At 63.8% G+C, this 57,671-nt stretch carries 36 protein-coding genes, 3 tRNA genes and 1 pseudogene (1 of these 40 running past the window's edge); 17 read left to right on the top strand and 23 right to left on the bottom strand.

All coding sequences use genetic code 11. The features are described from left to right. Both KIH81_RS09915 and KIH81_RS09910 read right to left on the bottom strand, forming a co-directional pair. Positions 1 to 648, bottom strand: partial view of a UvrD-helicase domain-containing protein gene (locus tag KIH81_RS09915; RefSeq protein WP_236029505.1) — the 5' portion only. The gene continues 3,648 nt to the left of window position 1, outside the view; only the first 648 of its 4,296 coding nucleotides appear in the window; it begins with the start codon at positions 646 to 648; its stop codon lies beyond the left edge, outside the window. Continuing rightward, positions 645 to 5,108, bottom strand: coding sequence for a PD-(D/E)XK nuclease family protein (locus KIH81_RS09910; RefSeq protein ID WP_214305165.1), 4,464 nt, complete (start codon positions 5,106 to 5,108; stop codon positions 645 to 647). The genes KIH81_RS09915 and KIH81_RS09910 overlap by 4 nt, the downstream gene beginning before the upstream one ends. Positions 5,109 to 5,238: 130 nt before the next feature. Between KIH81_RS09910 and KIH81_RS09905 the strand changes: the two genes are divergently transcribed. The 8 genes from KIH81_RS09905 to KIH81_RS09870 all read left to right on the top strand — a co-directional run bounded on the left by KIH81_RS09905 (position 5,239) and on the right by KIH81_RS09870 (position 20,833). Next, the gene (locus tag KIH81_RS09905) at positions 5,239 to 6,660 is read left to right on the top strand and encodes a serine/threonine-protein kinase (protein WP_214305164.1); all 1,422 of its coding nucleotides are present in this window, start codon (positions 5,239 to 5,241) and stop codon (positions 6,658 to 6,660) included. Positions 6,661 to 6,745: 85 nt separating this feature from the next. Further along, positions 6,746 to 12,724, top strand: coding sequence for an Ig-like domain-containing protein (locus KIH81_RS09900; protein WP_214305163.1), 5,979 nt, complete (start codon positions 6,746 to 6,748; stop codon positions 12,722 to 12,724). 167 nt (positions 12,725 to 12,891) lie between these two features. After that, the gene (locus KIH81_RS09895; protein WP_214305162.1) at positions 12,892 to 14,241 is read left to right on the top strand and encodes an AAA family ATPase; all 1,350 of its coding nucleotides are present in this window, start codon (positions 12,892 to 12,894) and stop codon (positions 14,239 to 14,241) included. Between the two features lie 44 nt (positions 14,242 to 14,285). Then, on the top strand, positions 14,286 to 15,512 hold the full coding sequence (locus KIH81_RS09890; protein ID WP_214305161.1) for a DUF58 domain-containing protein: 1,227 nt from the start codon (positions 14,286 to 14,288) through the stop codon (positions 15,510 to 15,512). Between the two features lie 338 nt (positions 15,513 to 15,850). After that, on the top strand, positions 15,851 to 18,211 hold the full coding sequence (locus tag KIH81_RS09885; RefSeq protein WP_214305175.1) for a transglutaminase TgpA family protein: 2,361 nt from the start codon (positions 15,851 to 15,853) through the stop codon (positions 18,209 to 18,211). Continuing rightward, on the top strand, positions 18,208 to 19,197 hold the full coding sequence (locus KIH81_RS09880) for a PP2C family protein-serine/threonine phosphatase (RefSeq protein WP_214305160.1): 990 nt from the start codon (positions 18,208 to 18,210) through the stop codon (positions 19,195 to 19,197). The genes KIH81_RS09885 and KIH81_RS09880 overlap by 4 nt, the downstream gene beginning before the upstream one ends. 26 nt (positions 19,198 to 19,223) lie before the next feature. Beyond that, positions 19,224 to 20,021, top strand: coding sequence for a variant leucine-rich repeat-containing protein (locus KIH81_RS09875; RefSeq protein ID WP_214305159.1), 798 nt, complete (start codon positions 19,224 to 19,226; stop codon positions 20,019 to 20,021). A 38-nt stretch (positions 20,022 to 20,059) separates the two neighbouring features. Beyond that, positions 20,060 to 20,833: an FHA domain-containing protein gene (locus tag KIH81_RS09870; RefSeq protein WP_214305158.1), complete on the top strand. Its 774-nt coding sequence runs from the start codon at positions 20,060 to 20,062 to the stop codon at positions 20,831 to 20,833. A 6-nt stretch (positions 20,834 to 20,839) separates the two neighbouring features. Here the strand turns inward: KIH81_RS09870 and KIH81_RS09865 are convergent, their stop codons facing one another. Continuing rightward, the gene (locus KIH81_RS09865; RefSeq protein WP_214305157.1) at positions 20,840 to 22,336 is read right to left on the bottom strand and encodes a DHA2 family efflux MFS transporter permease subunit; all 1,497 of its coding nucleotides are present in this window, start codon (positions 22,334 to 22,336) and stop codon (positions 20,840 to 20,842) included. A 298-nt stretch (positions 22,337 to 22,634) separates the two neighbouring features. Between KIH81_RS09865 and KIH81_RS09860 the strand changes: the two genes are divergently transcribed. Next, positions 22,635 to 23,621 carry a Gfo/Idh/MocA family protein gene (locus KIH81_RS09860; protein ID WP_214305156.1) on the top strand — a complete coding sequence of 329 codons (987 nt, stop codon included), beginning with the start codon at positions 22,635 to 22,637 and terminating at the stop codon, positions 23,619 to 23,621. Between the two features lie 93 nt (positions 23,622 to 23,714). Here KIH81_RS09860 and KIH81_RS09855 read toward each other — a convergent pair whose 3' ends face one another. Together KIH81_RS09855 and KIH81_RS09850 are read right to left on the bottom strand one after the other, a co-directional pair. Next, entirely contained in the window at positions 23,715 to 24,158 is a 444-nt protein-coding gene (locus tag KIH81_RS09855) for a hypothetical protein (RefSeq protein ID WP_214305155.1), read from the bottom strand. 124 nt (positions 24,159 to 24,282) lie between these two features. Continuing rightward, entirely contained in the window at positions 24,283 to 25,734 is a 1,452-nt protein-coding gene (locus KIH81_RS09850) for an MFS transporter (RefSeq protein ID WP_420829147.1), read from the bottom strand. A gap of 827 nt (positions 25,735 to 26,561) precedes the next feature. Here KIH81_RS09850 and KIH81_RS09845 point away from each other — a divergent pair. The 3 genes from KIH81_RS09845 (at position 26,562) to KIH81_RS09835 (ending at position 30,288) form a co-directional block, all read left to right on the top strand. Next, the gene (locus tag KIH81_RS09845; RefSeq protein WP_214305154.1) at positions 26,562 to 27,143 is read left to right on the top strand and encodes a hypothetical protein; all 582 of its coding nucleotides are present in this window, start codon (positions 26,562 to 26,564) and stop codon (positions 27,141 to 27,143) included. 283 nt (positions 27,144 to 27,426) lie between these two features. Then, entirely contained in the window at positions 27,427 to 29,106 is a 1,680-nt protein-coding gene (gene ettA / locus KIH81_RS09840) for an energy-dependent translational throttle protein EttA (protein ID WP_109057794.1), read from the top strand. Positions 29,107 to 29,382: 276 nt separating this feature from the next. Then, complete coding sequence (locus KIH81_RS09835) at positions 29,383 to 30,288, top strand: acyl-CoA thioesterase (protein ID WP_214305153.1); 906 nt, start codon at positions 29,383 to 29,385, stop codon at positions 30,286 to 30,288. A gap of 169 nt (positions 30,289 to 30,457) precedes the next feature. On the opposite strand, the gene KIH81_RS09830 is transcribed toward KIH81_RS09835, so the two are convergent. The 12 genes and pseudogenes from KIH81_RS09830 to KIH81_RS09775 all read right to left on the bottom strand — a co-directional run. Next, positions 30,458 to 30,985 carry a DUF3180 domain-containing protein gene (locus KIH81_RS09830; RefSeq protein WP_214305152.1) on the bottom strand — a complete coding sequence of 176 codons (528 nt, stop codon included), beginning with the start codon at positions 30,983 to 30,985 and terminating at the stop codon, positions 30,458 to 30,460. 42 nt (positions 30,986 to 31,027) lie between these two features. Beyond that, positions 31,028 to 32,677, bottom strand: a complete 1,650-nt coding sequence (gene folK, locus KIH81_RS09825) for a 2-amino-4-hydroxy-6-hydroxymethyldihydropteridine diphosphokinase (protein ID WP_214305151.1) — start codon at positions 32,675 to 32,677, stop codon at positions 31,028 to 31,030. A 53-nt stretch (positions 32,678 to 32,730) separates the two neighbouring features. Further along, on the bottom strand, positions 32,731 to 33,603 hold the full coding sequence (gene folP, locus KIH81_RS09820; RefSeq protein WP_214305150.1) for a dihydropteroate synthase: 873 nt from the start codon (positions 33,601 to 33,603) through the stop codon (positions 32,731 to 32,733). 163 nt (positions 33,604 to 33,766) lie between these two features. Further along, positions 33,767 to 34,363: a GTP cyclohydrolase I FolE gene (gene folE, locus KIH81_RS09815; RefSeq protein WP_214305149.1), complete on the bottom strand. Its 597-nt coding sequence runs from the start codon at positions 34,361 to 34,363 to the stop codon at positions 33,767 to 33,769. A 184-nt stretch (positions 34,364 to 34,547) separates the two neighbouring features. Next, positions 34,548 to 36,647 (bottom strand): ATP-dependent zinc metalloprotease FtsH, encoded by a 2,100-nt coding sequence (gene ftsH, locus KIH81_RS09810; protein ID WP_214305148.1) that lies wholly within the window; start codon positions 36,645 to 36,647, stop codon positions 34,548 to 34,550. A gap of 3 nt (positions 36,648 to 36,650) precedes the next feature. Further along, positions 36,651 to 37,208 carry a hypoxanthine phosphoribosyltransferase gene (gene hpt / locus KIH81_RS09805; RefSeq protein ID WP_214305147.1) on the bottom strand — a complete coding sequence of 186 codons (558 nt, stop codon included), beginning with the start codon at positions 37,206 to 37,208 and terminating at the stop codon, positions 36,651 to 36,653. Further along, complete coding sequence (gene tilS / locus KIH81_RS09800) at positions 37,195 to 38,283, bottom strand: tRNA lysidine(34) synthetase TilS (RefSeq protein WP_214305146.1); 1,089 nt, start codon at positions 38,281 to 38,283, stop codon at positions 37,195 to 37,197. The genes hpt and tilS overlap by 14 nt, the downstream gene beginning before the upstream one ends. A gap of 166 nt (positions 38,284 to 38,449) precedes the next feature. Continuing rightward, positions 38,450 to 39,952: a D-alanyl-D-alanine carboxypeptidase/D-alanyl-D-alanine endopeptidase gene (gene dacB, locus KIH81_RS09795; protein WP_214305145.1), complete on the bottom strand. Its 1,503-nt coding sequence runs from the start codon at positions 39,950 to 39,952 to the stop codon at positions 38,450 to 38,452. 62 nt (positions 39,953 to 40,014) lie between these two features. After that, entirely contained in the window at positions 40,015 to 41,679 is a 1,665-nt protein-coding gene (locus KIH81_RS09790; RefSeq protein WP_214305144.1) for an ABC transporter permease, read from the bottom strand. Then, on the bottom strand, positions 41,676 to 42,689 hold the full coding sequence (locus KIH81_RS09785) for an ABC transporter ATP-binding protein (protein ID WP_214305143.1): 1,014 nt from the start codon (positions 42,687 to 42,689) through the stop codon (positions 41,676 to 41,678). The genes KIH81_RS09790 and KIH81_RS09785 overlap by 4 nt, the downstream gene beginning before the upstream one ends. A 682-nt stretch (positions 42,690 to 43,371) precedes the next feature. Next, positions 43,372 to 44,595: a glycosyltransferase family 2 protein gene (locus KIH81_RS09780; RefSeq protein ID WP_214305142.1), complete on the bottom strand. Its 1,224-nt coding sequence runs from the start codon at positions 44,593 to 44,595 to the stop codon at positions 43,372 to 43,374. A gap of 379 nt (positions 44,596 to 44,974) precedes the next feature. Then, a pseudogene (locus KIH81_RS09775) lies at positions 44,975 to 46,547 on the bottom strand (AI-2E family transporter); the annotation flags it as partial. Positions 46,548 to 46,740: 193 nt separating this feature from the next. Between KIH81_RS09775 and KIH81_RS09770 the strand changes: the two are divergent. Beyond that, complete coding sequence (locus tag KIH81_RS09770; protein ID WP_214305172.1) at positions 46,741 to 47,667, top strand: glycosyltransferase family 2 protein; 927 nt, start codon at positions 46,741 to 46,743, stop codon at positions 47,665 to 47,667. 320 nt (positions 47,668 to 47,987) lie between these two features. Here the strand turns inward: KIH81_RS09770 and fucO are convergent, their stop codons facing one another. Next, entirely contained in the window at positions 47,988 to 49,139 is a 1,152-nt protein-coding gene (fucO, locus tag KIH81_RS09765; protein WP_214305141.1) for a lactaldehyde reductase, read from the bottom strand. Between the two features lie 453 nt (positions 49,140 to 49,592). Here fucO and KIH81_RS09760 point away from each other — a divergent pair, with 453 nt between their 5' ends. Continuing rightward, positions 49,593 to 50,897 carry a class I SAM-dependent methyltransferase gene (locus KIH81_RS09760; protein ID WP_214305140.1) on the top strand — a complete coding sequence of 435 codons (1,305 nt, stop codon included), beginning with the start codon at positions 49,593 to 49,595 and terminating at the stop codon, positions 50,895 to 50,897. A 95-nt stretch (positions 50,898 to 50,992) separates the two neighbouring features. Here KIH81_RS09760 and KIH81_RS09755 read toward each other — a convergent pair whose 3' ends face one another. After that, entirely contained in the window at positions 50,993 to 51,394 is a 402-nt protein-coding gene (locus KIH81_RS09755; RefSeq protein WP_214305139.1) for a VOC family protein, read from the bottom strand. Positions 51,395 to 51,688: 294 nt separating this feature from the next. On the opposite strand from KIH81_RS09755, the gene KIH81_RS09750 reads away from it, so the two are divergent. Beyond that, complete coding sequence (locus KIH81_RS09750) at positions 51,689 to 53,128, top strand: ATP-binding protein (RefSeq protein ID WP_214305138.1); 1,440 nt, start codon at positions 51,689 to 51,691, stop codon at positions 53,126 to 53,128. A 79-nt stretch (positions 53,129 to 53,207) separates the two neighbouring features. Here KIH81_RS09750 and KIH81_RS09745 read toward each other — a convergent pair whose 3' ends face one another. The 4 genes from KIH81_RS09745 to KIH81_RS09730 form a co-directional block, all read right to left on the bottom strand. Next, on the bottom strand, positions 53,208 to 54,428 hold the full coding sequence (locus tag KIH81_RS09745) for a hypothetical protein (protein ID WP_214305137.1): 1,221 nt from the start codon (positions 54,426 to 54,428) through the stop codon (positions 53,208 to 53,210). Continuing rightward, the gene (locus tag KIH81_RS09740; protein ID WP_214305136.1) at positions 54,425 to 55,279 is read right to left on the bottom strand and encodes a hypothetical protein; all 855 of its coding nucleotides are present in this window, start codon (positions 55,277 to 55,279) and stop codon (positions 54,425 to 54,427) included. Before KIH81_RS09740 ends, KIH81_RS09745 begins: the two co-directional genes overlap by 4 nt. Positions 55,280 to 55,500: 221 nt before the next feature. Further along, positions 55,501 to 55,576: transfer RNA gene (locus tag KIH81_RS09735), tRNA-Phe, on the bottom strand. A gap of 42 nt (positions 55,577 to 55,618) precedes the next feature. Next, positions 55,619 to 55,692, bottom strand: a tRNA-Asp gene (locus KIH81_RS09730). 481 nt (positions 55,693 to 56,173) lie between these two features. Here KIH81_RS09730 and trmB point away from each other — a divergent pair. Together trmB and KIH81_RS09720 are read left to right on the top strand one after the other, a co-directional pair. Further along, positions 56,174 to 57,112: a tRNA (guanosine(46)-N7)-methyltransferase TrmB gene (gene trmB, locus KIH81_RS09725; RefSeq protein WP_214305135.1), complete on the top strand. Its 939-nt coding sequence runs from the start codon at positions 56,174 to 56,176 to the stop codon at positions 57,110 to 57,112. 148 nt (positions 57,113 to 57,260) lie between these two features. Further along, positions 57,261 to 57,332: transfer RNA gene (locus tag KIH81_RS09720), tRNA-Glu, on the top strand. The last annotated feature ends 339 nt before the right edge of the window (positions 57,333 to 57,671 follow it).

Here is a 57,671-nt window from a genome sequence, read left to right as displayed (position 1 = left end):
GGTGACGATGCGCGGCTCGGCGTCAGGTATGGTCTCATCGCCGATGGCCTGTTCCAGCCGGTCGATGAAGGCGGTGTCCCATTGGCGTACCCGTTCGACGGCGTCCTCGAAGCTGGTGCAGCCGGAGCCGATCATGGCGCTGCCGATGGCACCGGACAGGGCCAGGACCTGGCCGGCGAGGGTGTTGAACGCACCGAAATCCTCGCCGAGGGCCAGATCCATGTGCTCATCGATCACTTCGGTGGCCAGCTGCAGGGCTCCTGCCTCGCTGAGGGGTTGGGTGTTCTGGTTGAAACCGACCAGCAGACCGTACTGGCGCACGATGGTCTGGAAGAAGGCGTCATAGGTGAAGACGGCGGGTTTGAGGAACGCGCGGTCGCCGGGCACGGCACTGGAGCCCGATTCTCCATCGTGCATCTCGCCGGCCACCGCCGCGGAGACACGTTCCAACAGTTCGCCCGCGGCCTTGCGGGTGAAGGTCAGGCCGAGGATACGTTCGGGGGCCACGCCGCGGTGGATGAGGGCGATGATGCGTTGGGTCATGGTGAAGGTCTTGCCGGAGCCGGCGCCGGCCACCACCAGCACGTCGGCATCCACCGGGGCGTCGATGATGGCGGCCTGTTCCTTGGTGGGGGTGAACGTACTCATGCTTGCCTCGTTTCGAATACGGTGTCGATCTGCCCCGCGCAGGCCGGGCAGATGTGCTTCATGCGGCAGAACGCCACATGCGTGGGCTGGGGATGGGCCGTGATCGCCTCGGACCGGCTGGCGGCGGCAGCGTAGAACACGCGGGCGATCATGGTCAGCGCCCACATCGCCTGCGTGCCGGCGAGGTTGGTGAACCGTTCCCAGTCTTCGCCGCTCACGCCTTCCGGCGGCGTGGAGGCATCGGGCCACGGCACGTCATAGAACGTGTCCGGGGATTTGTAGTGGAAGCGCGGCGTGAACGGCTCCTCGTTCAATGCGCCGTTTCGGAACAGCGGCGGTTGGAAGACGCCTTCCGGCGCGTAGCTTTGCGCCGGGGCGGTGTTCTGGGCGACGTGGAACAGTTCGCTTTGCGCGATGTACGGCATGGCGGCGAGCGCCTTGGCACCGCGCGCCCGTCCTTCGGGGAAGGTCAGTCCGAGCTGGTAGCACACCAACTGCAAATCGTTGAAGATCTGCTTGGTGGTGGGCACCTTGCCGGTTTTGTAGTCGATGAGGCGGATGCTCGTGCTGCCGTCCTCCTGTATACGGGTTTCCATGCGGTCGATGCGGCCGGACAGGCGCACGGTCAGGTCCTCGCTCATGCCTTGCGGCCAGCCTCCCACCAGCGCGCCCATGCATGCGAACAAGGTGGCTCGGTCGATGGGCCGAATGTCCTCCATGGCGTTGTATGCGGCGAGGATGTCGTTCAGGTCGAAGCGGGCGGCGAATTCCCGTTCGCAGTCGACGTGATCGAGTCGGCCGAGTCGTACGGCTTCGGCGTTCCTGCCCAAATAGGAGGAGGGGCTGCCGTTGCCGGCCACGAAATAGTCGGCGATGTTGGCCAGCATGTCCGCGGCGGAGTCGTCCTTGCGCATGGCGGCGTACCGATCGCGCGTATCGGCGATGGACTCGGGATCCGAGCGTTTCTCCTGATAGATGGCGTCCAGTCGTGCGGCGACCGCGGCGATGCGCTGACTTGGCGTGGATGAGCCGTCCAGCCCCAGGGTCTCCATGAATTCGGAATGCTCGTCCAGCCGGTCCAGCCCTTCCTCGCTACCTTGTTGGGCGACCGCGTGGATGAGCGTGCCGAAACCGGTGGCCACCGACCCCGGACGGGGGCCAGCGAAACGGTTTTCCAGCATCCAGCAGACCGGGCAGGCCCACAGGTTGTCCACGGCGGACGGGGACAGCGTGGCCATGGGGCAATGTCCGTCGCCATCATCCGCAACCGCATCGTCGGCCGTGACGCCATCGTTCTTGGCGACATCATTGGCCGTAGCAGCGGCATTATCCATGGAAACGCCGCCCACGCCGGTCTCGTTTCCCTCACCCCCAGGCGACGTCACGTCATCATGCGGCGGCATGAAGGCCCAGTCATCCGGGTCAGCGGAGGCGATGCCGTGTTCGGCGAGCAGGGCCAGCGTTTTCATGGCATCCCGAGCCTCCGGCGACTCCGGTTCGGCCGTGGTCAGCATCACGCGGGCGGCGGTCACCAGTCCACGCGCGTCCGCATCCAGTCCCGCGAACTCATGCCGGGTCTCGGAGGTCTCGCCGCCCACGGCCGTGAACCGTGCCTGCGCCCTGTTGCGCGGGTAATGCTCCGGCAGGTACCCGAAGAGGAAGTCCGAAGGGGTGGCGTCGTCATTCCATACCGCACTGACGGTGACGTTGCGCGAGGCGCGGGTCAGCGCCACGAGGAGACTTTTCTTCTCGCTGGAGAGGACGGCGGCCAGCCGCGGGTCATGCCCCGGTTCGGCAGGTTGGCGGGCGCCGTCATGCAGTACCAGGTCGGCGAGGTCCTCACCGCCGAACAGGGTGTTGCGTCCGGCGAGGTTGGGCCAGACGTCCTGTTGGATCACCGGCAGCCAGACATACCGCCAATGGCGGCCCGCAGCGCCCGCCGGAGTGGTGAGCGTCAGGGCGTCCTCCACCGGCCCGATGTGCGCCAGCGAATCGGCCTGCACCTCCATGCCGCGCACCTGCGCCATGAATCCGGCGATGTCCCTGTCGGCGGTGGAGTCCTCGGCGAACTGGAACAGGCGCATGGCCGCATCGAGCCGGTCATTGGCGGCGCGCCCGTCATCGGTGTTCTCCAATGCCGCGCGCTGCCATACCGGAGCGACCCCTGCGGCGTTCCATGCGAGGGACAGCACATAGGACGGACGGCGGCGCTGATCGGGCGGCAATCGCAGCAATCCGTGATTGACGACATCCACCAGCGTCCACAGGCGGTCGAACGCCCGGGCTTGGGGGTCCTTGCCCAGCACCTCGCCGACGGCCTCGATGACGGCATCCGACGGTGCCTGCGGCGCGTCAAATGCGAGCATCACGAACAGCGCATCGGCACCGAAGGCCAGATCACCGTCCGATGGGCCGTGGATGACGCTGTCATCCACCGTCACGCTGCCCGCCTGTGTTTCACGAGACGTTTCACGGCTTGCGCCACCATCACAATGCGTTTCACGGTATGTTTCACGCAGTGTCTGCCAGGCTGCCGCCAGCCCGGACAGCATGGTGTCCTCTCCGGCGAGCGCCGACAATGATTCCAATGCCTCCAGCGCCGATTCGATGGGTGCCAGACGGGCCGGGCCGCCGGTGCCGGGTTTGGCCCCGACGGTCAGCAGCGGACTGTTCACCACCGCCGTGACCCGCGCACGCACATATGAGGCGATCTCGCCAAGGCTCATCCGGCAATCGGCGATGCCCTCATGACGAAGCAGTGCCAGCTCGGTCAGAGCGAACAATCCCTGCACGAAGGATTCGTCCTTCAGCGGGCGGGTGACCGACGAGTACCGCACCGGCACGCCATCGCGGCGCAGCCGTTCCCCGTAGAGACGGACGGTGGCGTTGTCATGCGCGATGACCGCCATGTCGTTCCAGCGCACCTGACGGTCCAGATGCGCGCGTTTGATGCGCCAGACCACGTCGTCCAGCTCCTCGCGGGGTGAACGGTACAGTTCGGCGGACAGCGTGGAATCGGTCGGAACGGCATCGGCTCCGCCGCCGTCCGCAGCGCTTTTGGTATCACCAGAGGAATCGGCGAGGCCTGTCCGCAAAGCGCATGTCAGCTTCTCTGGCCTTTTGGCCAGTGGCAGCGGCTCCTCTTCCGGCGAGGGAATCGACAGCGAGACGCGGGATGCGGCCACGGCCGCCCTGGCACCGGAACGCCAGGCCTCGGGGATATCCGATGCGCCGGGATCGGCAGCTTCCCCACCGGATTCCGGAAGACCATCCTTCTCGGCGATGGCGGAGGTCCACTCCGATATGTCCCGGACGGACGGGAGAAGTCCTGTGCCCGAGGCACGGGTCAATGCCATCTCGACGGCATGCAATGGCCCGTTCACGATGCGCCGCATAAGGTATTCGGGGTATGAGCCGCGGAAGGTCTGCACGGCCTCATCCGGGTTTCCCACCAGCACCAGCTTCACACCGGCCCTGCCGAGCTCCTCGAGGAATCGGATTCCCGCCAACGTGGTGTCCTGGACGTCGTCGACCACCAGCAGTTCGGGAACGTCAAGCGACCGCAACCATGAATCGGCCTGCCCGCGAACCGCTGCGGAGGCACCGGATTCCGGCTCATCGCCGGATGGGGTCTTCCCCTCCCCGGCATGCGCGGCAACCATGTCATGCACCGCGCGGGCGCCGGCCACCAGAAGATAGGAGGCGTCCAAACGGTATTGGCCCGGATATGCCTCACCTTGCGCGGCGATATATTCACGCCGCAACGCGAATGCCAGACTCCATTGGACGCTCAGTCTCGCATCGGCCGCGGCGGCGCCCAGCAGGCGAGGTTCCTCCGCCGCCCCGATGCCGAGTTCGTCCAAACGGGCGAGCATGTCTCGCAACTGGCCGATGAAAGCATCCGAAATGCCTTGCGCGAAGGTGTTCGCGCTGGTGGAGCCCGCGCCCGAGTCCCCCGAACCGGCGGAACCCCCTTGCACGGACACCTCCGCCGCGGCTTCATGGACCAGCCCGGCCCAGTCGTTCTGGGCGAAGTACCCGCGCAGCAGCGCGCAGGTGGCGCAATCGTCTCCGGATACGGCATGCCCCACATGCACGGCCATGACCTGCCGCAACAAGGCATCCTGCTCGGCGCCGTTGAGCAGCCTCGGGGCCACGAGCCCCTCGCCCCTGCGCGCGGCCGATATGGCGCGGAAGGCCACCGCGCCCAATGTGGTGACCGGCCTGGCCTGCCCGGAAGCCCCCAAATCACGGACCACGCGGTTGCCCAAGGCGTCGGCGGCGACACGACCGGATACGGCCATCACCGCGCCGGCGGTGCCGTAACGGCGCAGGCCGTCCTCCAACACGGCGAGCGCGAACTCGGTCTTGCCCGAACAGGGCGCACCGATCACCAGCCTTGCCGCGCCGTCGCGGTCAAGGCCGTCCAGCAGGTCCGAAGCATGCAATCCGTCAGTCATGGCTCAAGCCTAACCCCGGTTTTTGGGGAGGGAAAAATTTTACCGCCCGCAATATTCGGCGGTATCGTCGGCTGTATGGTAAGTGAGCGGATGCCGTGGAGACGCATCCGCGCCCGAGAGAGGGAAGACTATGGCCAATGCACCGAGCCGGCCACCGAAGCTGCCCGGCTATGATTTCGTCCAGACACTGGGCAGTGGCGCCACGGCGACCGTATACCTGTATCACCAGCGCATGCCCGCCCGCCCGGTGGCGGTCAAGGTCAGCGCCAAGACCCTTGACCCGCAGGCGGCGGCCCTGTTCAACCGCGAGGCCAATTTCATGGCCAAGCTTTCATCGCATCCTTATATTCTGCCGGTGTATGACGCGGGCGTCACCTCGGACGGTCATGGGTTCATCGTGGTGGAATACGCTCCGGGCGGCACCTACAACAGCATGATGAAGGCCCAGTCGCTGACCTGCGAACAGGTGCTGGATCTCGGCATCAAGCTGGCGAGCGCGCTGTTCACCGCGCATCGCAGCAACATCATCCATCACGACATCAAGCCCAGCAACATCCTCATCACGTCGCAGGGGCTGCCGGTATTGGCCGATTTCGGCATTTCCACCGATGTCTACGACCGTACCGAGACGGGGTTCTCGCCGCCGTGGGCGCCGCCGGAGGTGCTGCAGCATCTGACCAACGGCTCGGAGGCGGCCGACATCTACTCGTTGGCGGCCACGTTGTACGCGCTGTTGGTGGGGTGCTCGCCATATCAGCATGAATATCGTCCGCGTTCGCAGTCGGAGCTCATCAGCCTGATCATCAACCAGCCACTGCCGCGCATCAACCGCGCGGACGTGCCGGCCGAGGTGGAGAACGTGCTGCGCCGCGGGTTGAACAAGGATCCCGATCAACGCTACTACTCGGCGCTGGAGTTCGCGCGGGCCATGCAGCGCGTGCAGTTCGCGTATTACGGTCATGCCACGCCGGTCACGGTGGAGGGCATGCCGCCGTATCCGAAGGATATCGAACGTCGCCGCAGGGTCACGGATCAGACCGGCCAGATGGCGGCCGCGCCACGTCATTGGGGCAAGCCCGTGGCCATCGCGGCTTCCATCGTGGCGGCGTTGACGGCCGTGGGGCTGGTGTTCGCGTTCGTGGTGTTGCCTCGCATGGACAGCGCCGCCGGTTCGGATGCCCGGCAGCTGGCGACGCCCGGCACGTCGGATAACGACGGCGATCGCAACGGACAGGACGACGACGTGATCACCGATACGGCGAACGCGCAAGTGCCCTCGCCGGAGAACGTCACCGGATCGTACGCGCAGGACGGTTCCTCCGTGACCTTCACCTGGACCAATCCCGACCCACAGGACGGCGATACCTATGCGTGGGCGATCATGCAGGGCAGTACGGCCGATCAGAGCGCCGCGACCACCACCACGAAGGACACCCAGGTGACCGTGGACGCGCAGGATGGTGCGCAGACCTGCATCCAGGTGTCGATCGTGCGCGAGAGCCGTCAGATGTCCGCGAATCCCGCAATCGCCTGCGCGGCCAAACCGCAGTAGTCCCGTCATCGATACGCATTGAAACCACACGCCGGCACCACTAGACTGGCACCACAGAGAGCAGGAAGGTCAGGGGGAAGACCAGATGGCCAGATCAGCCCGATCATATGATCGCAGGCGTCGCATCGGCGCCGCATTCCGTCGTCTGCTGCCGTCCGGCAGCCATACATGGACCATGCCCGTGCTCACGCTGCTGTTGCTCATCGGCCTGGTGGCGGGCGCGGTCATCGTCAGCACGGTGACCAGACGGCATATCCAGCTTGACGACGGCACCGTGTGGGTCACGTCCCTGAACAATCGGAAAGCCGCGCGTTTCAATGTGAAGAACCGTGAGGCGGATGCCGGCATCGCCTCCTCCGCACCCCGATTCGACGTGGCGCAGCATAACAGCGACACCATCCTGGCCGAGCCGAACAGGGCATCGTCCATCAAGGCCTCCACCGTCAGCACCGACGCGAAGACCGACACCCGCGCCAACACCACGACCATGATGGGCGGAGATACGGTGGCCTTCCTCAATGAGAAGACCGGCAATGTGTGGACCGGCCAGTCCTTGCATCTCGATACGGTCTCCCCCACGGCCTCGGATCCGCAGATGGAGCTCGGCTCGGGCGGGCGCATCGTCGTGACCCATACGGGCGAGGTCTACGGCTACCGTCCATCGGACGGCATGGTCCTGCGCATCAAGGATGCGGGCGGCAGCCCGCAGGAAATCGGATCCCTGACCGGCGGCCGGCAGCAAACGGCGGACAGTTTCACCGTCGTCGACGAGACGCCGGTGATCGCCTCCGGCACCGACATTCTGTTCAAGGGCGGCAAGGCCACCGTGGACACCACCGGCAAGCTCACGCTTCAGGCACCACCCACCGATGACCGCCAAACCGACTGGGTGGCGGCCTCCTCACCGCATGGTCTGGCTCTGGTCAGGTTGAAATCCGGCGCCAAACCCGTGTTCCTGGCCAACGGGGGCAAGGGCGAGGCCGCGCAGCCGGTCTCGTTGAACGGCTGCGTCATGGCCGCCTGGAGCCAGAAGGTCAGCAACTACGTGCGCGTCTGCTCCCCCACGGACACGGACGGCAAGTTGCAGACCCTCGACGCGGTGAACACCACCTCGCAGCTGGTGTTCCGCACCAATCATCGCCTTGCCGTGCTCAATGACGTCATCAACGGCAACGTGTGGAATCCCGAGGACTCCACCAAGGTCATCAAGATCCAGTGGAACCGCATCCAGACCGAACAGACCTCCAAGGAGGAGCAGAACACCGATTCGGCCAACAACCACCGCGATTTCTCGAAGACCTGCTCAGCCCAATCCGGTCAGATCAAGGCCGTGGACGACACCATCGGCGCCCGAGCCGGCTCCGAACAGATCCTCGACGTGCTCCGCAACGACGAACAGACCGACTGCTCCGTGCTGCGCATCACCAAGGTGGGCGCGCCCAGCGGCGAGAACATCACCGTCTCCCCCATCTACGACGGCCGGTTCCTGCAGCTGGACGCCTCCTCCGCGTCCTCCGGCACCGCGACCTTCTCCTACGACATCACCGACGGCCGCGGCCAGAGTTCCTCCGCCACCGTGACCGTGAACCTGACCGGTTCGGAGAACAGGGCGCCGCTCCAGTTCGATACCCCGCCGGAAATCGACGTGGAGCAGGGCGCCAGCTACACCGCCAACGCGCTGGGCAGCTTCACCGACCCGGACGGTGATCCGCTTACCCTGATCTCCGCGGTGCCGCAGAACACCGATCAGGTGCAGGTCTCCACCCGCGCGGACGGCCAGCTCACCTTCAACACCGGCGCCCTGGCCTCCGGCCGCGTGGGCGTGGAACTCACCGTTTCGGACGGACGGGCCAGCGGCACCGGCCTGGTGTACTTCTCCATCAAACCGGCGAACACGCTTTCGGCGGTCATCGACCCGATCGCCAAAACCACCACGCCCAATACGGACACCACCATCACGCTGGCCTCCTACGTGCACGGCACATCCAGCGAACCCGCGCAGCTGAGCCAGGTGGATACGCCGGACGGAGCCTCCACAGCCGCCAATACGGCGGATATGACCATCTCATTCAAAGCCGCCAAGCCAGGCACCTACTACGTGCCGTACACCATCACGCAGGGGTCGGTGCCCGCCACCGGTCTGGCACGGGTGGAGGTGCAGCCGGTCGAGGGCGAGGCCGCCAAGCCGGTGGCCGCCAACGACGTGGCACTGCTCGGCGCGGACAACACCGCGATCGTGGAGCCGCTCGCCAACGACGTGGATCCGATGGGCGGCGTGCTGTCGGTGGCCACGGTGAGCGCCCCCGCGGGCTCCGGCATCAAAGTGGGGCTCGTGAGCCACAAGCGCGTGTACATCACCGCACGTCAGGTGCCCACCAGTCCGGTGGCCATCAGCTATACGGTTGCCAACGCCTCGGGCACGGCCAAGGGCACCATCGTATTGCAGCCGCCGGCGTTGACCTCCTCGAATTCGGTGCCGAAAGCCGCCAACGTCAACGCGCAGGTACGTGCGGGAGGCATCGTCTCGGTGGATGCGCTTGACCATGTGACCTATCCGGACGGCACCACGGTCAAGCTCAAGAACAACCTGCAGTACGACAAGAACACGTTCAAGGGACTGGCCTTCGTGTCCGGGGACACGGTGCGCTATCAGGCATCCGAGGAAACGGGCACGTTCCCGATCACCTACACGGTGGAGGACAACCTCGGCAACGTGGCCTCCGCCACCATCACCATCTCCGTGCACGCACGCAACGCCGAAGGCAAGGCAGCCCCCACCCCGCATGACACGGAAGCCCAGGTGGCCGCAGGGCAGAAGGTGCGCATCCCCATCACGCTGACCGGCATCGACGTGGATGGGGACGACGACCAGCTCCTCGGCCTGGGCAACAAGGCCCCCAGCCTGGGCCGCATCTCCGAAGTCGGCTCGGATTACCTGATCTACGAGGCGTACCCCGATTCCTCCGGCACCGACACCTTCTCCTACGCCGTGGAGGATTGGACCGGCCAGCGCGCCCAGGCACAGATCCGCGTGGGCGTGTTCCAAAGCTCCTCCAGCTCCGGCGTGTACGCGCGCGACGACGAGATCACGCTGCGTCCGAACACGGCCGCCACCGTGCCCGTGGCCCAGAACGACATCTCCGGCGACAACACCGATCTGACCGTGGACAAGACCGTCAAGGCTCAAGGCATCAGCGGCGTGAACGTGCAGGACAACATGATCGCCTTCACCACACCGGCGAACGCCACCACCGCGTACATCGCCTACACGGTCAAGGACAAGGCCGGGCTTTCGGACACGGCCACGCTCACCGTGAACGTGGATCCGAACGCAGCCATCGAGCCGCCCACCGCCTACGACTACCGGGTGCCTTCCGCGGCGACGATCGACAAGAAGTCCGTGGACGTGGACATCTCCCAGTGGATCGCCAACCCCTCGGGCACCGTCGACGAGCTCGAGGTGGGCGTGCACCCCTCGGCGGCCGACCATGCGCGCGTCAAGGGCGGCAAGCGTTCGACCGTCATCACCGTGGACCTGACCTCGCAGGCCCGCGCGGTGCCGTACACGGTGACCAACACCACGCACCACATCACCTCCACCGCATTCATCCAGGTGCCCGCATACGGCGTGTTCCCGCCAACATTGCGCCCGAAGGCCCCTGAGCTGAAGGTCAACTCGCGCGAGACCATCACCATCAACATCAACGACTACGTGCGCGTGGGCGCCGGCAAGGAGCCGCATATCGAGTCGTTCGGCTCCGTGAGCGCCACCAAGGCGTCCAACTCGGATCTGTACGCGAACGACCACACGCTGAAGTTCACGGCCGTGGACAACTATTCCGGTCCGGCGTCCATCACCTTCACCGCCACGGACGGCAAGCCCGGCACGGACAAGAACCGCATCATCAATTCGGCGGTGATCACGCTGCAGATCACCATCGTGGGCAAGGACGTGCCGCCGCCCACGTTCACCTCCTCCACCATCGATGTGGAGGCCGGAGCCGATCCGAAGACCATCGACCTGAAGGCGCTCACCCATGCCCCGGCCGGATTCGAATCCGAAGCCGCACGGTACACGTACGCCGGCGGCACCTCCTCCTCGGACCAGATCACGGCGAAGCTGTCCGGCAACGGCAGCCTGCAGATCTCCGCCACCAAGGAGGCACAGCCGGGCACCACCGCAACCGTCCCCGTACAGATCAACTACGAGAAGGGCACGGTGAACGCCGGCGTGACCGTGCGCGTGGTGGCGTCCAGCCGTTCGCTGGCCCGCATCAGCGCCAAGACCCTGCAGCTCAAGGCCGGTTCCGGCGATTCCGTGGATGTGCTGGCGGACGCCTACAACCCGTTCCCGGATTCCCCGCTGACCGTGGTGGCCTGCAAGGCGGACGACTCCACCAAGCTCACCGTCGACGCATGCGACCCCTCGGGCCGCATCTCCATCACCGCCGCCTCGGACATCGGCGCCTCCACGAGCACCGTGCTGGTGACCGTCGAGGACGGCAGCAAGGTCAAGGAGCGGCAGGTGACAGGCACCATCACCGTCTCCGTGATCGACCGGCCCGAGCCGCCGCTCCTCTCCCCTGTGGGCGGCGAACCGCAGAACGGATCGGTGACCCTGACATGGACGCCGGGCGCGGCCAACGGCAGCCCCATCACCGAATACCGGGTCGATTGGACCGGAGGCGCGGAAGGCAGCAAATCCTGCGGTGCCGTCACCTCCTGCCAGATCACGGGACTGACCAACAACAAGCCCTATTCGTTCACCGTGAGCGCCCGGAACGAAGTGGGCTGGTCCAAGCCGTCCGCCTCGGTGGAGGCCACACCGGACCGCGTGCCCACCGCGCCGACCAATGTGACCGTCACCGGCGGCAACAAGACCGCGACCGTCAGCTGGGACACCCCCAAGGGTGATTTCGGCGCCGTGGACAACTATTCGGTGACCATCAGCGGCGCGGGCGCACCCCAGACCAAGGAAACCAACGGCACGGCCAACAAGATAACGTTCACGTTCCCCAACGGCGACATCAAGGACGGCACCACCGTGACCGCCACGGTCAAGGCGCACAACGCCATCAACTGGGGCGCCGAATCCGCGCCCTCCGAGGCGGCGGACGTCTGGGGCGACCCGGACGCGCCGACCATCGACCTGTCCAACAAGGACGAGGAGGTCACGGCCAGGATCACCCTCGGAGACAACCACAACGCCGGCTGCCAGGCCATCGTGTTCGGCGGCGACACGGAAGGCAGCCTGTCCTGCTCCGAGGATTCCACCACGTTCACCGTTCACGAGAGCGATCTGAACCAGTCCAAGATCACCGTGACCGCCACGGTCAAGCCCAAGCGCACGCCGTCCGATCCGGAGACCGGCAAGGCGTCCTTCACCCCCGTCTACGAGGTGCAGCAGCCCACGAACGTCCGCACCTCCGGTTCGGGCAGCACCTGCACCGTGCGCTGGAGCAAGCAGGGCCTCGTCCAGTCCTTCAACGTGACCGCGGACGGTCTGGGATCCACCACGGCCGGCAAGAACGAGACCTCCGCCACGTTCAGCATGGATCCGTGGGCCACCTGCGGCACGGCCTCGGTCGAGCAGGTGTTCAACGGCGAGACCAGCGATCCGGTCTCCGGAGGCCCGTCGGGCTCACCGTACGTCTATGAGGTCAAGGCGAAGATCACCGCCCCCAGCAGTCTCAAGTGGGGCGACAGCAAGGACGTGGTCGAGGTGTCCGGCGGTTCCGTGGACACCTACGGCAAGGACGCCCGCTACCAGATCGTCATCAACGGCCAGGCGTTCGACTGGACTCCGGGACGCCCGCTGGACGTGACCGACCTCGACATCGACGATGACGACGACTACCGGTGGAGCGTCAAGGTCACCAGCACCGAAGGCCTGAGCGGTCTCAACAACACCGTCTCCGGCGGCACGGTCCGGGGAACCCGCCCCGGCGTCGAGCCCGACACCGACGGCGAAGCCTCCACGTCCTCCTTCAAATCCCGTTCCAGCACCCATGCACTGATCAGATCGCCATGGATATTGGGACTGGCCAGAACACCGGGGCGGTGAGGACCTTACGACCCATACGTTCCGAATATTCCGCGAATCCCTCGCCAATCCAGCGCACGGACATCAATCCGATGGCAGACAGACATAACCGACACACCCAAAGCCGCCGAACGCAGCCGACGGCATAACCCGGCAGCATGACCAGCAACAGTAGGAGAACAATCCCCATGAGCGAACACATCGACGACGCAACGCAACTGTCCGACGCCACCAGGCTTTCGGACTCCACCGAATTCTCGGACTCCACCCGCCTGTCCGACGCCACGCGCCTCTCCACCACGCCGCATGGCCGGTCCGATCACGCCCGCGGCAAGCAGCCCTCCGGCGGCACGCAGGCCAAAGCCGCGTCGCCCGATACCAAGGCCAACGCCGCCGCATCTCCCGTGGTGCAGCCCAGCCTTCCTCAGCGTCCGGGCACCGGAAGCGCGTCCAAGCCGTCCGGCCCGCAGGCCGCGCCCATCACGCCGAAGCGGAAGGGCGACGAGGGTTTCCCGAAGAAGACCCGGCAGCGCGCGGCCTCCCAGGCCCCCGGCGCCATCGATTCCGGGCTGCTGCCGGAACCCACCGACGAGGTAAGGGAGTTCCAGGACTCCTTCCACGCGCTGGTGGAGAACATCTCGAAGGTGGTGGTCGGCAAGGTGCAGCCGATCCGCCAGTGCGTCACCGCACTGCTGGTGGGTGGCCATATCCTGCTCGAGGACAATCCGGGCACCGGCAAGACCCAGCTGGCCCGAGGTTTGGCCAATTCCATCTCCACCAGCTTCAAGCGCATCCAGTTCACCCCCGATCTGCTGCCCTCGGATGTGGTGGGCGTGACCTTCTACGATCAGAAGCACAGCGAGTTCGAGTTCCGTGAGGGCCCGATCTTCGCGTCCATCGTGCTTGCCGACGAGATCAACCGCGCCTCGCCGAAGACCCAGTCCGCTTTGCTGGAGGTCATGGAGGAGCAGAAGGTCACCGTGGACGGCGAAACCCATCCCGTGCCGCAGCCGTTCATCGTGATCGCCACGCAGAACCCCATCGAGCAGCTCGGCACCTACAAACTGCCCGAGGCGCAGATGGATCGTTTCCTCATCAAGACCTCCATCGGATATCCGGGCCATGACGTCTCGGTGGATATCCTCAAGCAGCTGGACGTGACCGACCGCGCCGGCGAGATCTCCCCCGTGCTCACCGGCGAGGATGTGCTGAGCCTGCGCAAGGTGGCCTCCGACATCTACGTGGACGATGCGATCCGAGAATACGTGGTGCGTCTGGTGGAGGCCACCCGTCACAACGAGAAGATCATGGTGGGCGCCTCCATGCGTGGCGCGCTGGCCCTGACCCGTTGCGCCCGCATCTGGGCCGCGGCGGACGGTCGCGCCTACGTGGTGCCGGACGATGTCAAGGACCTGGCTGTGCCGGTGCTCGCACACCGCATCACGCTCACCCCGGAGGCCACCTTCGACGGCGCCACCGCCGAAAGCCTGATCGCCCAGATCCTGGAGGACGTGCCCGCCCCCACCATCGGACGATAACGAAAACACTCCTGCAGAAGAAGGTTTTCTCGGAAGGGATTTTCATGGATACCGCATCCACAGCAATCGCACGGCGACGCCGGAGACGCGAGCGCTCATTCAGACGCGCCGTCAGGACGGTCCGGAGATTCTTCGCCTCATACGTCTCGCCCCTGGGCTGGGCGGTGCTGGCGGCGGGGCTGGCATGCCTGATCGCGTTCGCGTTGCTGGGCTGGTACGAGCTGCTGGTCTTCGCCATCGTGGCGGCGGTGATGCTGCTCTCCGCCGTGGTGCTGTCCCTGGGCAACACGCGCTTCAACGCCGCGATCTCCGTGTCCAACCGGCGGGTGACCGTGGGAGACATGGTGTCCGTGCTGGTGGATATCGATAACAAGGGCCGCACGCCTACCACCAACGCGCGTGGCGACCTACCGATCGGCGACGCCCACGAACGGTTCACCATCCCGATGCTCGCTCCGGGCCAGGCCAAACAGACGGATGTGGAGTTCCGCACGGTCTCCCGCGCCATCCTGCCCATCGGCCCTTTGCGCATCCGCAAAGGCGACCCGTTCGGACTCATCCGCCACGAAAAGGAGCTGGCGGAGCGGCTCACCGTGTTCATCCATCCGAAGACCGTGCGTCTGAACACGCTGAGCTCCGGCGTGCCGCGCGATCTCGAAGGGCAGCCCTCCGGCCAGATCGTGGACGACGACCTCGATTTCTACGGCCTTCGTGAATACGAGCCGGGCGACGACGTGCGCAACGTGCACTGGCTGAGCTCGGCGAAGACCGGCACCCTGATGATCCGCCAGTATGAGGCCACGCGCCGCACGGACACGTCGGTGACCATGAGCGTCAATCCCGACGATTACGCCACCAGCCAGGAATTCGAGATGGCCGTGTCCATCCACGCCTCCATCGGCGTGCAATGCCTGCTCCAGGACCGCCCACTCTTCTGCCATGCCGGCGAGTTGCATGCCCAGCCGCGCAACGCCATGGAGTTCCTGGACGCCTCCAGCGCCATCGAACCGGACCGCGAGGACAATCCGAATCTGGCCGAAGGCACGCTGCGGCACAGCCCGGACGCCTCGTTCTACTTCTTCACCGTCGGTTCGCTCAAAAGCGTGGATCAGATCAAACGCATGACCATGGCGTTGCCCCGCTCCGCCAGTTGCGTGGTGCTGCAGGCCGATTCCGGTGCGAACCGTGGTATCAGGCGATTCGCCAACTTCACGCTGGCCACCGTGGGCGAGCTTGACGACCTGCCGCTCATCATGGGGGTGCTCGCATGACCGTCAACCGTCGCAAAGCTCCCATTAACACCAGCCAAGCCGCGTCTCGGGCCACCGGGGCGGCCGGATCCGTCACGCCGGCCCGATCAGGGCAGCCGAGCCAATCGGCACAATCGATTCGGCCAACCCAATCGACTCAGCCGACTCAGCCGAATCAGCCGGCTCAGCCGACCCGCACCTCGGCCGGGTTCTTCACCGCGCCACGCACCGCACCCGGCCGGACACCGGGAGGACTGCCCTCCGGAACCGCCCCTGTCTCCGGCGCCACGTTCGGCGGCACCCTTGGCACAAACACCACCACCGGGTCATGGGCGGATTCCACCCACTCGGTCATCTGGATGACCCATGGGGACCTGGCCCATGGCATCGGCCGCTCCGGCCAGCCCTGGGGACGTCATCTCATCAGTCTGACGGCCGTGGTCGCGATGATGCTGCTGGCGTTGTCCAATCTCATCGACGTCTACGGCGAACCCGTCGCATGGGCCGCGGCGGCGGTGCCGGCCACGCTGATCGGCGCCCTGATAGCCCTCGCCGGCACACGCCCCATCCTGCGGCTGTGGTGGCAGCTGGTGTTCCTGGCGTTCGCGCAGTTCATCGTAGGACCGGTGATCGCGTTCAACGGCACCACCGCAGCCCACATCGTGCCCGGTCTCGAGACCCTGAGCCGCGGCTGGGAGGCGACGTTCGGCTCGTTCAAATACCTGATTTCCATCACGCCGCCCATCGGCACCGCGGACGGCTCGCTGATGGCCGTATGGACCATGGGCCTGTGGCTCACGTTCCTGGCCGGCATCTTCGCCATCCACGGCAACGCCTGGCTGTCCCTGGTCAGCGTGCCACCGCTGGCGTGCGCCGTGGCCGTCTGCGCGTTGCTGGGCACCGGGACCGGCTGGCAGAGGCCGATCTGCGGCACCGCCTTCGCCATCGTGCTCATCGTGTGGCTGTCCTGGAGGCTCGACCTGTTCGAATGGGGCCGCTGGATCTCCAGTCTGATCATCGTGGTGCTCGCCGCGGGTCTGGCGTTCGGCGGCACGTTGCTGGTACCGCAGGACCGCATGGTGCTGCGCGACCGCTACAACCCGCCGCTGAATCCGTACGACTACACCAGCCCCCTGAGCGGCATGCGCTCCTATATCAAGGATCACAAGAAGGACGTGCTCCTGACCGTCACCGATCTGCCGGCGGGAACTCCGGTACGTCTGGCGGTGATGGACCGTTTCGACGGCTCGGTATGGAACCTCTCCGATTCCAGCGAGGCTTCGGACTCCTCGAACTACGAGCGCGTGGGCACGTCCATCGCCACCAGCGAGAAGGGCTACCCGTTCACTGCCACCTTCACCGTGAACAAGGGGCTTGCGGATACCTGGCTGCCATTGGCCGGCGCGGCCAGGAGCGTGGATTTCAAGTCGAACAACGACACGTTCTATTACAATGCGGACACCGATTCGGCGATTATCCCCTCCGGCACGCACGAGGGACTGACCTATACCGAGACCGGCATCGTCCCGACCAAGCCCAGCGACAAACAGGTCAGCCAGGCCAAAGCTTCCCGTATCAGTCAGCCGCAGGCGCAGGAAGTGCCCGATTCGGTGAGCAAACTGGCCACGTCGATCGCCGGCGGTCAGGCTTCGGGAGGCGCGGCCGCCACTGCGTTGGCCGATACCCTCAAGGAATCGGGCTGGTTCTCCCATGGCCTGCAGGGCGACTACCCGTCCGAGGCCGGCCACGGCAACTACCGCGTGAACAAGCTGCTCGCGGGCACGGCCATGGTGGGCGATTCCGAACAGTACGCCTCGGCCATGGCGCTCATGGCCCGCGAGCTCGGGTTGCCTTCGCGCGTGGTGATGGGCTTCCTGCCCAAGGATGAGGACGGCAGCATCTCGGACAAGCGCACCAAGAAGGAGACCGGCAACCACACCGTCACCGAATTCACCGGCAACGACGTGACCGCCTGGGTGGAGATCAAGCTCCAGAACCTCGGCTGGGTGGCCTTCTATCCCACGCCCAAGGAAACCAAGGTGCCGGACGAGAACCAGAACCTGACCCCGCCGAACCCGCAGACGCTGGTCCGTCAGCCTCCGGTGCCGCTGACCGACCCCCTGCGCGACAAGACCCAGGCCAAGGGCCAGAGTTCCCTGGCCGGAGCGGACGCGGACGCCGATTCCACCAATCTGTTCTGGCCAAAGTTCTGGCGTGTGACCCGTCTGGTGGCACTCTACGGTAGCCCGGTTTGGCTGCTGCTCATCGTCTGCGGCCTGATTCTGACGGTGAAGGCGCTGGCACTGGCCCGAGCGAGAAGGCACGGCAGCCCGCAGACTCGCGTGGCCGCCGGATGGGACGCCATCCACGCGCTGGCCGAGCAAAGCGGCATCACCGCCACCGGCACCAGACGCGATCAGGCCCAGTCCATCGCCCGTCAGCTCAACACCGACCCGCAGTCCTTCGCCCAACTGGGTCGCGAGGCCGACTACGCCACGTTCTCCGGCAAGGCCGTGCTCTCCAATCAGGCCTCCGCCTATTGGAGGAGCGTGGACAAGGTACGCAAATCGATGCTCGCGGCGCTACCCCGATTCAGGCGGATTCGCACCCGGCTTTCCCTCAAGAGCGTGGTTATACTGTCAGGTAGACGCGCCACAGTCAGGAAGCCAAAGGGGTCTCGCACCGTCCGGCGCACGTCGAAGAAGGGAACGACGTCATGAGTTCAGGTTCCATCCGCACCGCCATCGCGAGTGACGTGGGCCTGAAACGCCGGAACAATCAGGACAGCGGCCTCGCCTCGCACGGCGTATACGTGGTCTGCGACGGCATGGGCGGCGGCATGGGCGGCGAGCAGGCCAGCGGTCTGGCCATCCAACGGTTCGCCCAACTCGCAGGACGTCCCGAACGCAACCGCGCCGACATCGACGACGCCCTGGCGCTCGCGCAGCACGACATCCTCCAACTGGGCCGCAAGCTCGGCGGCGTGGCCGGCACCACCATTTCCGGTCTGATTCTGCCGGTCACGCCCGACTCGCCGGATTCCCCGAGGCCGATGGATTCGTCGGCTTTACCAACCTCGCCGGACCCGTCGAACCTGCCGGACGCTTCCAATCACACGCCAGCCGCTAGTTCCGGCCGGGCTCCCCGCGAGTTCATCGACCAGACCTATGTGGTGAATGTGGGCGATTCGCGCACCTACCACATGAATCCCGTGCCCGGCACCGGCTCATCCGAAGCGCCCGTCTGGGATGTCTCCTCGTTCACCCGCATCACCAGGGACCATTCCAAGCGTCAGGAGGCCATCGACTCCGGCCAGATGCTGCCGGACGTGGCCGAAGCCACCATCCCGCGCAACATCATCACCCAATGCCTTGGCGATCCGAACGGCATCGAGCCGGACGTCTACGTGGCGGATATGACCGGACGGTTCATCATCTGCTCGGACGGTCTGCACGGCGAAGTGCCGGATGAACGGATCGCCGCCATCGCCGCCGCCCACTCCTCCCCGCAGGAGGCCGTGGACGCGCTGCTGGCCGCCGCGCTCAACGCGGGCGGCACGGACAACATCACTGTGATTGTGGTCGATATGCCGCCGACCTCGCCCAAACACCATGCGTTCAGCGCCTGCAAGCTGGACGCGGGTGAGGAAATCGGCGTCATCGAGGACGCAACACTGCAAACACTCAGGACGTTGCGTTCGGCATAGCCGAGCGGAGTTAAGGAGGAAAACCCATGGTTGATTACGATGCCGCGGTCGCTGCCGTACAGGATCCGAATGCGGATCCCATCCTGCTGGCGAAGGTCGCCTATGAGAATCCGGAGTTCGGCGCCAATGTAGCCGTGAACCCCCGCTGCTACCCCGGTCTGAAGCGCTGGCTGGCCGAGTTCGGCGACGAACGCGCCCGTCAGACCCTGGAGCAGATGGGCTTCACCGCCGACGCGATCGGCGGCCCGGTGGTGGATCAGCAGGCACCCGAAGCCGAGGCACCGGCCGAATCCGACGCAGTTTATGGTCAGGAGTCCGCCGCTCCGACCGCCGTCGAAACGTTTGAAACCGCTCAGCAGACCGACGCCCAGCCCGCCGCCGACGCCTGGACCGACGACGGTCAGTCCGCCGAATCGCAGTCGGCATATGACGGTTACGCCGACCTGCAGTCCGTGTCCGATCAGCCGGCAGAATCGTATGAAACCTATGGCGCGACGGCCGATCAGCCGGCCGGCGTCCAGCCTGCCGACCAGCCTGCGGCCGGCTACGCGCAACCCGCCGCCGAGACCTATGCCCAGCCGGTTCAGCAGACGGTCCAACCGCAGCCGGTATTCGAGGAGCCGGTGGTCACCAACCCGTACGGTTTCACCGTGCAGCTGGCGCTGACCACCACCGATCAGATGCAGATCGCCCAAATCGCCCAGTACGCGCCGGAGCTGCGCGTGTGCATCGCCCGCAACCCCAACACGTACCCGGCCCTGCTGGATTGGCTCGCACAGCTGGGCGACCCGGCCATCAACGCCGCGCTGGCCTCCCGCCAGTGACGCATGATGCGGTGAAGTAGCGAAAGGACAGCATCATCATGGCCTTCATTCCCTATCCCCCGGCACCCGAATTCGGTTGGTACGCCGACGACCAGCCGACCGATCAAGCGACCGACCAGCCGACAAACGCTGCGGTCGAGCCGGACAGCGCCGCATCGGTGCTCGAAACCTCCGCGGCCGATGCCCTGCAATCGGTGACCGACCCCGCAATCGCCCCTACCGAATCGGTCAGCGACATCGCCGATGCCCCGACCGGCGTGACCGACACCTCCGGCGAACCCGCAGCTACCGCGGAAACAGCCGGAACTACTGACGCCTCTACCAACACAGGCGCCATCCCCGCCGCCACGGCCGAACCAACCACCGGCGCGGATGCCGCAACTCCCGCGGAAGGCACCCCGCACGCCGCCGAGCATGACATCGAGGACTGGGACAGCACCGTGCTCTCCCCCTCGTTCACGTCGAAGGCGCCGCAGAAGGTGTACCTGCTCCACAACGACCTGACCGGCCAGACCATCGTGATCGACAAGAGCACGCTGCTGGGCCGCAAGCCGTCCATGGACGTGCCGCAGGGCGCCAAGTCGGAACGCATCGAGGATCCGACCCGCACTACCTCGCGCAACCATGCCGCCATCAGCATCGACACCGACGGCGCGCTGTGGATCGAGGATTACGGTTCACTCAACGGCACCTACATCATCAAGGACGGTCAGGAGACCCAGGTGGTCAAGGGCACGCCGCTCAAGCTCGACGCCCCCGCCACCGTCCGCATCGGCGACCAGTTCTTCAACTTTACCGAACAGACGAACTGAGTTCCGCTAGTCCCGAGCTTGCGCGTCGACCTCCGTGAGCTCGGGCGGCCGACGAGTCGAGAAGCGGAACATCATCACGGCGAGCACCGCGCCGAACACGGCCATGCCGGCGAAGACCCACATGCTTTCGGGGAACGCGCGCAGATAGGCGTCCGCCTGGCCCGCACCGCCCGCGACCTGCGCCGCGGCGAACTCGGTGACCAGCGCGCTGGCCACGGCCGTGCCGATCGCCCCCGCCAACTGCTGTACCGTGTTCATCACCGCCGAACCATCGGCGTTCAGCCTGGCCGGCAGCTGGTTCAAGGCATGCGTCTGGTCGGGCACGAGCACGAACCCGGAGAACGCCATGAACACCGCATAGGCCACCGCGATCACCCAGATATTGCCGGAAATCAGAATGAACACGGCATCCATCACCGTGACGACCGCGAATCCGATGACGATGAATTTCGGCGGGAAGTGGTTCTTCAAGGCACCGCCGATCATCGGCGCCGAAATCGCACCGACCACTGCACCGGGCAGCAGCGTCAACGCCGCCGTGAGGCTGCTCAGGCCGAACCCGCGCTGCAGCAGAATCGGCAGCAGGAAGTTCAGTCCCAGCACGCCGCCGGAGGCCATGACCAGAATCAGCATGCCCAGCGAGAATCCCGGATACGCGAAGACGCGCACCTCCACCAGCGGCCGTTCCATGCGCAGCTGCATCGCCACGAACGCGGCCAGAACCGCCACGCTGGCGACCAATACCAGCCAGAACCGCCAATCGCCGTTCCACGAGGCGAAGAAGCTCACCGCGACGATCAGCCCGGCCAGGCCGACGGCGACCAGCAGCAGCGAGGGCACACTGATGATGGCCTGTGCGGCGTCGCCCTCATGACGAATCTCGGGCACGGTGGCCATGCCGAGCAGGAAGGAAATCAGCAGGAACGGCAGCATCGTGTAGAAGATCCAGTGCCAGTTCAGGTATTCCATCACCACGCCGCCGAACACCGGGCCGATGGCCGGCGCCGCGCAGGTGACCAAGCTTACGATGCCGAGCATCGCACCGCGCTGCTCCAGCGGGGCCTTCTCCAGAATGATGTTGGTGATGAGCGGCAGCGAAATGCCCGTACCGAGCGCCATGACGAGTCGCGCGGCCAGCAGCATCGGGAAGTTCACGGCGAACGCACCCAACAGCGTGCCCGCGGTGAAGATCACGACCGCCGCGACGAACAGCGCCCGTGTGGCGAAGTGACGCACCATGAACGGCGAGCTCGGAATCGCCACCGAAAGCAGCAGCAGATAACCGGTGGTGAGCCACTGCACCACGGACGCACTGATCGCGAACTCCTCCATCAGCGTGGAGTAGGCGATGTTCAGCGACGTTTCGGACAGGATGCCCAGGAACGTGAGGATCGCGAGCGAGACCACCGCCACCACGAGCCTCGCGCCGATCGGACGTTTGCCGGATTCCACCGACTCTCCGGCGCGTGCCGCCCGTGCGTGCTGCGTGTCGTATCCGCCCATGGATGGTCCTCCTTTGATTTTCGCGAGGTCTGACGTTTCATAAGGTTTCATCGCCGATGAAGACAATCTGTCATGCTATCGGCGAATGTTACGCGAAACTCACCCGAAGTCCTTCGACCCCGTCACGCCGGCGCCCTGCCGGTCCCGTCGGCCCCGTCGGCCCCGTCCTTCCTGCGCATCCGGCGCGCCCTGCCGGGTTGCTCCCCGTCCGTCTCGCCCGACATACCCCCGATGTGCGCCCTTGAACGGGGCGAATGTATGCTGAAAGTCTGACCAATAGGGCAACAAGGAGACGATTATGCGCGAACTCAACTGGGCCACGCTCGGATGCGGCGTCATCGCCAACCAACTCGAACAGGCGCTGGAAGGCGAAGGCCGCAAGCTGTATTCGGTGGCGAACCGCACACACGCCAAGGGCGTTGCCTTCGCCGAGAAGTACGGCATCGGCAAGGTCTACGACAACATCGACGACGTGTTCACTGACCCGGATGTGGATGTGATCTACATTTCCACCCCGCACAACACGCATATCGAGTTCCTGCGCAAGGCGCTCACCGCGGGCAAGCACGTGCTGTGCGAGAAGTCCATCACGCTCAACAGCGAGGAGCTCAACGAGGCGGTGGCCCTCGCGGCGGCCAACGCCGTGGTGCTCGGCGAGGCCATGACGCTCTATCACATGCCGCTGTACCGTAAGCTCAACGAGATCATCGCCTCCGGCAAGCTGGGCGATCTGAAACTCATCCAGATGAACTTCGGCTCCTACAAGGAGTACGACATGACCAACCGTTTCTTCAACCGCGAGCTCGCGGGCGGCGCCATGCTGGACATCGGCGTGTACGCGCTCTCCTTCGTGCGCTGGTTCATGAACTCCACCCCCGACCAGATCCTTTCGCAGGTCAAGCGCGCCCCGTCCGGCGTGGACGAGCAGGCCGGCATCCTGCTGACCAACCCGGACGGCCAGATGGCCACGGTCACGCTGTCGCTGCACGCCAAGCAGCCCAAGCGCGGCCTGCTCTCGTTCGACAAGGGCTTCGTGGAGATCTACGACTACCCACGCGGCGAGCGTGCGACCATCACCTACGTGGAGGACGGCCACACCGAGGTCGTGGAGGCCGGCGAGACCGCCAAGGCCCTGGCCTACGAGGTGGCTGACATGGAGGCCGCCATCGCCGGCGACCGCTCCGTCATGCATCTCGACTACACGCGCGACGTGATGGATATGATGACCCTGATCCGCCGCGCCCAGTGGGGCATGACCTACCCCGAGGAAGAGCGCGAGCAGTAAACGCGGTTAACGGGCAGGAACGGAGTATCCCCTGTATGACACGGGAGCGGCGGACGCGATACCATGCGTCCGCCGCTCCCGTTTCGTATGGTCCTACACCAGCGGTTCTCGCGCGTGCAGCTCACAGACCACACCGGTCTCCTTGCGAATCCATTCGGCGGCCTGCAGCGCGGCGATGTTCCACAGCGCGTGCGGGATGCCGCCGAAGTCCGGTTGCGCGGACCAGAAGGTCAGGTCATCGGGAAACGCGGTGATGGCCGTCCCCTCCTCGGGCGCCGCTCCACCGCCCGGCATGACGGTACGGTACAGGCGGCGGGCCAGCGTGGCCACGAATTCGTTGGCCGCGGCGAACGTCTCGTTCAAGTGCTCCTCGGCCGTCACGGGCGGCCCGACGATCTCCCACGATTCCACATCCGAGGCGTCCCAGTGCGCCGATTCGCCGTCCACCTTGCGTTCCAGCGTGACGAACAGTTTGGCGAACTCTCCCGAAGACAGCCCGGTGACCCGCCTGCGTGTGGCCAATTCAATCGGCGTCATGCGTCCTCCCCGATATCTCTTAGCTCAACAGAGCCTGGTCCTTATTCATCAATGCCCTACGTATGTTCATTGCCATAGTATCCACGGACTTGTCGTACGCCGAGGCCAATGCAACGGAATAGCCTCAATCAGTCATCTTCCGACGTACGGCGCCAGCGAGCACCGCCACCACGCACTGGCCGACAGCGAATGCGGTGAACAGAACGAGCGGCGCGATCCAAGTGCCGGAGAGTTCCGCCAGCGAGCCGAAGGCGAGCGGCCCGATGGAGGCGATCAGATAACCGAGAGATTGCGCCAGTCCGGACAACGCGACCGTATCCTGCGGGTCGCGGCCACGCAGAGAGATCAGCGTCAACGCGACGACCAGCGACGAACCCTGCCCGACACCACCGATCACGCTCCAGAGCATCGACCACCGCGGCAGCAGCATCCATCCGAAACCGGCGATGACCATGGGCGCGCTGGCCGCGAGTGCCGCACACACCTGATTGCCACGCACGTGCATCAGCGCGGGAATCAGCAGCCCGGAAAGGATGCCAAGCGATTGGAAAACGAACAGCTGCACGCCGGCTTGGGATTCGGTGAAGCCGGCAGCCCCGGAAAGCGACGGCAGCCAATTCGACATGGTGTAGAACGCGGATGATTGCAGTCCCATGAACAGCGTGACCCACCAGGTCATCGGACGTCGCCATAGTGGGCACGGGTCCGGTGCGGGCTTCGCGGCAAGTTCTGCAGCGAGCGGCGTGGCTAGTTCTGCAGCGGGTTCTGCAGCGGGCACCACAGCGATTGATGAGAAGGTCGGGGAGGCGACCTGATAGTTGCCGGATTGGCTGAGTTCGTTCGCAACGACAACATCGGATGAATCAGCCGCCTGTGTCATCGACGAAGAACGCGCTGGAGCCGCCGAGGACACAGCAGTACCAACGTCCCTGCTCCCCCACCCGTCACGCACCACGCGAATCATCCACAACGCGGCAACGATCAATGGCGGCACGGCCCACACGGCGAGCGCTGGACGCCAGCCACCGAATCGGGTTGCGAGCGGTGCGGCGGTGAGTCCCGCGATAGCGGATCCGGCGGTGATGCAGCCGGAGTACACACCCGTGGCGACGGCCACATGCCCGGCGTAATCGCGTTTGGCGATGACCGGCACGAGCACGTTGCCGGCCGCGATGCCTGCGCCGACTGCAAACGTGCCCAGCCATACGCCCGACGGCCCGCCAAGGGATCGAATCAGGTCGCCGGCGGCAAGTACGAGCAACGCGATGAGGATGGTGCGATTGGCACCGAACCGTTTCGTCACGAATCGGACCAACGGGCTGACGGCAGCGAACGCCCACAGCGGCATCGCGCCGAGCACGCCGAGCACGCTTTCACCCCAGCCGAGGTCATCGCCGATGCGCGTCAGCACCGGCCCGACTCCGGCGATGGCAGGTCTCAGGTTCAGCGCCACTAGGAAAATCAGCGCCGCCAGCAGTGGTGGGGTCGCCGGGCCGGATTCCAAGGTCTCCGTGGCTTCAGTCGCAGGCTTGGCCGTCTTGCTGGACGTCGTTCCGCCTGTCTCACTGACCGTCACACCAGCCGCCTCGCCAACCATCATGCCGGCAGCCGAGCCAGCCGTCGTTGCCGTCCCACACCCCTGAGATGCTCTTTCGCTCATTCCTCATATTGTATGAAGCCATTACCGGCGGCATTCTCCAGGCCGCGCCGCAGGCTCTTGTAGGATGCCATCATTCCGACCATCCGTACAATATTCTCCTGGCACTGGCGTATGAATTGCGAACTCGTATCAATGCTGTAGCTGCTAATTGCCTACCTTGTACGATGCTTTTGTATGCGGAAGTGTCCATGCGGACTCTCCAGGAATCCGCAGTTGCCCCCATTGTCGTTGAAACCGCTTTCCCGCATGATGGTGTACAGGAAAACGTGCCCCCATTTGCCACAACCAGCTCTTTTCGAAAATGGGGGCAACATACCGTGCCCCCATTTGGGCGTCCAACGATTGACCCGCCTACAGGGGCAAATCGCCATTCCCTCAAATCCTTGGAATAAAGCCATTTTCGGATCCCAAGCCCAAAACCACGCAAGAGAGGCCTTGTCCCCATTCCGCAATAATGCCGGATTCCTGAAATGGGGGCAAGCAATCTTGCCCCGCAAGACGATATGGCTCTGTTCCATGCTCGCCGTGAGCATCCCAGCTAAACGCAACAGGGCTATCGCACGAATTTTTCTCCACAGGGCACAGGAGAACGAAAACTTCAAGCCCGCCAAAGCACAAGCCGCCGTGCGACTTGCCGCCCCGAACTCCACCCGTTAGCCTGATTGCAAACAGAGGAAGAACCCGGCACGCCCAATTTTCCGAAAAGACCGTCACTGCTGCGCAACAAGGCAAGGAGTCCGCCGTTGTACGAGGAAATCGATGCCCTGCAGGAACGGGATCAGTATTACGTCATTGACTACATCCCGTACGATACGGACGATCCGCGATTCCTGGAGCTGGAGGAGTACTTCGAACGGACCTATCTGCCGTCGTTTGCGGAGAAGATCATCCGCATCATCCTGAAGACCATCTACCGTTTTCCCTGCGCGATCTATGTGACGGGCCCATCGGAAGACGACGATTCCATGCGGCTCTCCGAAGCCGGCGACACACCAAGCCGCATAGAACGCACGCCGAACAACGTCGAACCGGCTTCCGAAGCGACAATCCCCACCGCAATCCCCTACGACACCGACATCAGCGATTATCCGCCGGCCGAGCTTGCCGTGATCATACGCCGCATCATTCTCACCGATGGCCCGGCCTCGGTGCAGGTGCTGTGTTCCACGCCGCATCGCGAACGCACACCGCGCTTTCTCATCAGTCTCGACGGCGGCTTCTCCGTGACCATCTACGGCGTCGAGGGCCAGCCGGGAATCATCGGCCTGTTACAGCAACTGGCCGCGCAGGAAGGTCTGTTCCTGAAGCATCGCTCGGAGCGCTGAGACCGGCGGCATTGCGACTTGCCGACCGCGGCATTCGTTCCACAACGCGCATCCGCGCCGCAACGCACGCCCCGCCTCAAGCCCCGGCATTCCAGCCCTTCCGATACCATGGTGGGCGGTGGTTTGGCGCGGCATCAACCGATATGCGGACAGAAAAACGGGCACATGGACGCCCCGTTTCGTCGGCACGTCACGATTCGTGTCATTCCTGAATGTGTCATTTACGCTTGCGAGGTCCGGAAATCGTTGATTTTCCGGGCAAATAGGAGTGCTAGAGAACAACATGGCAGAATTCGTATTCCAGATGATCAAGGCGCGCAAGTCCTTCGGCGACCGCGTGATCCTTGACGACGTGACCCTGAGCTTCCTGCCGGGCGCGAAGATCGGCGTGGTGGGCCCCAACGGCATGGGTAAGTCCACGCTGCTCAAGATCATGGCCGGCCTGGAGACCGTCTCCAACGGCGAGGCCACGCTGACCCCGGGCTTCACGGTGGGCATCCTGCAGCAGGAGCCGCCGCTGGACGACACCAAGACCGTGGGCGAGAACATCAAGATGGCGTTCGGCCCGATCGCCGAGAAGGTGGCCCGCTTCAACCAGATCGGCGAGGAGATGGCCAACCCGGACGCCGACTTCGACGCCCTCATGGACGAGATGGGCAAGCTCCAGACCGAGATCGACGCCGCCAACGGCTGGGATCTCGACTCCCAGCTCGAGCAGGCCATGGACGCCCTGCAGTGCCCCGACCCGGACACCCCGGTGAACGTGTGCTCCGGTGGCGAGCGCCGCCGCGTGGCCCTGTGCAAGCTCCTGCTCGAGGCCCCGGATCTGCTGCTGCTCGACGAGCCCACCAACCATCTGGACGCCGAGTCCATCCTGTGGCTGGAGCAGTTCCTGCACCAGTACAAGGGCGCCGTCATCGCCGTGACCCACGACCGTTACTTCATGGACAACGTCGCCGAGTGGATCTGCGAGGTCGACCGCGGCCACCTGTACCCGTACAAGGGCAACTACTCCACCTACCTGGAGACCAAGGCCAAGCGTCTGGAGATCCAGGGCGCCAAGGACGCCAAGCTGGCCAAGCGCCTCAAGAACGAGCTCGAATGGGTCCGCTCCTCGCCGAAGGCCCGTCAGGCCAAGAACAAGGCCCGTCTGGAGCGTTACGACCAGATGGAGAACGAGGCACGCAACAACAAGAAGCTCGACTTCTCCGAGATCCAGATCCCGGCCGGTCCGCGCCTGGGCTCCACGGTGCTGGAGGCCAACCACATCCACAAGGCGTTCGGCGACCGCGTGCTCATCGACGACCTGTCCTTCACCCTGCCGCGCAACGGCATCGTGGGCGTGATCGGCCCGAACGGCGTGGGTAAGTCCACCCTGTTCAAGACCATCGTTGGCCTGGAGCCGCTCACCAGCGGCGAGCTCAAGATCGGCGACACCGTCAAGATCAGCTACGTGGACCAGAACCGCGAGGGCCTGGACCCGAACAAGAACCTGTGGGAGGCGGTCTCCGGCGGTCTCGACTTCATCGAGGTGGCCGGCGTGGAGGTGCCGACCCGCGCCTACGTGGCCAGCTTCGGCTTCAAGGGTTCCGACCAGCAGAAGCTCACCGGCGTGCTTTCCGGTGGTGAGCGCAACCGTCTGAACCTGGCCTTGACCCTGAAGCAGGGCGGCAACCTGCTGCTCCTCGACGAGCCCACCAACGACCTCGACGTGGAGACCCTCGAGAGCCTCGAGAACGCGCTGCTCGCCTTCCCGGGCTGCGCCGTGGTGATCTCCCACGACCGTTGGTTCCTCGATCGCGTGGCCACGCACATCCTGGCGTGGGAGGGCGATGACGAGAACCCGGCCAAGTGGTACTGGTTCGAGGGCAACTTCCAGGCCTACCAGGAGAACCGCGTGGCTCGCCTCGGCGAGGACGCGGCCCGCCCGCATCGCCTGCACAAGAAGCTCGTGCGCGGCTGAGCGCCGCTGACAACGTCGCGTTAGCGACGTGCTTCGCAAACGCATAAAAGGACTGTCACCGATTGGTGGCGGTCCTTTTTCGTAGCTCCGATCTCACAGGCCCGACCATGACATCGTCCGCAATCGCGTTCACGATATGAGACGATTCCAGACCTTACCGCACGTTTACCTTCCTCACAGGCTCGTTACATGGCGCTCCCGCATCTCTTAACCCTCCCTGCGTACACTGCAATGCAGAAGCGCAAAGTAGACCCACGAACACGGAATCGAGGAATCATGGCTCACACCGCCACCGTCACACCGCTGGAACATCTGGTGAAGGTGCTCAAGTTGGGCGAGCCCTCCTCCTACCGCGACCACACCTACATCAACGGCGAGAGCCTGTACTTCCCCACCGGTCGCGTCTACGGCGGCCAGGTCATCGCCCAATCGGTGATCGCCGCGTCCAAGACCGTGGCGCCCTCGCGTCTGCCGCATTCGGTGCACGGCTACTTCATCGCCGCCGGCGACATCCGCCAGGACCTCCTCTTCGATGTGGAGACGCTGCGCGACGGCCGCTCGTTCTCCGCACGCCGGGTCAACGTCACGCAGTCCGAAGGCCCGATCCTCACCGCCATCGCCTCCTTCCAGGAAACAGGCCAGGAGGGTGTGGAGTTCGCCGATCCGATGCCCGAGAACCTGCCCGACCCCGAATCGCTTACCTCCGCCAAGCAGCTCATGCAGCCGTTTGCGGAGAAGTCGCCGTTCGCCGACTACTACGCCGAGAAGTCGCCGTTCGACATCCGTCACGTCACGCCGACCGTAATGCTGCGCGCCGACCGGAAGTCCGCGGAGCACGATTCCGGAAAGCAGATGGTGTGGATGAAGGCCGACGGCCATGTGGACGTGCCGCAGATCATGCATCGCGCGATGCTGGCGCTCGGCTGCGACCAGGTGATGATGGAGCCGGTACTGCGCCGCGCGGGCCTGTCCATCTCCACGCCGGGCATCTCCTACGCCTCCATCGACCATTCGATGTGGTGGTACCGCGACGTGGACATCAACCAGTGGCATCTGTACGTGCAGGACACGCCCACCGCCGCCCACGGCCGCGGCCTCGGCATCGCCAAGGTCTACTCGCAGGATGGCCAGCTGGTGGCCGCCATCGCCCAGGAGGCCATGGTCCGCGTGCCGCAGCAGTAAGCGGAATAACGGGAAAGACGACTGCGCCGCCGGCCCATCCATGATTGCGGATGGGCCGGCGGCGCAGTCGTCTATAGGGCGACACATCCGAACACTTCCGGATCTCGCCCCTTTTAGTCTCACTTTTGTTCGATGGCTTCCCTCGACAGGAAAGCCGGAATGGTACGTCTTACTGCTTGAAAGCCTGAGCCACGTCCTGACGGTTCTTGGCCTGCTTGAGTTTGGCGCTTTCCGGCCCGTCGCTGGGAGGCAGCTGGCACAGCCATTCGCCGATGATGCCGATAATCATGTCCGCGATGCAGATCACGGCCGAGACGGCGCATTCGATGACCGCGTCATGGTAGAACGGCGCCTCGAAATGGCCGATGCTCATGAGAATCTGGCCCACATACCAGCCGGAGAGCGCCGCGCCCGCAAGTCCCAGCGCCTTGGCCAGCACCAGCGTGTACACCGCCACCGTGGGGTTCACGAAGCTGTGCGGACGTTTCTTGGGGTCGGTGTTGGCGTATTTGTGCACCTGCAACGCCATGATCAGCACCAGCAGGCCGAGCACGGCCAGGAGGCCGGCCACCACCCAAGGCGCGCCGATGAGCGAGAGCCCGGAGCTTTCGCCGTAGGAGGCCAGTCCGATGCCCGCCAGCAGGCCCAGTGCGGCGGCCAGCGCAAACTGCCACCATGGGGTTCGTCGTGCCTTCATTTCCATACTTCCTTATCGTTCGGTCCGCTTGGTTCGCGCCACTCAGCGCTGCGAAAGAATCCAGTTGTCGGACAGCATCCCCACCTGTCCCGCGTCCGGCGCCATGGCCAGCAGGAACGAGACGGGGTCGCCGCCCAACGTGGCGTTCGGGTCCATGTCCATCCAGGGGGCCAGCACCGAGGCGTGGGTGCGGGCGGATGGCCAGGGTACGCGGCAGTTCGGCTCGTCCGAGGTCACACCGTCCATGTCGACCAGGTCAAGGTCGATGAGTCCCTCCTGCGAGGCCTCGACCGCGCCAAGTGCGGCGATGAGGTCAGCCGCCGGCAGCTTGGTTTCGATCTGCATGACCGCGCTCATAGCGTCGGGGCCGTCGAAATGGGCCACGTGGTAGAGCGGCGAGATGCCTTCCACCTGGTTGCCGGGGATGCCGTCGATGGTCACGATGGCTTCGCGGAACAGTCGTTCGGCGTCCGTGGAGGTGGAGTCCATCGAGATGACGGCCCTGCGGGAGACGGCCGGCGCGTACTGGTCGACCGGCTGCTTGGCGTCTGCCGAGGCCATCGAGGCCGGAGAGGCCGACGATTGCGCCGATGCCGCCATATCCGAAGCCGTTTCTCCGGCTCGCGCCGATGCATCCACTGCCGGGGTTGCCGCTGAATCACCGGCCCCGCTCCCATGTCGGCCGCCCAGCATCCAGTCCTCGGCGGCCAGTTCGACCGCGTCACGGTCCGGCGCGGCCGCCAGCAGATCATGCACCAGTCCCCCATGCGCGCCAGCCAGTCGGGCGTTGGGGTTCAGCGCATCCCACGGCCCCAGCACGAAGGCGCGCTGCCAGGCGCGCGGGTGTGGCAGGGCCAGGTCCTCGTCGGCGCTGGTGATGCCGTCGAAGTCGATGATGTCCAGGTCCAGCGGGCGGGAATCCCAGTGATGTTCGCGGGTGCGGCCGTGATCTGCCTCAATCTGCTGGAGGGCCGCGAGCAGTTCGTGGCTGCCCATCGTGGTCTCCAGCTCGATGACCGCGTTGAGGAAGTCCGGCGCGCCGTCCGCCATGCCCCACGCGGCGGTGCGGAACAGCGGCGAGATGCCGGTCACCTGGGTGCCGGGCAGGCCGTCGATCTCGCGCACGGCGGCACGCAGTGTGGATTCGACCTCGCCGATGTTGCCGCCCAGCGCCACCACGGCATGATGCATCGTGGATCGCGGCGTGGGGCTGGAGTGACGTACCTGTGCGGAATCAGCGGTCCTGATTCGACCATCCGTGCCGTCCGTACCGGAATCGTCGCCTGAAACAGCTTGATTGCCCGCCGTAGCCGCGATTTCCACTGCTCCCGCACTGACTCGTTCGCGGGTGATGGAGACGGCCACGTCGTCGAAGGGCACGGTGATGGGCGCGTGCGGCTTGTGCACGGTCACGTCCACCTTGGCGATGGGGTCGATGGCGAGCAGTCGGTCGGCGATGAGCTGGGCCATGCGTTCGATGAGATCCACATGCCCGCCCTCAATCACGGCCACGATCTCCTTGGCGGCACGGCCGTAGTCCACCGTGTCGGTCAGCGCGTCGGTGCGGCCGGCGGCGGACAGGTCGAGGTACAACGTGGCGTCCACCACGAACGGCTGGGCGCGCTCGTGCTCGAAGTCAAGCACGCCGTGGGTGCCGTTGGCGCGTACACCGGTCAGTCGAATCGTGTCCATCTCCGCACTCCTATCGGTATTGTCGTAAACTTCGCCAGGGCCATTCCGGCCCACTACTGTTCGCTGTACTTGCGCCAGGTGTTGCCGGCGATGACGGCGGCGCGGCTCTTGGTCACGTCGTGCACGCGCACGGCCCAGGCGCCGTGTTCGGCGCACAGGGCGGACAGGCCGGCGGTTACGTTGTCGCGTTCGGCCATATCGGCGTCCGTGACGCCTGCATCGGCCAGCATCGCCGAGATGAAGCGCTTGCGGGACTGTCCGATGAGCACCGGGTATCCGGTGTCACGGAAGGTCTCCAGGCCGGCCAGCAGCGGCAGGTTGTGCTCGATGCCTGGCTTGGAGAAGCCGAGGCCCGGATCGATGATGATGCGTTCGGGCTTGACGCCGGCCGCCAGCACGCCGTCCACCTGACGCATGAGCTCGTCATGCACGTCCTTGAGCACGCCGCGCTCGTACACGGACGTGTCCTGATCGGGATTCGCGCCCTTGGAGCCGGCGAGCCAGCCGCGCCAGTGCTGCACGATGTACAGGCAGTCGTGGTCGGCCACCACGTGCGGCAGGTCGGCGTCCAGCGTGCCGCCCGAGACGTCGTTGATGATCTGCGCGCCACCTTCGAGGGCGGCCTTGGCCACCGAGGCGCGCGTGGTGTCGATGGAGAGCACGGCTCCGGCCGGGATCAGCGCGGAGACCGCGCCGGTGATGCGCTTGAGCTCGTCTTCCTCGGAGACGCGCTTGGCGCCGGGGCGGGTGGATTCCGCGCCGATGTCGATGATGTCCGCGCCGGCGGCCATCATGTCGCGGCCGTGCTGGGCGGCCTTGTCCGGATCCAGCCAGAGGCCTCCGTCCGAGAAGGAATCCTCGGTGATGTTGAGCACACCCATCACCATCGTGTCCTGCGCGTCATGCAACGCCTGCAAATCGGTCATAATTCGTTTTCCCCTTCGTTGTTTCTCGAGTTCCCCTGCGGAAGAGTTGGCTCGCATAGCAAGACTGTGAGGCAACTCAACAGAATCGAACTGATACTGGCTGGAGGCTCCCCTCAGTCAGCTTCCGCTGACAGCTCCCCTCAGAGAGGGGAGCCAAAGGTAGCTACTTGTCAAGAATCAGGCTCATGGCCTCGGCCCGGGTGGCGGGGTTGCGCAGCAGGCCGCGCACCGCGGAGGTCACCGTGCGGGCGGAGGACTTCTTGATGCCACGCATGGACATGCACAGGTGTTCGCATTCGGTCACCACGATCACACCGCGGGCGCCCGCGTATTCCACGAGGGCGTCGGCGATCTGCTGGGTCAGGCGTTCCTGCACCTGCGGCCTGCGGGCGTACACCTCCACGAGACGGGCCAGCTTGCTCAGGCCCATCACGCCGTCCTTGGCCGGAATGTAGCCCACGTGGGCCACACCGTGGAACGGCAGCAGGTGGTGCTCGCACACCGAATACAATTCGATGTCCTTGACCAACACGAGCTCGTCGGTGTCCACGTCGAAATGCTTCTCCAGCACGTCCGCGGGCGAGGCTTGCAGGCCGGCGAACAGTTCCTTGCAGGCGCGGGCGATGCGGTCCGGCGTCTCCACCAGCCCCTCACGCTCCGGGTCCTCGCCGATGGACTTGAGGAACAGGCGCACGGCCTGGCGCACGCCCTCCTCGTCGTAGTGGGCGGCGCGCTCGACGGCGGTCGTTTCCTCGGTCATTGCTCTCTCCATCTCATATTCCAATGAACAAGCCCGCAGCCCATCCTGCACGGACAGGTCAGGCTGCGGGCTCGCTATTGCACGATTATCTCCTGCTCAAGGAGTCGTAATCGCATCCGAACTCCCCTCCCCTCGGTCACCTACGGTGACAACTCTCTCAAAGAGGGAGCCAAGAGGGGCCGAATTACTTCTCCTCGGGCTTCATGCCCACCGAACGCTTGAGCGACTCGGGGATCTCCACCGGAGGCTTGTCCGAATCGGGGCGGCGGTCGTTGGACAGCCACACCGGACGGACCGGAGCCTTCTTGATCGGCGCGAAGATCTCGGCCAGCTCCTTCTCGTTGAGCGTCTCCTTGACCAGCAGCTGGCGGACCAGCTCGTCGAGGATCTCACGGTTGTCGTTGATGATGTTCCACGCCTCGGTGTGCGCGGTCTCCACCAACTTGAGCACCTCATCGTCGATGATCTCGGCGGTGCGGTTCGAGTAGTTGTGCGGGGCCAGACTGCCCAGATCGCCGCTCTGATCCTCGTCGTCCGCCCACTTGATGGCGCCGAGCTGCTTCGAGAAGCCATACTGCGTCACCATCGTGCGGGCGATGTTCGTGGCCTTCTCGATGTCGTTGGACGCGCCGGTGGTCGGGTCGTGGAAGACGATCTCCTCGGCGGTGCGGCCGCCCATGGCGTAGGCCATCTGGTCGAGCAGCTGGTTGCGGGACTGCGAGTAGCGGTCGGAGGTGGGCATCACGGCGGTGTAGCCGAGCGCGCGGCCACGCGGCAGAATCGTCACCTTGGTCACCGGGTCGGTGTTGTGCAGGGCCGCGGCCACCAGCGCGTGGCCACCCTCGTGGTAGGCGGTATTGCGCAGCTCGTCGAGGGCCATGCCCTTGGACTTGCGGCGCGGACCGGCCTGCACACGGTCGATGGCCTCGTCGATGGCGCGGTTGTCGATGAGCTGGGCACCAGCGCGGGCGCACAGCAGGGCGGCCTCGTTGAGCACGTTGGCCAGGTCGGCACCGGTGAAGCCCGGCGTGCGGACGGCCACCATGTGCAGGTCCACATCCGGCACGAACGGCTTGCCCTTGGCATGAACCTTGAGGATTGCCTCGCGGCCTTCGAGGTCCGGTGCGGCCACACCCACCTGACGGTCGAATCGGCCCGGGCGCAGCAGGGCGGGGTCGAGCACGTCGGGACGGTTGGTGGCGGCGATGATGATGAGGTTGGTGTCGTTGTCGAAGCCGTCCATCTCCACGAGCAGCTGGTTCAGCGTCTGCTCGCGCTCGTCATGGCCGCCGCCCATGCCGGAACCGCGCTTGCGGCCCACAGCATCGATCTCGTCGATGAAGATGATGGCCGGGGCGTTCTTCTTGGCCTCGTCGAACAGGTCACGCACACGGGAGGCACCGAGACCCACGAACATCTCCACGAAGTCGGAGCCGGCCATGGCGTAGAACGGCACGCCGGCCTCGCCCGCGATGGCTCGCGCGAGCAGCGTCTTACCGGTGCCGGGAGGGCCGTACAGCAGCACGCCGCGCGGGATGCGGGCACCCAGGGCCTTGTACTTGGACGGGTCCTTGAGGAAGTCCTTGATCTCCTCCACCTCGGCGAGCGCCTCGTCCTCGCCGGCCACGTCGGAGAACTTGGTGGTGGGCGTCTGGCCTTCGAGCAATTTGCCGTTGTTCTTCTTGCCCATGCCCATCATGCCGGAGGCACCTCCCATGCGGCTCATGAGCCACCAGAACAGCGCGAAGAAGATGATGAACGGCAGAATCGAGGTGAGCAGGTAGCTCAGCATGCTCGTCTGCTGGATGTTGGAGGTCCAGCCCTTGGACAGGTCGCCGTTCTCCACCGCCTTGGCCACCTGCGCGCCCTGCGCGAAGGTGTAGTAGAACTGCACGTCCTTGCCGTAGTTGGTGGTCTTGCCGGTGTCCGCGTTCTTCTTGGTGAAGTCCTCCTTGAGCTCGAGGCGGACCACCTGCTTGTTGTCCGTGATCTCGGCGTAGGTGGCCTTGCCCTGGTTGAGCAGCGCGAAACCGTCCTTGGTGTCGATGGTCTTGGTGCCCGTGCCGGCGAACATCTGGAACATCAGCACGCACATGACCACCAGCACCGCGCCCCACAGCCACGGGGACTGCCAGAACGGGCGGTCGCCGTTGTTGCCGTTGCGATTGCCGTTGTTCCCGTGGTTGTTGCGGTTGAACGGATTGGTGAACGGATTGCCGTTATTACGGTTGTTCGGGTTCGGGTTGTTCCCGTTGCCCGGCCCAGGACCCTGGGGGAAGCTCATACGTTATTCTCCTTGGTACACGGACGGCTTGAGCACCGCAATCGAGTCGAGGTTGCGGTAGCGCTCGTCGTAGTCGAGACCGAAGCCCACCACGAACTCGTCCGGAATCTCATAGCCGGCGTACTTCACGTCCACTTCCACCTCACGGCGGGAGGGCTTGCTCAGCAACGCGAACACCTCCACGGAGGCCGCGCCACGGCGCTTCAATTCGTCGACCAGCCACGCGAGCGTGCGTCCTGAATCGATAATATCCTCCACAATGAGAATGTGCCGGCCGCGAACATCGGCGGACAAATCCTGGCGAACCGTCACCTGGCCGCTGGACACCGTGCCCGAGCCGTAGCTGGACAGGCTCATGAAGTCGATCTGCACCGGGATGCTCACGGCCTGGGAGAACTCGACCAGCGTGTTCACGGCACCCTTGAGGACCGCGACCAGCAGCGGGTTCTTGCCTCGGTAATCCTCGCTCACCTGTGCGGCGATCTCACGGATCTTGCTGTCAATCTGTGCTTTACTGACCAGCTCGTGGTCAATGTCTTCCTTAACGTCAGCGATTCGCATGCGCTCCATCTTGGCACACGCGAATGACGTGTTTCTTGCGATTCGCTGAATAACCACTGGGAAGATGGACGGGCCCCTGACCGTGCCAGTCGGTGATGAGACGGTCGATGGCGTCCACCTGTGCTGCGCCCGCCCGGATGTCGGCCTGTTGCAGTGCCCGTTCGATGACGCGACGGCGTATCGCCGGATGTTCGGTGCCGAGCCGCGCGGCGTCGATGCGCAGCACCGCGTCCCCGTCCGTGCCGCCGACGACTCGTGCGGCCACGCGGACGGCGACAGAGTCAAGGTAGTCCTTGTCAACCTGGGTCAATGCCGCGCTTTCGGCGAGGTGACGGGTCACGTCGCGACCGGCGAACCGCGCGATGGCGGGCAGCAGGTCGTGCCGGACGCGCGAGCGCAGCGGATAGTCAGCGGGCAATGGTCCGTCGATGCCGTCGCCGTTGGTGGGGTCGTCCCAGTATTCGATGCCGAGGTCCCGGCAGATGCCGGTGGTGTCCGCACGGGTCAGGCTCAGTAGGGGGCGCAGGAAGGCGACGCCGCCTCGGGTGAAACGCGGCGGCATGCCGGCGGTGGCGTCGATGCCGGTGTTCCGCAGCAGACCGATGATCACGGTCTCCGCCTGGTCGTCCATCGTGTGTGCCAGGAGCACGACCGCCGCGCGGTACTCCCCCGCGGTCTCGATAATGGCTTGATAGCGGGCTTCGCGGGCGGCCGCTTCGAGGCCCTCGCCGGATTCACGTACGGCGACCTTGCGGGTGACGACCGGGGTCAGGCCGAGCCGCCCGCAGTGCTCGGCGGTGTGCTTGGCGACTTCGGCCGAACCCGGCTGCAGGTTATGGTCGACGATGACGGCGCCGCAGCGCAGCCCCAGCGAGGCGCAGACGATGTGGGCGACGGCCGCGAGGGCCATGGAGTCGCGGCCGCCCGAGCAGGCGACCAATACGAGCGGGGCATCCGGAGAGGCATCGTGCTCGCCGTGACGCGCGAATTCGGACGACTGACGTTCCAGCCCGACCTGAGCCAGTGCCGCACGCACCGCCCCCACCGCCTTGCGCAACCGTGTCGTGTATGCCATGTCAGTTCCTTTGAATTCGTGGAGGTATGCGTGGCGCTCCCCTCAGTCAGCCTGCGGCTGACAGCTCCCCTCAGCGAGGGGAGCCAGATTAAAAAGGGTCTTGGCTCCCCTCCATGAGGGGAGCTGGCCGCGAAGCGGACTGAGGGGAGCACCACGGATATCCCCCCTACAACTCCGTGAGTTTGGTGATGAAGGCGTCGATGGCGTTGCGGGCGGCCTCCATGTCCTCGGGGTTGTTGACCACCACGGCGAAAGCCAGCGCGCCGCCGTTCGTGCGCGAGACGTTGCCGGCCATCGAGGTGACCGTACCAAGGCTGCCGGTCTTGACGCGCAGCAGTCCGGCCGCGGCATCGTCGTCGTACCGGTACTGGGCGGTGCCCACCAGTCCCGCGATGGACAGTCCCTCAGCGGCCGCGGCGCCCTCGCCTTCCGCAAGGTTGCGCTGCTGGACGGCCACGAGTGTGCGTACCGTGAGCTTGGAACCGGGCGAGAGCCCTGAGCAGTCGGCCATGGTCAGGCCGGACGTGTCGATGCCGAGCTTATCGAGTGCTTCATGCACGGCTTTGGTGCCGCCTTCCGGGCTGTTGTCCTTGCCGCGGGCCAGGGCGGTGAGCCGACCGAACTCCTCGGCGAGTGTGTTGTCCGAATGGCGCAGCGTGAAGGCCAGGATCTCGGCCAGGGTGGCGGAGCTCACGGAAGCGAGCGGGCTCGTGGAGGCGGGGGCACTGCCTTCGGCCGGCTCCCCTTCCACGGTGATGCCCTGGTCGGCCAGCAACGAGGCGAATTCCTCAGCCACATCGGCGGCCGTGTGCTGGGAGAGTTCCGGATATCCGGCGGAATCGTCGGGGTTGGCGGGCGCGGGCATGGCGTCCGTGTACTGGCGGCCGCCGTCGATGGCCATCGAGGAGACGGGCGTGTAGTAAACGGTGTAATCGCTCAGGACCGTGTTGGCGCCCTCGCTCAGGCCGTCGGGCACGCGAGCGTCGCCGAATAGCGAATCGTCATAGGCGAGGCGCACGGTGCTGATGCCGCGCTGGGCCAGGGCCGCGGCCGCTGATTGGGCGAGCGTGGCGAGGCCCGCACGGCCGTTGATGTGGTCGGGGTCGGATTCGCCGGAACCCAACAGCATGTCGCCGTTGCCTTTGAGGGTCAGGGTGTCCACGCCGTCGGTCTGGGCGAGGAACACCTGCGTATCCAGCGTGGAGGCCATGTTGAGCGTGGTCGAGGCGGCGAGCGCGGTGAGTGTCTTCATGGTGGAGGCGGGTTCGCGCGAGGTGCCGGCCTCGTGTTCGGCGGCCACGTTGCCCTGCGCGTCCTCGATGATGACCGAGGTGTCCGAACCGACGCCTTCGGTGGCGAGCAGGTCATTGATCAGCGCGGAGGCTGCCTTGGCGTCCACGGCTTTGGTCAGGTCGAGTTTGCCGGCCACCGTGCCGCCGGTTTTGGCAGTGAGCGGGTCAGCGAACGTTGGCACGTCCACATTCTTCAATGTCAGGGGGCCGGGCGCGACGTCCAGGATGTCGGCGGTGCAATAGCCCGCGAACAGGGCGATGGTCACCAGTGCGGAGACGGCTATGGTGAGCGGACGGCGGCGGGAGGCACGGGATTGCCGTTGCTGTTGTCGCTGCGTTTCACGTCGTTGGCGGCGCGACACCGCTGTGGATACCATCGTGCTCCTTCGTGGGTTCGCCGGTTCCGGGCAAGGCCGGACGGGCGTACCGGAATCAACCGTCAGTGCTGCAATGAGGCGAACGAATCGAGCGTGGAGACGACCGAGAGCATTCGCGCATCCAACAGCTTACCGCCCAGCCATGTCCCGAGCGCCAGCATGCCCGCGCCATTGAACAGCACGATGGGAATCAGCACCCAGAACATCGTGCCGATGACGTCCATGGCGGTCAGCACGATGGCCACGATGCCGGTCGGCAGCAGGAGCAGGATCGTGCCGAACAGGTAGATGAACGGGAAGAATCCCTGGGCCATGGCGCGGCCCTGCGGCGAGGAGAACGGCTTGTCCGGCGAAGGCACCGGATACATGAACACGCATGAGGTGATTTCAGCCAGTCCCAATCCGCAGCAGGCGGCTGCGAGGCCGATCGACCAGAGCAGGATGCCGAGCAGCAGACGGTCGGGATGCGCCCAGTCGCCAGTGAAGATGGCGATGCCCACACCCAGCACCAACAGATAGACCACGGCGATGCCCAGGTAGACGAGCACGCGGCCGATACGATTCTGCAGGCCCCGCACACCGGAGATCACCTCCATCGTGAAGCCGCGGCCGTCGTAGGCCAGACCATTGCTTTCGGCGATGGAAAGCATCCAGCCGGTCCAGATCAACGACACCCAAACGATCGCGCTTTCGCCGCGCGCCTGGAAGGCGAACACCACCACGAACAGTATCGGCATCAGGAAAATCATGCCCTGTCTCGGATCGCGCTTGAGGTACGTGAACAAACGGGCGGCGACGGCTCCGGGCACGGAATCCGGCATCCAGCGGAACGCGCCGATGCCCTTGGCGGTGACCGTTTTGGCTCCGGCCCCGACGGTCAGTCGTTCGCGTTTGAGACACCATGTGCACACGACGAAGCAGACCACCCAGGTGACGGTCAGCACGGCGAGATGGCCGAGCAGGGCGAGTCCGTTGGCCGCGGCAGCGTCGAACGGCAACTGGAAGGCCGCGCCGAACGGCGTCCATGCAAGGATGGAGGCGAATGCGGCGATCATCTGGCCTCGATCGTTCGGGGCTACGTGCTCCAACATGCCCGAATTCACCATGATGTTCGGCAACTGGGACAGCGCAATGAAGCCGAGCACCACCACGATGTAGAACAGGTTCTTGCCGCGGCGTGAGGTCACGAGCGTGGTCGCCAAAGATATGAGCAGTTTGGACAGGCTCATCATGGTGAACACGGCGAGGACGGAGGCGACCAGCGAAGTCACGACGGCCGCCCCGCCCAGGTGGCGGTAGGACAGCGTCCACACCATCAGCGAGAGCATGCCGGTGATCGCGGGCAGACCGGACATCCCGGCGAGCAACAGGCCGAACTGCAGTTGGCGATCCGGCAGGCCGTAGAGCGCGAACTTGCGCGGACTCATGGTCGAGCCGTCGCCGAGCAGCATAAGCTGGATTAAGGCCACCGTGACGGTGAGAAGCGAACCGAGGATAACGACGAGGGCACGGAGGACGGCGAAGTGACCGTAATCGGCGGGCAGCGGGCCCGATGCTCCGGCGCCGTCGAGGCCGCCCGCGCCCCATGCGGCCATGCCGGTAATGATGACGGTGGCCACGGCGGTGATCATGGCGAAGACATAGGCCACGGTCTGCCAGACGGACTTCCTCAGCGTGGCCCAGGTCAGGGACCAGCGCAATCGTACGAGGGTGAGCGCGGTGGTCATCGGACGGCCGTTTCGTTCGGGTTGGGCTGGGATTGCGCCGGCTGGACCGGCGTGACGGGATTCGGCAGGGATTGCGCCTGCGTTGGTACGACCGGTGTCGGCGAAGTCTCCGGCGAACCCGCAGATGCCGGCGCGTGCGGGGCTCCGCCGTCGAGCCAGGAGAGGCGGGCGGCTGCGTGACGGCCGCCGACCAACTGCAGGAAGCGGTCCTCGAGATCCTGGCCGGCGGCCACCTGGTCGACCGTACCGGCCGCGCAGACCTGGCCGTTGTTGATGACGGCCACATGCGTGCACATCTTCTCGACCAGCGACATGACATGCGAGGAGATGATCACCGTGCCGCCGGTTTTCGCGTATTCGATGAGGATGTCCTTGAGGTTGGCGCTGGAGACCGGATCCACGGATTCGAAGGGCTCGTCGAGCACGAGGATGCGCGGGCTATGGATCATCGCGGAGGCCAGGCAGATCTTCTTGGTCATACCGGCCGAATAGTCGGAAACCATGGTGTTTGCAGCCTGCGCGAGGTCGAAGGCGTTGAGGAGGTCGCGCGCGCGGCTCAGGGCCTCGGCGCGTTTCATGCCGCGCAGCATGCCGGCGTAGACCAGCAGTTGCAGGCCGGTCAGGCGGTCGAAGATCTGGTCGGGCTGGGGCATCACGCCTATGGAGCGTTTGGCGGCATTCACATCCTGCCAGACGTTGCGACCCAGGATCAGGGCCAGGCCCGCGTCGGGGACCAGCAGGCCGGTGACCATGTTGAGCGTGGTGGTCTTGCCGGCGCCGTTCGGGCCGACGAGACCGTAGAACGAGCCGACCGGGATGTCGAGGGACAGGCCGTTGACGGCGATTTTGTTGCCGAATCGTTTGAACAGGCCGCGGATGGAGACGGCGGCCTCCGGGCTCGGCGGGACCGGTTGTGGAGCGTATTGCGGCTGGGGCAGCTGGGCGTATGGCTGCTGGGCATGCGGCTGCCGGGACGACTGCGATTGTGACAGTGGTTGCGGCTGTGGCATGGGCGCCGGCTGTGATTGCGGCATGGGCGATGCCGACGTTACGGGCGTCTGCGGTTGAGATTGGATTGGACTTGGGGATTGCGGGGATTGAGGCGTGTAGTGGGCTTGCGGCGTCGTCGCCGCGGAAAATGCAGCATTCCTATCGCTGTTGTCTAGGCTCATGACTCCACTCTAGTCCAGTGCAAAGCGCCACGCCGGGAGACTGTGGACGGATGTGTACCTGCGTTGACCTGGTTCCTCTCTCTGAGGGAAGCTATTGAATCATGACTCGGACATCCAGCGCACGGTGGACTGGATCCCCTCGTTGAGGGGAGCTGTCAGCGAAGCTGACTGAGGGGAGTCTGTAAGGAGTCATCCGCGCACTCCCCTCAGCCTCACTCCGTTCGGCAGCTCCCCTCAGAGAGGGGAGCCGGATCACTGCTCGGCTATCGGCTCGCTCAGGCTGACGCTACGGGAAGTCCACTGCTGAGCCGTTAAGCGGACAGCCCAGTGGGCTGTCCGTAGGCGAAGTGAGCCGCAAAGCGGCGAAGGACGAACGAAGTTCGTCAACCCGCTTAACGGCTCTCCTCCGGCCCGGCAATTACGGACTCGCCTCCGGCGAGGCTCAATCCGACCTTCGCTCGGCTACCGCCTCGCTCAGGCTGAAGCTACGGGAAGTCCACTGGACTTCCCGCTTAACGCTTCAGCCCTTATGCGTAATGGGCTTCCACTGGGCTTTGGCGAAGATGGCTTGGAAGGAGATGGGGACGTAGCTGAGCATGTAGATCGGGAAGCTCAGCACGTAGGCCAGCAGCTCCTTGTTGGTGGCGCCGATCTGGTCACGTTCCACGATGATGGTCAACGCAGCCAGCGCCATCAGGCCCAGAATCGAGGTCACGATGCCGTTCGACCAGCCGGCCAGCGACTGCATCTGGCTGGACCAGCTCACGAAGCCGAGCGCCGCGAACAGGATGCCCATCAGCATGCGAATCACGCCGAGCACGGTGAACGGGCAGAGCATCAGCGTGAAGTCGATGCAGGAGAAGTCACGTTCACGGACGGCACGCTTGAGCAGCGCCGGGCCGTAGTAGCGGAACACCTGCAGGAAGCCCTTGCTCCAGCGCAGGCGCTGGCGCCAACTCTGCGCGAACGTCACCGGCTGCTCGTCGTAGAGGATGGCGGTGCCGCAGTAGCCCACGCGGTCACCGTGCAGGATGGAATCCATGGTGAACTCGAGGTCCTCGGTGAGCAGGTGGAACTTCCAGCCCTTGTTGCGCTTCATGATCTCGCGGGAGAACATGAAGCCGGTGCCGCCCACGTGGCAGGAGGAGCCGAGGATCATGCGCGAGTTGGACAGGAATCGCGATTCGCGGATGAACCACAGGGCCGAGCCGGAGGAAACCCAGTTGTCCGCCAGGTTCACCGAGTTGCGGTAGCTGGTCAGGATACGGAAGCCGGAGCAGAACGCCTTGTTCATCTCCTCGAAGTAGTGCTTGTCCAGCTTGTTGTCCGCGTCGAAGACGAAGTAGGCGTCGTAGTCGTCCGCCACGCCGATGTCCATCATGTGCGTGAGCAGGTAGCTCAGCGCGTATCCCTTGCCGATCTGTTCGAGATTGTGCCGCTCAACCACATGGCAGTCACGGGCGCGCACCACGTCGGCGGTGTGGTCGGTGCAGTTGTCCGCCACGAGCCAGATGTCGATGAGATCGGACGGGTAGGTCTGGGAACGGATCGAATCGATGAGGTTGCCGATCACGTTCTCCTCGTTGCGCGCGGAGATGAGCACCGCGTATCGCGTGGTCATCGGCGCCTCAGGGAAGCGCACCGGCTTGGCGAACAGAGACATGACGATGCACACGCCCTGATAGATCACGCCTGCGCCGCCCACGATCATGAGGAGGACGTCAAGTACGGTCAGAAGCGTCATCAGCGCCACCCCGCTCTCGGATTGCTGGAAATGGATTGGTCAGGCGTCTTGGACGCACCGTCATCACCGGATTTGATAGGACCGTCGGCGTCGGCCGTGGCAGGCCGACCGGAATCGTGCGCATCGTCGGATTCATCGGACGTACCGGACCGACCGGCTCTTTCGGACGTTGCGGAATCGCCGGACTTGCGTGACGTGCCGGACTTGTCGGGTGCCTTATCGGACGGCTTGGTCTCGACACTGTGTTCCAGATGCATCGGCTGCGGAATGCCTTCGGTATCCTCGGCGTCCGCGGCGGCATCGTACGTGCGGATTCTCGACGAGCCGGGCGTCTGCGTTCCGCCGGACGCTCCCGACGAACCGGCCTCGCCCGCATCGCCTTCCTCAGTGCCGCGCAATCCCTTGCGGACTCCTGCGGACAGCACGTTCTTGGGGATGGCCACGGTGGCGGAATCGTCCATATCGCGCTGGGTGTCCTCGTGTTCGGGGATGGCGTAAATCTGCTCCTGCAACAGGCGCAGCTCCTCATTCATCGGCACGCGGCTGCTGGAGCCCTTGGCGGCGCGCGGCATGTGCTCGCCGATCGGATGCAGCACGTGCTCGCCGAACGCCTCGGACGCCTCCACGATCTTGGACTTCTTGTCCGACACCGGATCGTTCATGAGCGGCGAATCGATCAGCTCGTACCGGCGGGTGTACACGCGGAAGATGGCCTGGATGGAGGCCACCACCGGCAACGCCAGGAATGCGCCGAATGCGCCGAACAGCGAACCGAACGCCAACACGGCCAGGAAGGCCACGGCGGCGTTGATGTCCATGGTGCGCTGGGAGATCTTCGGCGAGAGAATCAGGTTCTCGATCTGCTGGTAGATGATGATGAACGCCAGCACGGCCACCGCGTACACCCATCCGCGGTTGCCCCAGGCGAACAACACCGGCAGCGCGCCGCCGATATACGTGCCCACCGTGGGGATGAACTGGGAGACCACGCCGCAGAACAACGCCAACGGCAGCCAGTACGGCACCTTGAGCACTTCCAGGAAGATGGCGGTGCAAGTGGCGTTGATCATGGCCAGAATCGAACGGGAGAACAGGAACGACGAGATCTGGCCCTGGGCCACGGTCCACACCAGCAGGAAGCGGCGTTGCGTGTTGGGAGCCAGCCACTGGCAGAACGAGCGACGCAGCTTGGGACCGGCCGCGGAGATGTAATAGGTGGTCATGATCACGGTCATGAGGTCCAGCAGGAAGGAGAACAGGCCACCCACTGTGCTCATGGCGGTGCCGGCGAAGTCCGTGACCCACGAGGTTTGGATGTTGTTGAAGATCTCGGTGCCGAGGCTGTCGATCTCCGGCAGCTGGAACTTGGAATACGGTTGCAGGAACTCGCGCAGCTGCTCGTACATGGCCGGCAGTCCCTTGACCATGGCGATCATCTGCTGGACGAACATGTTGCCGAACAGCGTGAGCAGCACGCCGATGATCACCGCGAGGCCCACCAGACCCACGGCCGAGGCGACGCCGCGCTTCCAGCCGTGCGAGACCAACGCTACCACCAACGGTTCGATAGCGAGCGCCAGGAACAGGGAGATGATCACGTCCAGCACCAGGTAGGAGATGCTGCCCCAGGAGCGCCAGCAGAAGCTGAACACCACGATGGCGATGGCCACGTACATCAGTGCGCGGCTGAACCATTCCGGGGGCCGGCGAGGGTCGCCCTTGGCTGGGAACAGCGTGCCGAAATCGATGCGGTTCTCGTCTCCGGAGGGGGTTTCGGTGCCCGTATACGTGGCGGCATAGGCGGTGCCGGAGGTCTTCTTGCCGCCGATATCGGTTCGGCCGGCGGTGTTCGTGCTTGCGTTGATGCTTCCGTTGGTGTCTGCGTTTGCACCGTTGCCGGACTGTCCCCTGGTCCGGCCGGTGCCATTCATATTGCGCGCGCGTTCGCTCATGGCTCCCCATTGTAGCGGGGCGGTCGAAGAGCGGACCGGAGCCGCAGAGGGGACGCCCGTGACCACGAACCACGCATACGCCGTTTCCCGCGATCGGCCGACCTGCGATAGGCGGCGAACATACGATGGACGGAACGTGAACGGATACCGTCTTTCGCTCTGGGCGTACACCCGCTTCCCTATCCTTGAAGCCATGCTCAACGTTTCGATCATCATCCCCGCGTGGAACGAAGCCGAACGCATCCACGACTGTCTGCTCAACGCGACCCGTCAGACCGTCATGCCGCATGAGGTGCTGGTGGTGGACAACAAGTCCACAGACGATACCTGCGCCATCGTGGAGCAGTTCATCAAGGACCATCCGGAAGCGCCCGCCAAGCTGCTGCATCAGAACGATGAGCAGGGACTGATTCCCACCCGTAACTTCGGTCTCAACGCCGCGACCGGCGATGTGCTGGGCCGTTTCGACGCCGACTGCATGATCCGGCCCGACTGGGTCGAGGTGGTCTCCGGCATCTTCACCGAGGACCCGGCCGCGATGGGCGCCACCGGTCCGGTGATGTACTACGACATGCCCTCCCGCCACTTCGGATTGAAGGGCGACAACTCCCTGCGCAAGCGCATCTACAAGGCGGATGGCGGCCAGCCGTTGCTGTTCGGTTCGAACATGGCCCTGCGCGCCTCGGCCTGGCATCAGATCTCGGACGAGGTATGCCGCGACAAGGCGGACGTGATGCACGAGGACATCGACATCTCGCTGCATCTCATGGGCAAAGGATTGAAGACCGTGTATTCGCCGCGCATGATCGCCGCGATGAGCGCCCGCCGCATGGACACCTCGTTCAGCTCGTTCCTCAATTACATGCGCAGGTTCCGCAACACGTTCAACGCGCACCCGCAGCATTGGCGCAAGCACAAGCCGGAAATCCTGTTTACTGCCATGTATCCGGCGATGCACCTGTTCTACCCAGTGTGGCAGAAGGTGCTCAGCACGGCAGACATCAACCCGGCGGAGGCCGCGTGGATCAATGAGCAGATGCAGCTCGCCGAGTCGCAGGGCAAGCAACTCTATGACGAGACGCCCACCGACGAGGAGTACGACGAGAAGCACGCCGAGTAAACCGGGTAATCGGAGCAATCGGAGCAATTGAAGCCGCGCCGAATCTTTGGGGAAAAGTACCGCTGACGTGCGCTGAGCGGCACAAAAATCCAAAGTCGGAAAAAGTTAGGCTCTGTTAAACCAAGATTGACATGCCCCTTATTCTTGGCTCCCCTTGTCAGGGGAGCTGGCGGCGAAGCCGACTGAGGGGTAGTCCAAGGGAATCCATGTCAATCTTGGTTTAACAGAGCCAAAAGTTATGGGGAAAAGTACCGCTGAAAATCGGTCAGCGGTACTTTTCCCCATTTGTCGATTATCGGGTTTCAGGACCTTGCGAAGGCTTACATCAGGCTCTTGTAGATGGCGAGGATGTCCTCCTCGGTGGCCTTGCGCGGGTTGCCCGGGGTGCACACGTCGTTGAAGGCGTCGTGGGCCAGCGGGGCGAGGTCAGCCTCGGTGGCGCCCACCTCGGAGATGGTGGTCGGGTTCTTGAGGTCCACGGTGAGCTTGTGGACGGCTTGCACGGCCTCCTCACGCACCTTCTCGAGGTCGCCGGTGTAGGCGTCCTCGACACCGAAGGCGTCGGCGATGTCGCGGTACTTCTCGCCGGTGAAGTCCTTGTTGTATTCCATGACCGGGGCCAGCAGGATGCCGTTGGCCACGCCGTGGGCCACGCCGAGGCGGCCGCCCAGCGGGTGGGCCATGCCGTGCACCAGGCCGAGGCCGACATTGGAGTAGGCCATGCCGGTGATGTAGGAGGCGTACGCCATCTGCTCGCCGGCCGGCACGTCGCCGTCGGCGGACTTGGCCAGGTTCTTGGCGATCATGCGGATGGTCTGCATGGACAGGCAGTCGGACAGGCTCCAGGCGCCCGGGGTGATGTAGCCCTCGATGGCGTGGGTCAGGGCGTCGAGGCCGGTGGCGACCTTCAGGCCGCGCGGCATGGAGTCGGTCAGGTCAGGATCGACGAAGGCGACGATCGGGATGTCGTGCGGGTCGACGGCCACGAACTTGCGCTTGTTGGCGGTATCCGTAATCACGTAGTTGATGGTGGTCTCGGAGGCGGTGCCAGCGGTGGTGGGCACGCCGAAGATCGGCACGGACGGGTTCTTGGTGTCCGCAACGCCCTCGAGGGAGAGCACGTCGGAGAACTCGGGGTTGGCGGTGATGATGCCGATACCCTTGCAGGTGTCCTGCGGGGAGCCGCCGCCCAGGCCGATCAGGAAGTCAGCGCCGGATTCGGCGAACTTGGCCACGCCATCCTTGATGCACTCGACCGGCGGGTTCGGCTTGACGTTGGAGAAGACCTCGTACGGCAGGCCGGCCTCGTCCAGGACCTTGGTGACCTTCTCGGCGGTACCGGTCTCCAGCAGGACCGGATCGGTGACGATGAAGGCCTTGGTGAAACCGTGCTGCTTGGCGACGGTCGGAATCTCCTTGATTGCGCCGCGGCCGAAGTAGGCGGTCTGGTTGAAAATCATGCGATAGACCATAGGTGCTCTCCTTTTGAGCCCGTACCTTATGTATTCGGTACCTTCAATACTGCTGCGGGCCTTTCATTCGTTGAACGGCCCAACGATTCACCAGTGTACCCCGCATGTGAACGTTAACCTGGAAACACGCTGGGAGCGCATGGGCAAATTAGGCAAATCATCGAACGATATCAGCACAGGGCCGGCGGTCGTACGGCATTCCAATGTTTCGGCGTTCCGCACCGCAGCGGCAACGTGACGGCAACGCGGACGAGGCCGCGCGAGCCGCACCGTCACGACACGGATCATTGTTGGGTTTTGCCGGTGATCACCGTCCGCCGAAGGCGAACAGAGTTCCCATAATCGATCCCGCAGCATCGAATTCCGTCCAAGGGCTGACTAGGATACCAAACCAAAGCTGGGGTTTCGTGCTTACACGATTCGGATAGAGGATTGCAAGAACGAGGTGGAATTATGGCAAATGGCAAGGCTATGACGGTCGCGGAAATGGTGTCGCTGTTCGTGGAACCGACCGCTCCGGTGCGTGTGGATGCGTTCGACGGCTCGCATTTCGGCCCGGCGGACGCTGATCTCAACATCAAGATCACCAGCCCGAACTGCATGTATCAGCTGCTGGCGCATCCGAATGAGATCGGCATCGTGCGCGCCTACGTGCTCGGCGATTTCGACGTGGCCGGCATCGACTACGCGGACCCCTACCCCGCCATGCGCAAGCTCATCTCCCTGGCCAAGTACGTCAAGCCGATCACTCCGGTCTCGCTGGCGCGCGTCTCCGCCGGCATCCTCAGCCACGGCTTCCGCAAGCCGCCGGTGCCGGCCACCGAGGGACCGAGCAAGTTCGCCCGCATCAAGCAGGGACTCATGCCGCATACGGAGAAGGCCGATTCCGAGACCGTGAGCTTCCACTACGACATGTCCAACGAGTTCTATGCCGACTTCCTTGGCCCATCCATGACCTACACATGCGCGGTGTTCGAGAACGAGGACATGAGCCTGGAGGACGCGCAGGCCAACAAGCTGCGCCTGATCCTCGACAAGCTCGGACTGAAGCCCGGCGAGCGCCTGCTGGACATCGGATGCGGCTGGGGTTCGATGGTCATCACTGCCGCACGCCGCGGCATCAAGGCGCTGGGCGTCACGCTATCCAAGGAGCAGGCCGCGTACGCGAACGAATGGATCGCGCGTGAGGGTTTGCAGGATCTGGCCGAGGTGCGCGTGCAGGACTACCGCGAAGTGCCCGAGCATGACTTCGACGGCATCTGCTCCATCGGCATGATGGAGCACGTGGGCGTGAAGAACTACCAGAGCTACTTCGAGGAGATGTTCCGTCTGCTCAAGCCGATGGGCCGTCTGCTCAACCACCAGATCACCATCAGCCACGACAAGCCGAACGGCAAGCCCGGCACGGACGAGTTCCTGGACCGCTACATCTTCCCGGACGGCGACCTGGGCGCGCCCGGTTTCATCGAGTCGTGCATCCACGACGCCGGCTTCAACATGGTGCATCAGGAGAACCTGCGCCAGCATTACGCGCTCACGCTGCACCACTGGAACCGCAACCTGTCCGAGCACTGGGATGACGCGGTCAAGCAGGTGGGCTTCGAGCGCGCCAAGGTGTGGGGCATGTACATGGCCGCCTGCGCGCTGAACTTCGAGCTTGACGGCATCCAGATTCACCAGTTCCTGGCCATCAAGCCCGATCGCGTGGGCCATCCGGACGGCAAGTGGTATCCGCTGCGCCCGTGGTGGAAGGCGTGAGACTAGCTGTAGTCCCATCTACGGTTTCACGGACTTTTCGAATCGCTTCTTCTCGCATGGCATTTCGAGAAGAAGCGATTTTTCAATGAATACCGTTATTTGACGATTTCGCAGAATTCGATGGTTTCGGCATTGGGGCCGGTGACGTTGAAATAGCGGATTCCCTTATCCCAGAACGAGGGAATGGACTGGATCTCGTCCTCTTTGATGTCCAGCCCCAAGGCCTTGGCGTTCGCGTAGGCCGCCTCGATGTCGGGCGTGTCCAACGCCCAGTGGTTGATCGCGCCGGTCGTCATGGGCGCGGGGTCGCCCTCCCATGTCTCGATGGTCAGGTGTCCGTACCGGAGGAATGCACACCGGTTGTCGCCGTTGTGGTAGATGCCGACGAGCGTGAATCCGATCTTCTCCGTGTAGAAGCGGATGGTCTCGTCAAGGTCCCTGGCCGGCATGCCGGAATGCTGCAGGTCGGTGGTGAAATCGGTCATAGGCTGCGTCATGGCGTTCTCCTTTGAACAGAGTTGGACAGATGGATGTTTGCGTTCCATTATTCCACGCGCGGAATATCACGCGGTTTTCACGGTCGCCAGCCGTTTTTCTGTTTTGGCCGATAATTCGAACGAATACCTTCCGTGGCCAGGACATTATCCGGCCTATAACCTTGAGGAACTTGCCGAAGACATAGGTTAGCACATTAGGGTAAGGTGATACTGTGTTCGTATGCAAGTTGTTCATACGCAACTTGCATACGAACACAGTATTTCGTAACATCCATACGCAGGAAGGCTGCATTCATGGGATTCGTGGGCAGGACCGAGGAATTGAAGACGCTGGAATACCATGCCTCGTTGGGCAGGTTCCAGATGGTCGTGGTGTACGGGCGCCGGCGTGTGGGCAAGACGGCGCTGATCGCGCACTTCTGCGAGAACCGCCGGACATTGTGGTTCACCGCCAAGGAGCAGAGCGCCGCAGCGAACCTGCGCGAGTTCTCGCAGGCGGTCCTCTCGTTCTTCCGCGAGCCGAACTTCCCGGCGGGGTTCACCCGCTGGGACGATGCGTTGAACTACATCGCGGACAAGGCCAAGGACTCCCCCGCCGACCCGTTCGTGCTCGTCCTGGACGAACTGCCGTACGCGGCCGCAGCGGAACCCTCGCTGCCGTCCGTATTGCAAATCGCCATCGATCACCGGTTCAAGGACACCAACATGCTCATGGTGCTGTGCGGTTCCAACGAGGGTTTCATGGAAAGCAAGGTGCTCGGCTACAAGAGCCCCCTGTACGGGCGCAGGAACGCGCAGATCCGCCTCAAACCGTTCGACCTGTTCGAGGCATGCGCCCTGATGCCGCCAGACGCGGACTGGCAGACCCGCATTCACTACTACGCGGCATTGGGCGGTACACCCTACTATCTGGAGCAGATTGACCCGGACCTGACGTTCTCGCAAAACATGCAGGCCCGCTGCTTCAGCCAGAATGGCATCCTGTACGAAGAGCCCATGATGCTGCTACGCCAGGAACTGCGCGAGCCCGCACTGTACAGCTCGATTCTCGACGCGGTCGGCGCGGGACGCACCAAGCCGAAGGAGATTGCCGAATATGCCGGCGTCGACCCGAACACCGTCGGCTCGTACCTGCGTACATTGGAGCAGCTCGGCATCATCGAACGACTGGTGCCGTTCGGAGAGGACCCGAACCGCTCGCGCAAGGGACTATGGAAGATCAGGGACCCGTTCTTCGCCTACTGGTATCGGTTTGTCAGTCCGGCGACCGCGCTCGTCGACACCGGATATGGCCAGGCAGCCGCCGTCTCGGCCACATCCGGCGAGGTATTCGACACGTATGTGGGCCAGCAGTTCGAGACCATGTGCACGCAATGGCTGCTACGCCAATGCAGGGAACAACGAATCGACTTCCTGCCCACCGCATTCGGCAAATGGTGGGGCAACGACCCGATCGCACGCGAACAGACCGACATCGATGTGGTCATGATCGACTCGATCAACCACAAGGTGCTGCTCGGCGAATGCAAATGGCGCGAACACCTCAACGAGACGGAAGCCATCGACCGGCTCAAGGCCCGTTCCCCCCTCATCCGCGAGAACGGCGACCGGCTCTACTACCTGTTCACTAAACGACCCGCCAGCGCCGCCACCCAGGCCAAAGCCGCGGCCGACTCCACACTGACCATCATCGACGCCGAAACGATGATGGGGAATAGCACCCAGGCCATTTAACGACAGGCGGGGCGGAATTCTGAACTGCACTCTGATTGTTGGACCGAAATAATTCGGATTCAATAATCGGAGGTGCGGTTCACTTAGTTGCCGTCACCGCATATTCATAAAGCCGCTTATTGCTATTACGTTTGCGTATAGCCGTGACTTTAATGTCATGGTATCCAAGTGCTTTCATCATTTCCGCATACCATGTATGCGCAGGCACTTCAACGCCGGAAAAAGTGGAATTGCCTACGATGTAACACAGTTTCCCACCATCTTTAACTACTGGTGTGATGGCCTTGAAGTGCGACCACATATCATCGAAGTATTTATACACATACGGGGATAGAATCTCTCCGCTCTTCCCCTGAAGTATCTTTTCGCATACAGCGCTAAGCGTGGCGTCGATAGGCGATTCATGCGGGGAGACACGAGCGCGCAGTTTAGTACCAACCGAACCCCATGTACCGCCTATGGCCTTCCAGTCCATCTCTCCGGCCTGCTCCCCGGAAACAAGATAGCGCATCCAATACATATAAGGGCGAAGCTCGCGGATATACGACATGCGGTTTACATACGGTGGCGACGTAATTACTAGATCGGCCGGCTTGTATCCGTTAAACGGCAGCGTAGAATCACCATGTTCCACAGAGGCCTCCCCCACAGGAACATCACTCAATGCCTTCGCTACGACATCCTTCACTTCGGTCGCATAGCTTCTGACGTTCTGAAGAAAATCCTCTCGCGAATACCCCAAAAGGGGGTCTTGGTCTTTGAAAGACATGCTTTGGTGATTGAAGGCAGCCGCACTGAGCCCTATGAGCAGGCGGCAGAAAGCGACGTCGAGAAGAGTCCTCACCTTGCCGTTTCGCTTGTCTATCTCGTGGCGGAGTGAGGCCAAGGCCTCCAATGAAGCTCTATCCCACCACCTAGTGATATTGTGCATGGGAGGAATCCACAAGTCATCCAGCCCTTCAAACCGAGAAGCCTCGGCTATAACCGAATTGGCTTCTTCTATGGTGGCGTCGCCTTCTTCCTTGCTATAGGTATCCAGCTTGGCATTACCCAGCCATACAAGGAATGGGTTAATCTCCCGCGCATTACAGAACAATCCCAGTTCAGATGCGGCCAACGGAGTTGTACCACTCCCTGAAAAAGGTTCTATGATCCTGCTTCCCTTGGGAAGTTTAGAAAGTTCCTCGTAAACAAGGTTAATGCCATATGCAGGGGTAAGGCGAAGCCATCCATGACGTCCCGCCTTGATATTCGCCTTGTACGTGTAATCAGATCGCTGTCGTAAAGCAGTTCGACTCACTTGGTCTCCAAAATAGATGTAAGAATGGCATGAGTTTGATCGCGGAACGCCTGCGAATTCCTTTCGAAGAACCCAGCTAAGTCGTAACCGACAATTTTCTCGAAGAACGCATACGTGCTAGTCAAAGGACTATCGTCCTGTAGGTTGCCCGTCATTACGCAGATATTCGACCGTTCATAACGATTGCGCACAGCATTTGGTATCTGCATACTCATAACCATGACGAACATCTGGTAAGCCGCGTTGAGAGCATGGGAGCCGTTGACTATATCGCCTTTGGCGCGCTTACTGTCCTGGCTCTTATAGCCTTGGCGAACTTCGAACACCGCCCCTTGCAAATCAAACTGAGTACCCTGAGCTTCTTTCACGGAGTCCAGCCAATCAGCCAAGATCTCTTCTTTTTCAGGAGATCCAATCATCCTTAAATCAAGACGACCATCCAGCGTTCTATGCGTCTGAGTGCCGTTATCCTCAGTAATGACATAGCCCCAGTTCGCCTCTTCTTCCGTGAGATGATACTCATCTATGAAAATTTGCCGCACCAGGCGCTCCATGCCATCACCGAGATGTCTGTAGATGGAGGTCTGGCCGCCACCTGCCTTTGCGGCAAGGTACATTAACTCGTTGTCAAGTCCCATCCAGTGGTACAACGGATCCGCCGAGTACAGACCTATAAAATCAGGAAGCGAGACGGCCTTATCCCTTCCCATCTTGGGCTTGTACTTCATCGCAGCACGGAGAGGAGCAAGCACTATCTCCCTATACCGCCGGTCCCTGTCTTTCTGTGGCATGGCCCCACTCAGCTTTTCTGACATGTCATCCTCGTTCAAATGCGTTTTGACGAAACCCATATCACACACCTTTCGTTGACGCATTCACTGGCCACAAGTGTACGTGTCGCGTTTCACCAAGAATCCGTCAAGCATGAAAAACTCTTCTCTCGAACGGAAATAGAGAACCGCGGCATATCGGCAATCCTCAGAACGGAGCCTATAACCCCCGATTCGCGGAATCACCTGACAAAAACCAAAACCCCGCAAGCCTTGGAAATCTTGGCTTGCGGGGTTCCGCGTGGTGGCTCCGAACGGCGTCGATCCGTTGACCTAGCGATTTTCAGTCGCTCGCTCTACCAACTGAGCTACAGAGCCATGAACAGCAGAAGATTTGAATCAAATCCTCGACCATTCCAGCGACCCCGGCCGGACTTGAACCGGTGACCTCCGCCGTGACAGGGCGGCGCTCTAACCAACTGAGCTACGGGGCCGTGTGTCTCACTTGCGTGAAGCAACAGATGTATATATTACTGATTTCCAGCGATCACGCAAACTACGGCGTGTCCCGCGGAATTCCAACGATTTCATATCCATCCAAATAAACGCGCATCATAGAGATCTCACCAAAATCCCAAGCGAAAGCCCAGGTACAAGGTAAGGCTCTGTTAAACCAGGATTGACATGAATCCATGTCTGACTACCCCTCAGTCGGCTTTGCCGCCAGCTCCCCTGACAAGGGGAGCCAAGAATAAGGGCCATCCATGTCAATCTTGTTTTAACAGAGCCAAAGGTAAAGTCACAGCGCGAATACAGACCGCATCATTCAGTCGCAGCGTCGCATCCGCAGCCCCCCGCAACTGCACCATATCCGTTCGGGGAAACGACTTGGTATGGTGAACTACAGCATATTTCGATACGTTATGGCCGCCCGTCACCCCACGGCGCCCACCAGCGAGAGGCATCAATCACAGCATGACCAACCCCGAATCCGACGTCGCCCCGGAGTCCCCGGATCTCGAAATCACCGACGATACCCGCACCGCCGCAGACAATAACACCGCCGAAACGGAAGCCAGCACCGCCCACCCGATGCACAAGGTCCTTTCCTTCGTTCGCCGCTCGGGCCGCCTGGACGACCGCCTGCAGCGCGCGTGGGATCGTTACGCCGACACCTATCTTCTGGACATCGCCGCCGGCAACGGCCTGCTGGATGTACGCGAGGGCGTACGACTCAACCGCGCGTTCATCGAGCGGACCTGGGGCAACGGCAATCCGCTTATCGTGGAGATCGGCACCGGCCAGGGCGAGAACGTGGTGGCCGCAGCCGCCACGCACCCGGACACGAACTTCCTGGCACTGGAGGTGTACGACCCCGGCGTGGCGCATACCATGCTGCTTGCCGGCAAGCAGGAGCTGACGAATCTGCGTGTGGCCCAGGTCAACGCGCCGGAGCTGTTCAAGGTCGCTGAGGCCGGGTCCGTGGCCGAGGTGTGGACCTTCTTCCCGGATCCGTGGCCCAAGAAGAAGCATCACAAGCGCCGCATCGTGCAGGAGGGCCTGGCCGCGGACATCCATCGCGCGCTCGGTGAGGGCGGCGTATGGCGCATCGCCACCGACATCGAGGACTACGCCCTGCATGTCCACGAAGTGATGGACGACCTGCCCGGCTGGCATAACATCGGCACCATGACCGCGAGTCTGCCGCTGGAGCACGTGGGCAAGGGCAACGCCGACCTGGCCGCGGATATGCCACACGCCGACTTCACCGAATCCGAACGCTTCGCCGGTCGCGTGCTCACCAATTTCGAGAAGAAGGGCCTGACGGCCGGTCGCGTGATTCACGACTTCACCTATCAGACAGTCGGCGAAGGCATGGCTACGAATACGAATACGGACAAAGCGGAAGCCTGACCGGTCACACCCAGATTCCAGCCCGGCCGGCAGTCGGCAACCGACAGGCATCCCCCAGCCCCCAGCAAATCGGCGACCCGCACGATACGTCGGCGTGTCGCCGATTTGCATTAATCCAGATCTTCCAGTAATGTTACACGAGTTGTCCGCCCCCATCGTCTAACGGTTAGGACACCAGACTTTCAATCTGACAACGAGAGTTCGACTCTCTCTGGGGGTACGAAGATAATTGCAGTGAATAGCGTCGGGATTTAAGATTCCGGCGCTTTTCTGTTTTTGCGGTAATCATACACATGGCGTCCGTATCCCGCTGTCACCAAGGCACCCCACGCCTTGTCTTGCCAGTTCCGACGAAGATGTCATGGCACCGCGGCAAAACAGCAAAAATCTTCCACCGTCGAACTGCTGGATATCATTCACGTACAGAAGTCTGGGGCTATAGGAACCAAACGTGGTGTTTTAGACCGGTCAGAATGGTCGGGTCTTCGCGTGACGGGGGCGGTGTTCGTCGATTTTATGGGTCTCGCTGACGCCGATGATCGCATCGCATAGGGCGCGG

Origin of the sequence: Bifidobacterium miconisargentati, assembly GCF_019331675.1 — a bacterium.
In the GTDB taxonomy this organism is placed as follows: Bacteria; Actinomycetota; Actinomycetes; order Actinomycetales; family Bifidobacteriaceae; genus Bifidobacterium; species Bifidobacterium miconisargentati.
Note: the sequence above shows the minus strand (reverse complement) of the source record. Positions and strands in the feature narration are given on the sequence as shown.

What these genes read in the sequence shown, in the direction of transcription:
- KIH81_RS09910 (WP_214305165.1), bottom strand. Translation starts at nt 5,108, where the DNA reads ATGACTGACGGATTGCATGCTTCGGACCTGCTGGACGGCCTTGACCGC.
- KIH81_RS09905 (WP_214305164.1), top strand. Translation starts at nt 5,239, where the DNA reads ATGGCCAATGCACCGAGCCGGCCACCGAAGCTGCCCGGCTATGATTTC.
- KIH81_RS09900 (WP_214305163.1), top strand. Translation starts at nt 6,746, where the DNA reads ATGGCCAGATCAGCCCGATCATATGATCGCAGGCGTCGCATCGGCGCC.
- KIH81_RS09895 (WP_214305162.1), top strand. Translation starts at nt 12,892, where the DNA reads ATGAGCGAACACATCGACGACGCAACGCAACTGTCCGACGCCACCAGG.
- KIH81_RS09890 (WP_214305161.1), top strand. Translation starts at nt 14,286, where the DNA reads ATGGATACCGCATCCACAGCAATCGCACGGCGACGCCGGAGACGCGAG.
- KIH81_RS09885 (WP_214305175.1), top strand. Translation starts at nt 15,851, where the DNA reads ATGACCCATGGGGACCTGGCCCATGGCATCGGCCGCTCCGGCCAGCCC.
- KIH81_RS09880 (WP_214305160.1), top strand. Translation starts at nt 18,208, where the DNA reads ATGAGTTCAGGTTCCATCCGCACCGCCATCGCGAGTGACGTGGGCCTG.
- KIH81_RS09875 (WP_214305159.1), top strand. Translation starts at nt 19,224, where the DNA reads ATGGTTGATTACGATGCCGCGGTCGCTGCCGTACAGGATCCGAATGCG.
- KIH81_RS09870 (WP_214305158.1), top strand. Translation starts at nt 20,060, where the DNA reads ATGGCCTTCATTCCCTATCCCCCGGCACCCGAATTCGGTTGGTACGCC.
- KIH81_RS09865 (WP_214305157.1), bottom strand. Translation starts at nt 22,336, where the DNA reads ATGGGCGGATACGACACGCAGCACGCACGGGCGGCACGCGCCGGAGAG.
- KIH81_RS09860 (WP_214305156.1), top strand. Translation starts at nt 22,635, where the DNA reads ATGCGCGAACTCAACTGGGCCACGCTCGGATGCGGCGTCATCGCCAAC.
- KIH81_RS09855 (WP_214305155.1), bottom strand. Translation starts at nt 24,158, where the DNA reads ATGACGCCGATTGAATTGGCCACACGCAGGCGGGTCACCGGGCTGTCT.
- ettA (WP_109057794.1), top strand. Translation starts at nt 27,427, where the DNA reads ATGGCAGAATTCGTATTCCAGATGATCAAGGCGCGCAAGTCCTTCGGC.
- KIH81_RS09835 (WP_214305153.1), top strand. Translation starts at nt 29,383, where the DNA reads ATGGCTCACACCGCCACCGTCACACCGCTGGAACATCTGGTGAAGGTG.
- KIH81_RS09830 (WP_214305152.1), bottom strand. Translation starts at nt 30,985, where the DNA reads ATGAAGGCACGACGAACCCCATGGTGGCAGTTTGCGCTGGCCGCCGCA.
- folK (WP_214305151.1), bottom strand. Translation starts at nt 32,677, where the DNA reads ATGGACACGATTCGACTGACCGGTGTACGCGCCAACGGCACCCACGGC.
- folP (WP_214305150.1), bottom strand. Translation starts at nt 33,603, where the DNA reads ATGACCGATTTGCAGGCGTTGCATGACGCGCAGGACACGATGGTGATG.
- folE (WP_214305149.1), bottom strand. Translation starts at nt 34,363, where the DNA reads ATGACCGAGGAAACGACCGCCGTCGAGCGCGCCGCCCACTACGACGAG.
- ftsH (WP_214305148.1), bottom strand. Translation starts at nt 36,647, where the DNA reads ATGAGCTTCCCCCAGGGTCCTGGGCCGGGCAACGGGAACAACCCGAAC.
- hpt (WP_214305147.1), bottom strand. Translation starts at nt 37,208, where the DNA reads ATGCGAATCGCTGACGTTAAGGAAGACATTGACCACGAGCTGGTCAGT.
- tilS (WP_214305146.1), bottom strand. Translation starts at nt 38,283, where the DNA reads ATGGCATACACGACACGGTTGCGCAAGGCGGTGGGGGCGGTGCGTGCG.
- dacB (WP_214305145.1), bottom strand. Translation starts at nt 39,952, where the DNA reads ATGGTATCCACAGCGGTGTCGCGCCGCCAACGACGTGAAACGCAGCGA.
- KIH81_RS09790 (WP_214305144.1), bottom strand. Translation starts at nt 41,679, where the DNA reads ATGACCACCGCGCTCACCCTCGTACGATTGCGCTGGTCCCTGACCTGG.
- KIH81_RS09785 (WP_214305143.1), bottom strand. Translation starts at nt 42,689, where the DNA reads ATGCCACAGCCGCAACCACTGTCACAATCGCAGTCGTCCCGGCAGCCG.
- KIH81_RS09780 (WP_214305142.1), bottom strand. Translation starts at nt 44,595, where the DNA reads ATGACGCTTCTGACCGTACTTGACGTCCTCCTCATGATCGTGGGCGGC.
- KIH81_RS09770 (WP_214305172.1), top strand. Translation starts at nt 46,741, where the DNA reads ATGCTCAACGTTTCGATCATCATCCCCGCGTGGAACGAAGCCGAACGC.
- fucO (WP_214305141.1), bottom strand. Translation starts at nt 49,139, where the DNA reads ATGGTCTATCGCATGATTTTCAACCAGACCGCCTACTTCGGCCGCGGC.
- KIH81_RS09760 (WP_214305140.1), top strand. Translation starts at nt 49,593, where the DNA reads ATGGCAAATGGCAAGGCTATGACGGTCGCGGAAATGGTGTCGCTGTTC.
- KIH81_RS09755 (WP_214305139.1), bottom strand. Translation starts at nt 51,394, where the DNA reads ATGACGCAGCCTATGACCGATTTCACCACCGACCTGCAGCATTCCGGC.
- KIH81_RS09750 (WP_214305138.1), top strand. Translation starts at nt 51,689, where the DNA reads ATGGGATTCGTGGGCAGGACCGAGGAATTGAAGACGCTGGAATACCAT.
- KIH81_RS09740 (WP_214305136.1), bottom strand. Translation starts at nt 55,279, where the DNA reads ATGGGTTTCGTCAAAACGCATTTGAACGAGGATGACATGTCAGAAAAG.
- trmB (WP_214305135.1), top strand. Translation starts at nt 56,174, where the DNA reads ATGACCAACCCCGAATCCGACGTCGCCCCGGAGTCCCCGGATCTCGAA.